Raw genomic sequence first — 56615 nt, 5'->3', positions numbered from 1 at the left:
TGGGCACGAATCGCATGGGCCCCTCTGCCGCCACCTCGGCCATCTCGATGCGGCAGCCGTCCGGAATATCGCTGAGCCGCAGGGTGATTCGTGCAGCGCCGAGCGGTCCGAGCCTCGCCAGCAGGACCAACTCGTCCTGGGGAGTGCAGCTGAGCACGACGGTCTCGTCGTCGATCACGGCCGGCCACACCCCGATGGAGTGCAGAATGCGGGAGCCGACCGCCGGCCAGTGCGCATCCACCGCGCGCATCCGGCTGTTGCCGACCACCCACTGCGAATAGGTCCATCCGTCGGCCAGCACCTCCCAGACCCGGGTCCGTGGCGCGGCGATACCTCGTATGACGCTGGTCGGCATGGTCTCCCCTTGTCGGTCTCACCGCGGGGGTACCCGGGCACCGCGGGATCACACCCGCGGGCTTACGTCTGCGGGATCTGCGGGGCCTGCGTGATCTGCGGGGAGAGCGCGGGCGGCGGCACTCCGGGCGCGGCCACGCAGACGTCGCTTTCGCCGTCGTAGATCATGCCCGACGGACACTCGTGCACGCAGTGCCAGCGATCCCCGTCGCCGGTGCCGGTCGGACCGACAGGGCACTGGTCACCCGGCGCTGTGACCGGTGCCAGCCCGTGCACACCAGCACCCAAACTGAGTCCGATGGACACCGCGGCCACCGAGCACCACACGGCCCTCGTCACGCCCATCCGATGTCCCCCATCTGCGGCGTTGTCGCCGCCCAGAGCCTATCGCCGGGCCTGGCGCCATCCCGCCAACCACAGTGGCGCGCCGAAGCGTCAACTTGGGGTTGACGAGGCATCGACCGTCAACCTACGGTTGACGCATGAACGAACCGGCCCGCATCGCCTACCCGCTGCGCCTCGACGACCTCATCGACACGATCACGCACGTGCACACCCAGCCCCTGGAGCAGCTGACCGACGCAGTGCTGGCGGCCGAGGCCCTCGGCGACGTCGCCGACCACCTCATCGGGCACTTCGTCGACCAGGCCCGCAGATCCGGGGCATCGTGGACCGAGATCGGCAAGAGCATGGGCGTCACCAAGCAGGCCGCCCAGAAGCGCTTCGTGCCCAAGCTGGCCAACCGCGGCGGCGTCGACCTCGACCCGGCCCAGGGCTTCAGCCGTTTCACCCCCCGCGCCCGCAGCGCGATCGTGGCCGCCCAGAACGCCGGCCACGAGGCAGGCAACACCGAGATCACCCCTGACCACCTGCTCCTGGGAGTGCTCAGCGATTCCACCGCCCTGGCCACCCCACTGCTGCTCGCCCAGAACGTCACCGCCGAGGCCGTGCGTGGCACCATCGCGCTGCCGCCACCCGGCGACAACCCGCCGGCGCTGATTCCGTTCAGCCCGGCCGCGGGCGCAGCCCTGGAAGCTACCTTCAGCGAGGCACTTCGACTGGGCCACAACTACATTGGCACCGAGCACATACTGCTCGCTCTGCTCGACGCCGAGGACGGCAGCGGACCACTGCACCGCGCAGGCGTCGACAAGCAACGCCTCGAATTCGACCTGGCCGCCATGCTGGCCGCCGTCTCGTCCAAGCCCTCGCCATAGCGACACCGCACAATAAACCCGTGACCGTCTCGATCACTGTCGCCGCCGACGCCGACGCCGAGGAACTGGCCGCGGTGGCCGCCGCGACCTTCCCGCTGGCCTGTCCCCCGTCCTCGCCTCCGCGCGACGTCGCCGCGTTCATCGCAGACCACTTGTCCCCGCAACGATTCGGCGACTACCTGGCCGACCCGTCGCGCATCGTGCTCGCCGCGCGCCGGCACGACCGGATCGTCGGGTACGCGATGCTCGTTCAAGGAGTCGGGGACAACCCCGACGTCATCCGTGCGGTGACCGCGCGACCGGCAATGGAGTTGTCGAAGATCTACGTCGCTCCCGAACACCACGGCGGCGGCACCGCCGCAGCGCTGATGAACCACGCCGCCGACTGCACGGCGGAGGCGTACGCGCACTGCCTCTGGCTCGGGGTCAACCAGCACAACCTCAGGGCTCAGCGCTTCTACGCCAAACACGGATTCACGATCGCCGGAACCAAGACCTTCCAACTCGGCGCGCACACAGAACACGACTTCGTGATGGTGCGGCCGATCTAATCGCAGACCGGGCGTTGTTTGCCAGGTGCCACGTAAGGTTGATCACAGGGCATATCCGCGCGGGGCTCAGGTCGGGGGCGCCGGCGCCCGGACCCACGGGTCTGGTCATGGCGAAAGGACGCTTCGTGGGCGATTCCGTGTTCGGGGCCGACCGGGAAGTCGGCGCTGATCTCGCCGTAGTGGACTGGTCGAATACCCCGCTTGGACCGCCCGCCGACTGGCCTCAGAGTCTGCGAACCGCTGTGAGCATCCTGCTGTCCTCGCGGTTCTCGATGTGGATGGCCTGGGGACCCGAACTGACGTTCTTCTGCAACGCCGCCTACCGCCGCGACACCCTCGGCCGGAAATACCCGTGGGCACTGGGCCGGCCCGCCCGCGAAGTCTGGGCCGAGATCTGGGATGACATCGGGCCCCGGATCGACCGAGTCCTCACCACCGCCGAGGCGACCTGGGACGAAGGGCTGCTGCTCTTCCTGGAACGCTCCGGCTACCAGGAGGAGTCCTACCACACCTTCTCGTACAGTCCGCTGCGCGACGACCGCGGACAAGTCGTCGGAATGCTGTGTGTGGTCAGCGAAGACACCGACCGGGTCATCGGCGAACGGCGGATGGCGACGCTGCGCGACCTCGGCTCCGACCCGTCGGTGGTGCGCACCGAGGCCGAGATGCTGTCCTTCGCCGCCCGCCAACTCGCCCGCAACCCGCGGGATCTGCCGTTCACCCTGACCTATCTGTACGACGACGACGGCAGCGCGCGGCTGGCCGGGCTGAGCCAGATCGCTGCCGGGCACCCGGCCGCTCCGCCCTGGCTGGCGGCGGCCGGACCGTCGGTGTGGCCACTGGAGGCGCCGGCCCGTGGGGAGTCGGTGCTCGTCGCGCTCACCGGGGCGCCGTTCGTGGACCTGCCCCTCGGCGAGTGGCACGCCGCTCCGCAGGGCGCCCTCGTGACGCCGCTACCGGTCCAGGGCGGTGCGCCGTGCGGGTTCCTAGTGGCCGGGCTCAACCAGTACCGACCCCTGGATGACGAGTACCGCGGGTTCATCAACCTGGTCGCCGGTCATATCGCGACGGGGATCAGCAGCGCCCGCAGCTACCACGCCCAGCAGCGCCGCGCCGAGGAACTCGCCGAGCTCGACCGCGCCAAGACGGCGTTCTTCTCCAACATCAGCCACGAGTTCCGCACGCCTATCACCCTCATCCTGGGGCCCGTCGCCGAACTGCGCGCCCGCACCTCCGGGATCGACGAGCACGCCCGGCAGGAACTCGACGTCGTCCACCGAAACGGGTTGCGGCTGGCCAAGCTGGTCAACACCCTGCTGGACTTCTCCCGCATCGAGGCCGGGCGCGTCCAGGCCCGCTACGAGCCGGTGGATTTGGCCGAGGTCACCACGGAATTGGCCAGCGTCTTCCGCTCGGCGATCGAGCGGGCCGGGCTGCAGTTGGTCGTGGACTGCGAGTCGTTGGATGAACCGGTGTATCTGGACCGCGACATGTGGGAGAAGGTGGTCCTCAACCTGCTGTCCAATGCGCTGAAGTTCACCTTCGACGGCTCGATCACGGTGCGGGTCTGCGCTGAGGGATCTGAAGCGGTGGTCAGCGTGGCCGACACCGGGATCGGCGTGGCCGCCGAGGAGATGCCGAGGCTGTTCGAGCGCTTCCACCGCATCGAGACGGCTCGGGCCCGTTCGACCGAGGGCAGCGGTATCGGCCTGGCCCTGGTCCGGGAACTCGTCGGACTTCACGGCGGCACCATCTCCGCCGACAGCGCGCCGGGATCGGGAACGACGTTCACCATCCGGCTTCCGCAGGGCGCCGCCCACCTGCCGGCCGATGCGGTGACGCCCGCCGGATCGGGCTGGACACCCTCCGGTGTCGCCGAGCCGTATCTGCAGGAGGCGCTGCGCTGGCTGCCCACCGAGGGTCGAACCACCGCCGACGGCACCGACGGCCAGGTGCCGGCTCTGACCAATCCGTCCGGATTGGTCGGTCCACCGGCTCGGGTCCTGGTCGCCGACGACAACGCCGACATGCGCGAATACCTCGTCCGACTGCTGCGCAACGCCGGCTACGAGGTCGACGCGGTCAACGACGGCCGTGAAGCACTCGACCAGATCCGGTCCGATCCGCCCGACCTTGTCGTCAGCGACGTGATGATGCCCAGGCTCGACGGCTTGGCCCTAGTGAGTGCGCTGCGCTCGGAACCACGCACCGTGTCCGTGCCGGTGTTGCTGCTCTCGGCGCGCGCCGGTCAGGAAGCCTCCATCGAGGGACTCCAAGCCGGCGCCGACGACTACCTGGTCAAGCCGTTCGCCGCAGCCGAACTGCTCGCGCGCGTGCGGGCCAACATCGAACTCGCGCGGCTGCGTAGCCACCACAGCCGGTGGCGAAGCGCGTTGGTGGACTCGCTGCAAGAGGCGTTCTTCGTCATGGACGAACGCGGCGCGGTCGTCGAGATCAACGCCGCCTTCACCGACATCCTCGGCTACGGCCCCGACGGTCTGCCCTACCAGCCGACGCACCCGTGGTGGCCAGACGCCGGCACCGAACGCGAAGCCAACCGCGAGATCGTGCACGCGTTCGCCGGGATGCCGGACGATCCCGACGGCACCTACACCGTGCCGGTCACCCACCGTGTCGGGCACCGGCTCTGGATCACCGCCAACATCGCCCACGCCGAGGACCCCGACACCGGCCGCAGCGTGATGGTCGGAACCTTCCGCGACGTCACTGCCGAGCACTACGCGGTACAACGCCAGACTGCACTGGCTGAGCTCAATCAACAACTGGCGCAAGCTGATACGGTCGACGATGCGTTGCGTGACGCACTCGATCAGATATGCACGCAGTGGTCAGCCCAGCGGGTGCTCGCCGCAGTCTTCCCCACCCCGGGCAGCGCCCCGACCGCGCTGCTGGACAGCCCGGCCCTGACCTGCACACCCCGCGACGCGAAGTGGTCCGAGATCCCCGAGCCCGCCCGCGCCCAGATCAGAGCCCTGGCCGGCAGCGGGGACCTGCTCACCGCCGACACGACCTCTGCCGGTTCGGTGGGGATCGCCCTGCAGCACCCGCAGGGCATCCTCGTGGTGTGGATCGACCTCCCCGAGCAGCGGCCGTTCATCGCCGAGGACCAAACCCTGCTCAGCGTGCTCGCCGGCCGACTCGGTCAGGGGCTACAGCGCGTTCACCAGGTCGACCAACAGCGTGAAACCGCTCTGGCGCTTCAGCATTCGATCCTCGGTCCGGCTCGCCTACCCGCAGGCTTCGCCGTGCGCTACCAGCCTGCGTCGCACCCGCTGCAGGTCGGCGGTGACTGGTATGACGTCGTCGATCTGGAGGACGGGCGCATCGCCCTGGTGGTGGGCGACTGCGTCGGCCATGACCTGACCGCCGCTACCGTGATGGGCCAGCTGCGCAGTGCCTGCCGGGCACTGCTGCTCGAACAGGCCAGTCCCGCAGCCACGTTGGTCGGGTTGGACCGCTTCGCCGCTCGGCTGCCCGGCGCTCAGTGCACCACCGCGTTCTGCGCCGTCCTCGACCCCGAGACCGGGGAGCTGATCTACTCCAGCGCAGGGCATCCGCCACCGATCCTGGTCGACATCGACGGCAACACAACCCTTCTCGAGGGTGGGCACTCGATATCGCTGGGCATCAGGCCCCAACCCGAGCGCCCGCAGGCGAAGGTGACGGTGCCCGCACAGGCCACGCTGCTGCTCTACACCGACGGCCTGGTCGAGCGGCGGCGACGTTCGCTCGACGACGGAATCATCAGTGCCGCCGAACTCATCCGCGACGACAATGCGCTGGACCTCGATTCGCTCGCCGACCAGGTGATGTCGAAACTGGCGCCGGCCGGCGGCTACCAGGACGACGTCGCCCTGCTGCTCTACCGCCACCCCGCACCACTGAATTTTCGCATCCCGGCCGATGCCAGCCACCTGGCGCCGGCGCGGGTCGCGCTGCGCAGCTGGCTCAGTGCCGCCGGTATCGACCATGATCAGGCTCAGGATGTCCTCGTCGCCGCGGGGGAAGCCGTCACCAACGCGATCGAGCACGGCTACCGGCACATCGACGGCGGCACCATCACCCTGCAGGCGACCTCAGAGGTGGACCGGCTGCACCTGACCATCACCGACAGCGGCTCGTGGAAGCCGAAACAGACGCTGGCCAATTCTCATCGCGGGCGGGGCATCCAGATCATGCGCGCGTTGATGGAGGACGTGGATATCCTTCCCGACAACAATGGCACCACAGTCCGCCTGTCGACGAGGATCCGCCGATGAGCACGCCGCTCACCGTTCACACCCATCACGACGCCGACGATCAGGTCGTCGTGCGGGCGGCCGGCGAGATCGACGCCAGTAATGTGGCCGCCTTCGCCGAGGCTCTCAACGCCGGGCTTGCCGCCGCCGACACGCTGACCGTCGACCTGAGCGGGGTGCACTACCTCGACAGCGCTGCGATCAATGTGCTTGTCCCCCATGCCGAATCGATCGACATCGTCGCCAATCCACTGTTGACCAGGGTCCTGCAGATCAGTGGCCTTGACAAGCTGACCACCGTGCGGACAGCGCCGCCGGCCACCTGATCGTCAGAGGCCGCCTGGGCGGCTCAGCGCCAGCAGGCGCGAGGTGGCCCGCAGGTACTTCTTTCGGTACCCCCCGGCCAGCATCTCCTCGGAGAACAGCGTGTCGAGCTTGGCGCCGGAGGCCACCACCGGAATCCCGGCATCGTAGAGCCGGTCGGTGAGCGCGACCACCCGCAGCGCGACGTTCTGGTCGTCCAAGGGGTGCACGCCGGTGACGAACACCGCGGAGACACCTTCGATCAGGGTGAGATAGCGCGAGGGATGCATGGTCGCCAGGTGTGCACACAGCGCGTCGAAGTCGTCGAGGGTGGCCCCCGCGGTGGCCGCCGCACCGGCGATCACCTCCTCGTCGGCCAGCGGGTCGGGTGCCGGCGGCAGACCCCGGTGCCGGTAGTCCGGGCCCTCGATCCGAACTGTGGTGAAAATGCTTGCCAGCGTATTGATTTCACGCAGGAAGTCCTGGGCGGCGAACCGGCCTTCACCGAGTTGTTCGGGAAGCGTGTTGGAGGTCGCTGCGATCGAGACGCCACGCTCGACGAGTTGGGACAGCATCCGCGAAATCAGCGTGGTGTTACCGGGATCGTCGAGTTCGAACTCGTCGATGCACACCACCACGTAGTCGGCCAGCAGGTCGATGCATTCGACGAACCCGAACACCCCGGCCAGCTGGGTCAGCTCACCGAAGGTCGCGAACGCCCGGGGATGCTCGGCGGAGTCCGGCAGCGTGCGGTAGGCCGACGCCAGCAGGTGAGTCTTACCGACGCCGAACCCGCCGTCGAGATAGATCCCGATGCCCGGCAGCACCTCGCGGCGGCCGAACAGCTTCTTGCGCCCGCCGCGGCGCCGCAGCGCCTCCTCACAGAACGCCCGGCACGCGTCCACGGCGGCGGCCTGGCTGGGCTCGGCCGGGTCGGGCCGGTAGCTGTCGAAGGTGACGTCGGCGAAGGTGGGCGGGGGCACCAGCTGGGCGATGAGCCGCTCCGGGGACACCGTGGGATGCCGGTCGGCCAGATGGTCAAGCCCCGGTACCGAATTGGCTTCGGCTGGGCGGCGGTCCATGGACGAACTGTATCGACGTGTTGCAATCGTTGGCATGGGAAGCCCACGCCACGACGAGTCGGATGGGACCTACTTCACACTGCTGGGCCCGCAGGGCCCGGTAAACGACGACGGGCTCTACGCCCTCTACGCCTACCCCGCCGGCGTCGCGCACTGGGTGCGGGGCAACGCCATCATCAGCCTGGACGGCGGCGCCACCACCGACGGAACGTCGGGCGGCCTGGGCGGGGCCGGCGATCGGCGACTGTTCAACGTGCTGCGTGAGCTTGCCGATGTGATCGTCGTCGGCGCCGGCACCGCCCGCACCGAGAACTACTCCGGCGCGCAGATGACCGTCGCCCAGCGCCGCAACCGCCAGCACCGCGGCCAGAGCGAGATACCGCCGATCGCGCTGGTGACCCGCTCGGGGCGCCTCGACAACGACCTTGCGGTCCTCACCCGCACCGAGGTGCCCCCGCTCGTTCTGACGTGCGCAGACGCCGCCGAGCAGGCCCGTTCGCTGCTGGGCCCGGCCGCCGAGGTGCTCAGCTGTTCGGCCGACGACCCCGCCGAGGTGGACCTGGCTGTGGCGGTGCCGGCGCTGGCCGCCCGCGGCCTGAGCAGAATCCTGTGCGAGGGCGGCCCCAGCCTGATGGGGACCTTCCTACAGGCGGGGCTGTTGGACGAGATGTGCCTGACCACCGCGCCGGTGCTGGTCGGCGGCAACGGGCCGCGCATCACCGCAGGGTCGGCTGCGGTGTTGGCCAGGATGGAGCGCCGGCACCTGATCTCCGACGCCGACGGCTACCTCTACGGCCGCTACACGCGCGTGAGCTGACACGGCTTTCGCCGAGCCTGTCGCTACTGTGGTGGGCATGCGTGATCGCCGGGTGCTCGCCGTGGTCGGCGTCGGGACCGCCGCGCTGACCGCTCTGCTGACCGGGTGCGCCCCGTGGCTGGCTGCCAATCCCCAGTTCGCCAGCGACTCGGCGCACAACCCCAGCGGCCCGCCCACCAGCGCGAAACCCGCCGGCGGGCCGCCGGACATCGCCGCCCCCAAGAACGACCTGGCGTGGAAGGACTGCACGTCGAAGGTCTTCGGCGATGCCGGCACACCCGCCGCGCCCGGCGTGATCCTGGAATGCGCGAACTACGACGCCGACCTCGATCCGATCGCCGGGGCCGCCGGCACGATCAGCATCGGAGTGGTGCGCGCCCGCTCGGTGCAGACCCCGCCGGACGCCGGACCGCTGGTGTTCACCACCGGAACCGACGTCCCCTCGTCGCTGCAACTGCCGGTGTGGCTGACCCGGTCCGGTGCCGACGTCCTCAAGACCAATCCGATCGTGTCGGTGGACCGCCGCGGCATCGGCATGTCCAGCTCGGTGGACTGCCGCGACGCGTTCGACCGCCAGGAGATGCGCGACCAGGCCCAGTTCGAATCCGGTGACGACCCGGTGGCCAACCTCGGCGCCATCACCATGACCGCGACCACCGGCTGCACCGACACGATCGCCCCCGGCGACTCCGCCTATGACAACGCCCGCGCCGCCGAGGATCTCGAACGGCTGCGCAGCACCTGGGACGTCCCGTCGCTGGCTCTGCTCGGTGTGGGCAACGGCGCGCAGATCGCGCTGGCCTACGCCGGCTCGCATCCGGACAAGGTGGCCCGTCTGGTGCTCGACTCGCCCATCCCGGCCGGCATCAGCGCCGAAGCCGAAGCCGAGGATCAGGTGAAAAGCCAGCAGGGCGCCCTCGACGCCTTCGCGGCGCAGTGCGTGGCCGTCAACTGCGCACTCGGCCCCGACCCGAAGGGCGCCGTCGACTCGCTGTTGTCGGCCGCCCGGGCCGGCCGCGGACCCGGCGGGGTGTCGGTGGCGGTGCTCGCCAACGCGATCGTCACCGCATTGGGCTACCCCAGCGGGGACCGCATCGGCAGCACGGTCAGTCTGGCCAACGTGTTGGCCGCGGCCCGGGGCGGCGACACCAACCCGCTGAACAGCCTGATCAACCAGGCCGAGGCGATGCGCGACAGTGACGGCCAGTTCATCAACTCCTGCAGCGACGCGCTGAACCGCCCGACCCCGGACCGGGTGCGGGAGCTCGTCGTCGCCTGGGGCAAGCTCTACCCCCAGTTCGGTACCGTCGGCGCCCTCGACCTGGTCAAGTGCCTGAACTGGCCCAGCGGCGCCGCACCCAAGGAACCGAAGAACCTCAAGGTGAACGTGCTGCTGATGGGTGTGCAGAACGACCCGATCGCCGGCGGCCAAGGGGTGCCCGCCTCAGCGGCCACCATCATCAACGCCGGCGCCGCCAGCAAGCGGGTGATGTGGCAGGGCATCGGCCACGGCGCCAGCGTCTACTCGGACTGCGCGCTGCCGCCGATGATCAGCTACCTCGGCAGCGGCAGCCTGCCACCCACCGACACCTACTGCCCCGCCTGATCGGTGCGGGCATAAGTCCGGTGTACGGTGCGGACGTGGCGGTAGCTGATTCTGTGCGTTCTCAACTGCGCAACGCTTTTGCTCCTCGCTCCGGGCCGGCCAGTACGGCCTCGGTGCTGCGGTCGGCCCTATGGCCCATCGCGATCATGTCGATCATCCATCGCAGCTACGTGCTGTCGTCCAACGGCTACATCACCGACGACTTCGGCCCGGTATACCGCGCGGTGTCGAACTTCCGGCGCGGCCTGGAGATCTACAACGAGCACTTCGACCACGTCGACCCGCACTACCTGTACCCGCCGGGCGGCACGCTGCTGATGGCCCCGTTCGGGTACCTGCCGGTGTTCGCCTCGCACAACTGGTTCGTGTTCTTCAACACCCTTGCGATGATCATCGCGGCCTGCCTGCTGGTGAGGCTGTTCAACTTCTCGCTGACCTCGGTGGCGCTGCCCGCGCTGCTGCTGGCCATGTTCTGCACGGAGTCGGTGACCAACACGCTGGTGTTCACCAACATCAACGGCTGCATCCTGCTCGCCGAGGTGTTGTTCTTCCGCTGGCTGCTCGACGGCAAGGTCAACCATCAGTGGCTGGCAGGTGCGGCGATCGGGCTGTCGCTGGTGGTCAAGCCGCTGCTCGGGGTCCTGCTGCTGCTGCCGTTGCTCAACCGGCAGTGGCGGGTGCTGGTGGCCGCGTTCGTCGTACCGCTGGTGTTCAACGTCGCAGCCTGGCCGCTGGTGGCCGACCCGATGAACTTCGTGCGGCGCACCCTGCCCTACATCTTCTCCACCCGGGACTACTTCAACTCCTCGGTGCTGGGCAACGGCGTCTACTACGGCTTGCCGACGTGGCTGATCCTCACCCTGCGGGTGCTGTTCCTGGCGCTGGCGGTCGCGAGCCTGTGGCTGCTCTACCGCTACTACCACCAGCGCGACCCGCTGTTCTGGATGCTGACGTCCTCGGGCGTGCTGCTGATCGCGTCGTGGCTGGTGCTGTCGCTGGCCCAGGGCTACTACTCGATGATGCTGTTCCCGTTCCTGATGACGGTGGTGCTGCCCAACTCGGTGCTGCGCAACTGGCCGGCCTGGCTGGCCACCTACGGGTTCTTGACGATGGACCGCTATCTCATGTGGCGTTGGCCGACGACGGGCCGGTTCCTGGAGTACATGAAGATCACCTACGGCTGGTCACTGATGCTGATCGTGGTGTTCTGCGTGCTGTACTTCCGGTACTCCGACGCCAAGGCCGAAGGCCGTCTCGACGACGGCATCGACCCGCGCTGGCTGCGACCGGAGACCGCACCCGCACCCGCGCGGTAACGTGAACTCATGAGTTCGATTCCCCCTCCGAAGCTCGAACTGACCGACGACGAGTGGCGCAAGCGGCTGAACCCCTCGGAGTACCAGGTGCTCCGCCAGGCCGGCACCGAGCGTCCGTTCACCGGCGAATACACCGACGCCAAGACCGAGGGCATCTACCAGTGCCGGGCCTGTGGTGCTGAATTGTTCCGCAGCACCGAGAAATTCGAGTCGCACTGCGGGTGGCCGTCGTTTTTCGACCCGTCGCACTCCGACGCGGTGATCCTGCGCCCGGACGACGCACTGGGCATGCATCGGGTGGAGGTGTTGTGCGCGAACTGCCACAGTCACCTCGGCCATGTGTTCAGCGGCGAGGGCTATCCGACTCCGACCGATCAGCGCTACTGCATCAACTCGATTTCGTTGACACTGGTGCCCACGGAGGGCTAGCGAACATCGCGAGCAGAACGTCACGCTCCACCGGCGCACTGAAGTAATAGCCCTGGCCTACATCACAACCCAACTCGCGCAGCCGGGACAACGTGCGGAAATCTTCGATGCCCTCGGCGACGGTGCTCAGGCCAAGCTCGTGCGCCAAGTCGATGACAGCGCGGACCACGGCGGCAGCGCGCGGGTCAGCTATGACCGGTGCCACAAATCGGCGATCCAATTTCACGTGATCGAGCGGTAGGTCACGCAGATACGACAGCGCCGAGTAGCCGCTGCCGAAGTCATCGACCGCGATCCGCACCCCGGTGTCCCGGAGCACGCGCAGCACCCAGGTGGTCCGCTCGAGCCCTTCCAGGAACAGGTCCTCGGTGATCTCCACAATCAACGAGCTGGCACTGAGGCCACGCGCGGCCAGCGCGCGTTCGACCGTCGCCGCGAGCTTCGGAGTGGCCAGTGACGGCGCGGCGACGTTCACCGCTACCGGAACGTCGAAGCCGAGTTGATGCCAGATCAGCGCGTCGTCGAGAGCGCGGTTGATTACCTGGTCGGTGACCGTCGCCATCAGACCGTGCCGCCGCACCAAGGGTAGGAACTCATCAGGTCCCAGCATCCCGCGCGAGGGGTGCGGCCAGCGGATCAATGCCTCCACCCCGACGATCTCCAGTGAGCGCAAATCGAGTTGCGGCTGATAGTGCAGTGTGAGCTGATCGTCATCGATGGCCTGCCGAAGCTCCCCGAGCAGCCGGACAGCCGAGTTATGTCCGCCACCGGCCGGCGGCGAACTCTGGACGCCGCCTACGAAGAACTCGGCCATCATCTCGGGAGCGAACGCGTGGACGCCGGGAATCCTCGACGCTTTCGCCGCCGCCAGTGCGATATCGGACCGTTGCAACAGCTCGGCGGTTGTGATGTCACCGTCGTCGGGATCTGCGATGGCCAGCCCCGTGCTGGCCCGGATAATCAGCTCCTGGCCGTTAATCGGGAACGGCTGGTCAAGGGCCTCGGCTATCTGCTGGGCAACCACCTGCGAGTGGTCGTCCCTTCCCTCGATGAGTGCTGCGAATTCGTCACCGCCCACCCGCGCCACCGTGTAGCCGGAGTGCACAGCGGCCAGGATCCGTTCGCCAACAAGCCGGAGCAATTGGTCGCCGATGTGATAGCCGAACGTGTCGTTCACCATCTTGAAGTCGTCGATGTCAAGGCTCAGGACCGCGACTGCGCCCCCGTCGCGTTCACGCATCTGCATCGCATGACTCACCCGGTCGTGGAAGACCGCTCGATTGGCCAAGCCGGTCAGGGGGTCACGGAGGGCCTGGTTCGTGACGGCCGCGAACAGCCTGCCGTTCTCGCCGACGACGATGAGCTGCCGAGCCAGGAAGGCGACGGTCAACAGCGCACCGGCGACTGCGGCCGGGGTGGACAACATTTGCTTGGGCTCCCGGGCGAAGGTCGCCACGATCGCCGCAGCGACCGGCACGAACGGCAACAGCACTGACGCCGGCGACGGCGGCTGCACCACCGCGGTATGCCGGTACGCGCATGTCCGGCCGGCGATGGCGACCGCGACGAACAGCAGCAATCCGGCGAGCCATCCGGCGGCGACCACTCGATGACCGGAGTACTGCTGTGCCGAGATGTAGTACACAGCAAGGTTGTTGGTGAGAGCGAAGCAGAGTCCGGTTACGGCGATCAGCCCGGTCATCAAACGTTGACCGGCCGGCGCCCGCATGAATACCAGCAGCGCGGCGGTTACCCACACCGTGTCGACCATCGGGTAGGCGATCGACGTGGCCAGCAGAGCCCGATCGGCGGGACGGCTCTGATAGACCTGCTCCAGCGCCCCAATCCAGACCACGATGATGAACGAACCGGTGACGACGAGACCGTCGAGCAACAGGCGCAGACGCGACACCCGGGTCAACCCCAACGGGAGCAACAGCACCAGGGCAGTTCCGGTGAGTGGGAGGCACAGCCGAAGCAGGTCTGCCCAAAAAGGAAACTCTCGCTCGCGGCCCAAGATAGCGTCCCAGGCCCTCATTCCCACGGCCAGCGCGTACACGGCGAGAGCCACGGCCAGAGCCAGCCACGCGACACGAGCCTGCCCACGCGCCATAAGCCCCGTACGCGTTGTCACCACGGACGCCAGCACTGCGGCCAGCGTCAGGACGATCTTGAAGGCGGCAACCGTCGAGTAACTAGGCGTATGACTCAGGGCGACCACCGCGATCACCAGCGATCCGATCGCTGCGAAGATACCGCTGCGCACGGTTCTGGACGGGGCGAAGTACTGCTGCATCAGACCACTGCCCCCCTGCCAAAAGTCAGGATAGCCTAATACATTCGTCGCGCCCGCCCACTGATACCAGCCGGCTGCCCCGAACCGCCGCCGCCGGCTCAGCGCTACTGCATCAACTCGATTTCGTTGAAGCTGGTGCCTGACGCCTGAGCATCTCCAGCAGCTGTACTGAGGTCACCGGCGGGCTGAAGAAGAAGCCCTGCCCGATATCGCACCCGAACTCGCGCAACTGATCCGCGGTCGCGGCGTCCTCGATCCCTTCCCCCACTGTGGTCAGGCCGAGCACATGGGCGAGGTCGATCGCCGCGCGCACCACCGCGGCGCCGCGCGGGTCGGTCAGGATCGGCGCGACGAAATGCCGGTCGAGTTTGACTTCGTCGATCGGCAGGTCCCGCAGATAGGACAGTGCCGAGTAGCCGGTGCCGAAGTCGTCGATGGCGATGCGAATACCGCTGTGCCGCAATTCGTTCAACACCGCACGCGTGCGTTCGATGTTGTCCAGGAACATGTCCTCGGTGATCTCGACGGTGAGCGCGGCGGGATCGAGCCCGCGACGGGTCAGGGCATCGGTGATCTTGGCCGGGATGCCGAGGTTGGCCAGCGACGGGGCGAACAGGTTGACCGCCACCGGCATGTCGAAGGACGCGGCATGCCACACCAGCGCGTCGTCGAGCGCACGGTTGAGCACCCGTTCGGTCACCGCGGCCATCAGGCCGTGCCGGCGGACCAGCGGCAGGAACTCCTCCGGGGTGAGGACCTCGCGGTCGGGACGCGGCCAGCGCAGCAACGCCTCCACCCCGACGATCCGGTTGGTTCGCAGGTCCAGTTTCGGTTGGTAGACCAGCATCAGTTCGGAGTCGGCGATGGCCTGACGGAGATCACCGAGTAGCTGAATCGCCGCCACCCCGCCGGTGTTGGCCGATAGCGGTCCCCCGCCGAGAATTTCGCGCTCGGCCGCGCTGACCACACCCATTTCCGGGTGATAGGTCTCCACGCCGCGGGTCCTGGCCCGCTTGGCGCAGTACATCGCCGTGTCGGCGCGACTGAGCAGTTCGTCGGCCGACAGTCCCGGCTCGTCGGGTTCGGCGATCGCCAGACCGACGCTGGGACGCATCAGCAGTTCCTGGCCGTCGATGACGAACGGCCGCTCGAAGGACTCCACCACCCGGTGGGCAACGAGGTGCGCTGCGTCCGTGCTGCCCTCCACCACCACTGAGAACTCGTCGCCGCCGAGCCGGGCCACCGTGTCGCCGGCGCGCACCGAGTTCAGCAACCGGTTGGCCACCCCCGTCAGCAACTTGTCGCCCACCGGATGGCCGAGGCTGTCGTTGACGAGCTTGAAGTCGTTGAGGTCCACCGCGACGACGCCGACCGCGATGCCGTCGCGTTCACGCAATGCCATGGCGTGGTCGAGACGTTCGTTGAACAGTGCCCGGTTGGGCAGGCCGGTAAGCGGATCGCGCAGCGCCTGCTGCGTGACAGCGACCACCAGCCGCCGGTTCTCGTTGACCGCCAGGAACTGCCGGACCAGCACGGCGATCACCAACAGGCCCGCCACGATCAAGACCGGTTGGGTTCGCAGCACCGGAACCGGTTGCGCGGCGGCGATGATCCCGGCCAGCAGCAGCGGGGTGAACGGCAACCAGATCGACGCCCAGCCGGGCATTTCCGGTGCGTCGGATTGGTCGTTGGTGGTCCGTCGGCTCGCCGCGGCGGCGACCGCGATGAGCAGCAGGCCCGCCACCCAGCCGATGTCGATCACATCGCCGCTGGCGTACTGGCTCTTGGCCGCCAGAAACGTGAACATGCTGTCCGACAGCGCAATACAGGCCAATCCAACGGTCAGCAGAGTGAGCGTGAGCCGGTGCTCGACTCCCGAGCGCACCAACACCACCGCAGCCACTGTCAGCACGACAACATCGGAGATCGGGTAGGCCAGCGAGACGGCGAACGCGAGCAGATCGGTTGCCCTGGCAGAGTAGAGCGGGCCGAGGATCGTCACCCAGCTGACCAGAAACAGCGACCCCGCCACGATCAGACCGTCGAAGAACACCCTGCCGCGGAACGGCCCCGCGTGCTCACTGGGGAACAGCAGCAGAGCTGCGCAGGCTCCGACCGGGAACATCAGGTAGGCGGCGTCGGCCACCGACGGGAACGGCACCACATCGAGGATGAGTTCGTAGTACGTCCAGATCGCCTCACCGATCCCCCACGCCACCAATGCTGCGGTCATCGCGATCCAGGCCAGGCGTAGCCGCCCACGCGCCGACCGCGCGGCGATGGCCGAAAAGAGCCCGGCAGGCACCGTGAGGACGAGTAGGACGAGGTCGTCGATAGCCCACAGCGCCGGCCCGTGGGATACACCGCTGACGATCCAGGCGACGAACGCGACGAAGATTGCACCGGCGATGGCAGCCACTACGTGCGCAGCCTTGGACACTGCACCGCCCCCTCCCCTGGGCGCCGCCGCGGATTCTCTGACGGCGGAGTAAGTCTAACCGAGCACACCCCTGCCGATATGCGTGTCGCGGTTCTCGGATGTGCCGTCGGCCAACAGCGGCAGCAACTCTGCCGACGGCAGCGGCAGGCTCAGGAAGTGGCCCTGAGCGAGCCGGCAACCGTGTTGGCGAAGCCACGTCACCGTTGCGGCGTCTTCGACCCCCTCGGCGACGGCGGACAGGCCTAGCCCGTCCGCAAGGCAGATCAGGGCACGGACCACGGTCGCGGCGCGCGGATCACCGACGACCGGTGAGATGAAGTGCCGGTTCAGCTTCACCTCGTCGATCGGCAACTCCCGCAGGAACGGCAGTACCGAGTTGCCGCTGCCGAGGTTGTCGATGGCTATGCGAATTCCGCTGCGCCGCAGGTCCTCCAGCACCGTACGAGTGCGCTCGAGGTTGTCGAGGAACACCTCCTCGGTAATCTCGACGGTCAGCGCTGCGGGCCGCAGGCCCCTTTCAGCGAGCGCGGCAGTGAGTTTGGCGGGAATCCCGCGGTTGGCCATCGATGCCGCGAAGAGGTTGACCGCGACGGGCACCTCGAAGGACGCCTCGTGCCAGCTGACCATGTCGTCGAGAGCGCGATTGAGCACGAATTCGGTTACCGGGCCGGTCAATCCGTGCCGATGCACCAGCGGCAGGAAATCCTTCGGCGTGACCACCTGGCCGTCAGGGCGGTGCCAGCGCAACAACGCCTCGACACCGACGATCCGCTCGGTGAACAGGTCGAACTTGGGCTGGTAGACCAGATTCAGTTCGCCGTTGGCGATGGCGTTGCGGAAGTCGCCGAGCAGAGCGATGGCCGCTACCCCACCGGCCTCCGCCCCGCTGGAGGCCGGAGCGAACATCTCCCCGTCGCCGGCGTCGGTCGCCAGGTGCATCTGCGAGTCATACGTCACCACACCGCGATTGCCCGACCGCTTGGCTGCATACATGGCGGTATCCGCGCGCTCCATCAGTTCACCGGCGCCCAGAGCGGGCTCGCCGGTATCGGCGAGCGCCAGCCCGATACTCGGCCGCATCGGCAGTTCGTGACCGGCGAACATGAAGGACTGATCGAACGCCTGCACCACCCGATCGGCGACCAGATGCGGCGCGTCGGCACTGCCGGACACCAGGAGGCAGAACTCGTCTCCGCCGGGCCGGGCGACGGTGTCGACCGACCGCACCGCGTTGCGCAGACGGTTGGCGACATCGATGAGCAGTTCGTCGCCGACAGAGTGGCCGAGGTTGTCGTTGACCAGCTTGAAGTCGTTGAGGTCCAACGAGATCACGCCGACCGTGCTGCCGTCGCGCCCACGCAACGCCATGGCGTGGTCTAGCCGCTCGTTGAACAGGGCACGGTTGGCCAGCCCGGTCAGTGGATCGCGCAGTGCCTGCTCGGCCACCGCGGTCACCAGCATCCGGTTTTCGCTCACCGCGAGGAACTGACGAATCAGTACCGCGACCACCAGCAGACCGGCGACGATCAGGACGAGACGATTCCGGAACAGATCCGGCGGGTTGGCGGCCGCGACGATGCCGGCCAACAGTAGCGGCACGTACGGCAACCAGATCGACGCCCAGCTCGGCAGCTCCAGCGCCTCGGAGCGCTCCCGCGTCCTCTGCCTGGTTGCCGCAGCCGCGACAGCGATGAAGATCAACCCCGCCACCCAACCGATGTCGATGGTCCGACCGCTGTTGTACTGTCCCTTGGCCGCGAGGTAGGCAAACGCACTGTCCGAGAGGGCAATACAGGCCACGCCCACCGTCGCCAGGGTCAGCGGAGCGCGGTCACGCACCCCCGATCGGACCAGCACGACCGTGGCCATCGTCAGCACCACCACATCGGAGAGCGGGTAGGCGATCGCGACCGCGAATCCGAGCCGGCTGATGGCGCCGGCGCTGGTGTAGAGCGGACCGAGCACCGTGACCCAGCCGACCAGGAACAGCGATGCCGCCACGATCAGGCCGTCCAACAGCACCCGGCCGCGAAGGGGTCCGGTGTTCCCGCCCGGCAACACCAGCAGCGCCACACACGCGGCGACGGGGAAGCCTAGGTAGGCAACGTCGGCCGGCGACGGGAACGGACTCCGCTTGGCGATCAGTTCGTAGTAGCTCCACAGCGCCTCGCCGACTCCCCAGCTGATCACTCCCACAGTGATGGCGGCCCAGGCCAGCCGAACGCGACCGTGCTCGGCGCGTGCGGCAAGAACGCTGAACACGATCGCGGGCAGGGTGAAGACCAGCAGCGCGATGTCGGATACCGCGGCCAGCGCTGTACCGCGCGACAGCCCGCCCACGATCCAGATGGTGAATGCGACGAAGACGACTCCGGAAGCGACGGCCACCTGCGCGGCCTTGGGCACGGCACCCTCCTGGCGGGACAGAGCGGACCTCATTGACGTCGATGAATCGTTGGCGGAGTGGCGTCGACTAGCGGGACCGCATGGTCTCCACCACGGCATCGCGATAGCCGCCTACGCGATCGGCCGGGCACCGCCTGAACAGGGTGACGAGGTCCGCGGAGGCGACGGGCGGGCTCAGGAAGAAACCCTGCCCGACAGTGCAGCCGTGCTCCTTGAGCCACTTGGCGGTCTGCGCGTTCTCGATGCCTTCGGCGACGGTCGACAGGCCAAGCTCGGCGGCCAGGTCGATGACGGCCCGAACCACGGCCGCCGCGCGTGGGTCGTCGAGCATCGGTGCGATGAAATGCCGGTCGAGTTTGACCTCGTCCACGGTGAGCTCGCGCATATAGGACAGCGCCGAGTAGCCGCTGCCGAAATCGTCGATGGCGATCCTGACCCCTCGCTCACGCAGGCGGGCCAGCACCAACTTCGTTCGTTCCATGTTGTCCAGGAACAGGTCCTCGGTGATCTCCACCGTCAGGATCGACGGCTCCAGACCCCGGTTGCCCAGCGCGAGGCTGATCGTGTCGGGCAGTCGCAGGTCGGCCATCGAGGGCGCGAAAAGGTTGATCGCGATCGGGATGGGCACGCCGGCGGCGCGCCATTCCAAGACGTCGTCGAGTGCCTTGCTGACCACGAAATCGTTGACCCGGCCCATGAGTCCGTACCGACGTACCAGCGGAAGGAATTGGTCCGGCGCGAGCACGCCGCGGCGGGGATGCGGCCAGCGAACCAGAGCCTCGGCGCCGACGATCGACCCGGTGTGCAGGTCGAACTTCGGTTGGTAGACCAGTGTCAGCTCGCAGTGATCGATCGCTTGGCGCAGTTCGCCGAGCAGCCGCACGGCTGCAGCGCCGTGCCCGCGCGATTCCGACGACGGCTTGTCGAACAAGTCGCTGTCCGGCGATTCGGCCAGCAGCATCTCGGAGTTGAATGTGTGCACACCACCGGTGCGTGACCGCTTGGCGGCGTACATCGCAATGTCTGCGCGTTTGAGCAGCTCTATCGCCGTCACGTCCGCGTCGTCGGCTTCAGCGACGGCCAAGCCCACGCTGGGCCGCACCAGCAGCTCCTGGCCGACGATGTGGAACGGTCGGTCGAATGCCTCCACCACCCGGTGGGCGATCAGCTGCGTATGGTCGTCACGGCCCTCGAGGAGCACCGCGAATTCGTCACCGCCGAGGCGTGCCACGGTGTCGCCGTCGCGCACGCACCCCAGGATGCGCTCGGCGACCAGATTGAGCAGTTCGTCGCCCACCGGATGGCCCAGAGTGTCGTTGACCACCTTGAAGTCGTCGAGGTCCATGGCCAGTACACCGACGGTCAAGCCGGCGCGCTGGCGCATCTGCATGGCGTGATTGAGATGGTCGTTGAACACGATCCGGTTGCCCACACCGGTCAGCGGATCGCGCAACGCCTGCTCGGCAACCTCCACCAACAGCCTGCGGTTTTCGCTCATCGTCAACAACTGACGAGCCAGGAACGCCACCACGAGCACCGCGCTGGGCACCAGTACCGGCAATTCCCGGACCAGATGCGGCGGCTCGAGCAGTGCGACCACGCTGGCACCCGCCACCGGAATGAACGGCAGCCACACCGAGGCCACCGAAGATGGTTGGGCCACAACAGTATCCAGCACAGTGAAATCGCGTCCCGCGATCGCTGCCGCGGTCATCAGCAACAGCCCGGCCAGCCAACCGTAATCCATCGAATCCACGCCGATATGACGTTGTGTCGCAGCCAGATACACGAACACTGCGTCGGGGACCGCGATACAGGTCATCGCCAGTGTCAACAGCATCAGCGTGCGCCGCTGGCCGGGCAGCGCCCGCGCCAGTACCAGAATCGCGATCGTCAGGACGGTTGCGTCGAGCACCGGATAGCTCAGCGACACCGCGATTTTGAACCGGCTCGGGATGTCGACCCGCATGATCTCGTCGAGGATGACGACCCACACCACGATGGTGAACGACGCCGCGACGACGAGTCCGTCGAGCATCAAACGGGTGCGTGAGGTGCGGGTCAGCCCCGCGGCCAGCAGTACCAGGGCAACCCCGGTCGCGATCGGCAGAACGAGGTAGGCGGCGTCGGCCACCGAAGGAAACGGTGCGATGGCGCCGCTGACCTCGTAGTAGCGCCAAATTGCGGCACCGAGAGTGAATCCGGCCAGTCCGACGGTCATCGACACCCAGGCGGCCCGAACCCGGCCTCGGGTCACCCGGGCGGTCATGGCCGAGGTGAACGCCGCGACGGCCGCCACCACAACCAGCGCGGTGTCCGAGTCGACGACGAGCGCCAGGATTCCGGCATCCGGCTGTAACGCCGCGAGCCACCCGAAGTACACCGCGCCGATCAGCGCGACAAGAGCCGCGCTACCGGCCACCCTCGGCGCCGCCTTCGGATGTCCCACCCGGCCCCCGATCGTCGTGGCAACTCCGCGGCGAAAATTGACCGCAACGAAAATGTTAACGACATGGGGCGGCCCATGAGCGAATTCAGGGCAGCTTCGACACCAAATCCTCCACGCCGACGCGCGGTCCAGTGAAGAACGGTATCTCCTCGCGGACGTGCCGGCGGGCCTCGGTGGCCCGCAGATCACGCATCAGATCGACGATGCGGTGCAACTCCATGGCCTCGAAAGCCAGGATCCATTCGTAGTCGCCCAACGCGAAGGCGGGCACGGTGTTGGCGCGCACATCCTTGTACCCGCGGGCGGCCATCCCGTGGTCGGCGAGCATCTTCCGCCGCTCCTCGTCGGGCAGCAGGTACCAGTCCAGCGAACGGACGAACGGGTACACGCACACATAGTTGCCGGGTTCCTCGCCGGCCAGAAACGCCGGAACGTGGCTCTTGTTGAATTCCGCGGGGCGGTGCAGCGCGACGCTGCTCCACACCGGCTTGCTCACGCGGCCCAGGGTGGTGGTGCGACGAAAGTCACTGTAGGTCGACTGCAGCGATTCGATCCGCTCGGCGTGCGTCCAGAACATGAAGTCGGCGTCGGCGCGCATACCGGCGACGTCGTAGATGCCGCGGAACACCACCCCGTTGTCCTCCTGCTGCTTGAGGAAGGTGGCGGTCTCGTCGGCGACCGCGGCGCGGGCGTCTTCGTCGTAGCCCAGCGCCCCCTGCTCCACGGCGAACGCCGAGAACATGACGTATCGGATGGTGGCGTTGAGCTCGTCGTAGTCCAGTCGTGCCATGGCACCCATCGTGCCACGCGGGCCTCGCGTTATTTGCGCGTGGTGGCGGCCACCACAGCCGCTGCCGCGCTCCCGGCCACCGCCAGGCAGGCAGGCACGCCGATGCCGTCGAGGTAGTTGCCCGCGATGGCCAGCGTCGCGGGCAGGTCGGCCCGCAACTGTGCGGCCAGCGCGGCGTGACCGGGGCCGTACTGCGGCATTGCATCGAGCCAGCGGTGCACGAGGATGTCGACCGGGTCGACGTTGATGCCGAACACCGTCAACAGGTCGGCCACCGCCCAGGCCGCAAGGTCGGTGTCCGAGGTCGACCGCGCGATGTCGTCGCCGAAGCGGCCGAACGACATGCGCAGCAGCTCGCAGTTGCCGCGGCTGCCCCATTTGCGGCTCGACAGCGTTATCGCCTTGCCGTGCAAGCGTTCTCCACTGGCCACCAGTACACCGGACTGCGGCGGAAACGGCGTGCCGCCGGGTGCGGCCATCGCCAGCACCGCGGCCGAGGCCACCGGAATCCCGGCCGCCACCGCGGCCGCGCGGGGCGCGATCTCGCCGATGAGTGCGGGCAACCGGGGCACAGGCACGGCGAGGATCACCGCGTCGGCGTACCGGTGGGTGCCCTCGTCGTCGCGTACCGACCAGCCCGCGCCGTCGGCGGTGATCTGGTTGACGGCAGCCTGCACCCACTGCAGCCCGCTGCGCTGGATCAGCGCATCCAGCAGCACCTGGTAACCACCCTCGATGGCGCCGAATACCGGGCCGCGGCTGCCACCGGGCAGTGCGCGCCTGGCCGCCTCGGTGAGACTGGTCGCGCCCGCGTCCAGCGCTGCTGCGATGGTGGGCGCCGCCGCGCGGATGCCGATGGTCGCCGCGGAACCGGCGTAGACCCCGGACAGCATCGGGTCGACGGAACGGGCCACGACCTGTTCGCCGAACCGGTCGGCCACCACCGCGCCGACGGCGGGGTCGGCGCCGGCCTGCCACTGCAGTCGGCGGTGCGGTTCGGCGGCCATCTGCGCGATCGTCGCGTCGTCGACCAACCCGGTCACCGACGCCGCCGACGTCGGGACGCCGTTGACGGTGTCAGGCGGCAGCGGATGGATTCGGCCCTGGCTGAAGATCGTCGGGCGGACCCCGGTGGTGCTGATCTGGCGGTCCGCCAAGCCCAGTTCGGCCAGCAGCGCCGGCACTTCGGGGCGGCGCGCCACGAACGCCTCGGCGCCGATGTCCACCGGCTGACCGCCCAGCGATTCGGTGCGCAGGATGCCGCCGAGGCGGTCGGCCGGGTCGAACAGGGTGATGGTGGCGTCCCCGCCGACCGCGGCACGAATGCGGTAGGCGGCCACCAACCCCGAGATGCCGCCCCCCACAATGCAATAGGAGGTTTTCACGGTCACAGCGAGTGCACCAAGGCCACCAAGTCGGTCAACAGCTCGGGATCGGTCGGGGGCAGCACGCCGTGGCCGAGGTTGAAGACATGACCTGCGGCGCCGGCGTCGATGGCCAGCCGCCCGTCGTCGACGACGGCGCGGGCCGCCTTCTCCACCACCGGCCAGCCGGCCAGCAGCGTCACAGGGTCGAGGTTGCCCTGCAGCGCCAGCCCGGGCCCGACGCGGGTCGCGGCATCGGCCAGCGAGGTGCGCCAGTCCACGCCCACGACCGCCGGGGCGCCGTGACCGGCGACCGCCTCGGCCATCGCGCCGAGCAGTTCCGCGGTGCCCACCCCGAAGTGGGTCATCGGCACGCCGTAGCCGGCCAGCGCGGTGAACACCCGGGTGCTGTGCGGCAGCACGTGGGTGCGGTAGTCGGCCAGCGACAGCGTGCCCGCCCAGGAATCGAAGACCTGGATGGCGTCGACGCCGGCGTCGAGCTGCACCTTCAGGAACGCGATCGTCAGGTCGGTGAGCACCCCCATGAGGGCATGCCAGGTGGCCGGCTCGGCCAGCATCATCGCCTTGGTCTTCTCGTGCAGCTTGCTGGGGCCGCCCTCGATCAGGTAGGACGCCAGCGTGAACGGGGCGCCCGCGAACCCGATCAGCGGCACCTCGCCGAGCGCGTCCACCAACAGACCCACCGCCTCGGCGACCGCGCTGACCCGCTGCAGTTCAAGACTTTTCATCGCGTCGACGTCAGCCTTGGCGCGGATCGGGTGGGCAATCACCGGACCGACGTCGGGAACGATGTCGAGGTCGATACCCGCCCCCCGCAGCGGGACGACGATGTCGGAGAACAGGATCGCCGCGTCGACACTGTGCCTGCGCACCGGCTGCAGGGTGATCTCGCAGATCAACTCGGGGTCGAAACAGGCCTGCATCATCGTGTTCTTGGCTCGCAGCGCCCGGTACTCCGGCAGCGAGCGGCCGGCCTGGCGCATGAACCACACCGGGACACGGCTGGGTTTGCGGCCCGTAGCGGCGGCCAGGAAGGGGGCCTCGGGCAGTGCGCGACGCGTACTCATCGCGTCCATGCTGCCACGGTGCGCAAAGCCGGGAATCCGGCGATGGCGCGAATTCGGCGCGCCTGCCCCCCTGACCTCGCCGATGCGGCTAGCGTCAATCGACGTGACCACTGCGGAACCGGTGCAATTCCGCGAGGCGGTGGCGGCTATGAGCGCCGCGAAGGTGCGGCCCGAGATCGAGTTGGGCCCAATCCGTCCACCCCAACGCCTCGCGCCGTACAGCTATGCCATCGGCGCCGAGGTCAAGCAGCCGGAGACCGAGGTCATCCCGGAACGCTCCGAGGGTGACGCCTTCGGCAGACTGATCCTGCTGCACGATCCCGACGGCTCGGAAGCCTGGGACGGCACCATGCGCCTGGTCGCCTACATCCAGGCCGACCTGGACTCCAGCGAAGCCGTCGACCCGCTGCTGCCCGAGGTGGCCTGGAGCTGGCTGGTGGATGCGCTGGAGTCCCGCTCCGAACACGTCACCGCGCTGGGCGGAACCGTCACGGCCACCACCTCGGTGCGCTACGGCGACATCTCCGGTCCGCCGCGCGCCCATCAGCTGGAGCTGCGCGCCTCGTGGACGGCGACGACGATGTCGCTGGGCACCCACGTGCAGGCATTCTGCGAAGTTCTCGAGCACGCTGCCGGCCTGCCGCCGGTGGGAGTGACCGACCTGAATTCCCGCACCCGCGCCTGAGATGGTCGAAGACGACGACGGCGCCGGGGCGCCCGAAACCCCCGACGAAGAAGCAGTTGAGGCGACCCCGCTACTCGAACCCGCCGAGGGCGTGCCGCCGCTGTCGGTCAGCGTCACCGACATCGCCGAGGCGGCCGAGAAGCTGGCATCCGGGCACGGACCGTTCGCGATCGACGCCGAACGCGCCTCCGGCTTCCGCTACTCCAACCGGGCTTACCTGATCCAGATTCGGCGCAACGGGGCCGGCACCGTCCTCATCGACCCGGTCAACCACGGCAGCAGCCCGATCGACGTCCTCAAACCCGTCGCCGATGTGCTGTCCGAGGACGAGTGGATCCTGCATGCGGCCGATCAAGATCTGCCGTGCCTGGCCGAAGTGGGCCTTCGCCCGCCGGCGCTCTACGACACCGAACTGGCCGGCCGGCTGGCGGGCTTCGACCGGGTCAACCTCGCGGCGATGGTCCAGCGCCTGCTCGGGCTTGGCCTGGCCAAGGGCCACGGCGCGGCCGACTGGTCCAAACGCCCGCTGCCGGATGCCTGGCTCAACTACGCCGCGCTGGACGTCGAGGTGTTGATCACGCTGCGCGAGGAGATCGCGGCCATTTTGGCCGAGCAGAACAAAAGCGATTGGGCGGCAGAGGAATTCGAGTACCTGCGCAGCACCAATACGTCAGCGGCACAGATCACCCGGCGGGACCGCTGGCGGCGGACGTCGGGCATTCACAAAGTGCGTAGCCGGCACGGGTTGGCCGCCGTGCGCGAACTGTGGACGGTGCGCGATCAGATCGCCCGCAGCCGAGATATCGCACCCGGGCGGATCCTGCCGGATTCGGCGATCATCGCCGCGGCGCAGGCCGACCCCAAGACGGCCGAGGACCTCACCAAGCTGCCGATCTTCGGCGGCAGTAAGCAGCGCCGCGGTGCCCATGTATGGCTCGGCGCGCTCGAGACCGCCCGTGCCAACCCCGAGCCGACCGATTCCGCTGAGGCGCAGAACGGTCCGCCGCCTGCGGTGCGCTGGGCCAAACGCAAACCGGAGGCTGCCGCACGCCTGGACGCCGCACGCGCCGCGCTGACCGAGCTGTCGGCGCGGGTGGGGGTACCCACCGAGAATCTGGTGTCGCCGGAATTGGTCCGCCGGTTGTGCTGGGACTGGCAGGCAGATGTCGCCGACCGGGCCGGTGCCATCGACGAGTTCCTGCGCGAGGCCGGCGCACGGTACTGGCAGCGCCAGCTGGCGGTGCCGGTGCTCGCCACTGCGCTCACCCCGGTCAGCCCCGCCTAGCCGTCGCAGGCCCGAGGCTGCACCGTGCGAGGGTCTCCGAACAGACTTAGTCGACCTGCTCGCTGACACTCTCGTCGAGCGCGCCCAGTGCGGCCACCCAGCCGGTCACCTGGCGGGCCACGTTCTGCTCGGTCAACCCCACCTGCTCGAGCACCTCACCGCGCGCGGCATGCTCCAGGAACTGCTGGGGCACACCGACATCGCGGCACGGCACGTCGATTTCCGCGGCGCGCAACGCCGCCGAGATAGCCGAGCCGACACCGCCGCGCACACCGTTGTCCTCGAGGGTGACGACGAGCTTGTGCGACGTGGCCAGCGGCGCAATGGCTTCGGGTACGGGAATGACCCACCGCGGGTCGACGACCGTCACACCGATCCCCTGGTTACGCAGGCGCTGGGCGACCTTGAGTGCCATCGAGGCGAACGAGCCCACCGCAATCAGCAGCACGTCGTTGCCGAGGCCGTCGGACGGCGAGGCCAGGATGTCCACCCCGGCACGCCGCTCGATGGCCGGAATGTCTTCTCCCACAGGTCCTTTAGGGAACCGTAGCGCCGTCGGGCCGTCATTGATCTCGAGCGCTTCGCCGAGCTCCTCCCGCAGCCGCGCCCCGTCGCGCGGGGCGGCGACCCGGATACCGGGCACGATGTTGAGCATCGACATGTCCCAGATGCCGTTGTGACTGGCGCCGTCGTTGCCGGTAACACCGGCCCGGTCGAGCACAATCGTCACCGGCAGCCTGTGCAGCGCGACGTCCATCATGATCTGGTCGAAGGCCCGGTTGAGGAAGGTCGAGTAGATCGCCACCACCGGATGCAGTCCACCCATCGCCAAGCCGGCCGCCGAGGTCATGGCGTGCTGCTCGGCGATGCCGACATCGAAGAGCCGGTCCGGGAATCGCTCGCCGAAGGCCGACAGACCGGTCGGGCCGGGCATGGCCGCAGTGATCGCGACGATGTCGCGGCGCTTGGCGGCGTAGGTGATGAGCGCGTCGGAGAACACCGCGGTCCATCCCGGCGCCGAGGCCTGGGTGGCCCGCCCGGTCACCGGGTCGATGACACCGGTGGAGTGCATCTGCTCGGCCTCGTCGTTCTCGGCGGGTGCGTAGCCCATGCCCTTGCGGGTGACGACGTGGACGATCACCGGGGCGTTGAAGCCGCGGGCGTGCCGCAGGGCGTTCTCCACCGCGTGCTCGTCGTGACCGTCGATCGGGCCGACGTACTTCAATCCCAGGTCGGTGAACATCGCCTGCGGCGACAGCGCATCCTTGAGCCCGGCCTTGACGCTGTGCAGGGCCTGGTAGAACGCCTCGCCCACCAACGGCATGCCGCGAACCGCCGTCCGGCCCCGCTCGAGGACACGCTCGTAGCCGGGCTGCAGCCGAAGACCGGCCAGGTGGTTGGCCAGGCCGCCGATGGTCGGGGCATAGCTGCGGCCGTTGTCGTTGACGACGATGACCACCGGGCGACGCGAGGCGGCGATGTTGTTCAGCGCCTCCCAGCACATACCGCCGGTCAGTGCGCCGTCGCCGACGACCGCAACCACATGGCGGTTGCGGTGACCGGCGAGCTCGAAGGCCTTGGACAGGCCGTCGGCATAGGACAGCGCCGAAGACGCATGGCTCGATTCGACCCAGTCGTGCTCGCTCTCGGTCCGCGACGGATAGCCGGACAGGCCGTCCTTCTTGCGCAGCGAGTCGAAGTCGGCGCTGCGGCCGGTGAGCATCTTGTGCACATAAGCCTGATGGCCGGTGTCGAAGAGAATCGGATCGTGCGGCGAGTCGAAGACGCGGTGCAACGCCAGCGTCAGCTCGACCACGCCGAGATTGGGCCCCAGGTGCCCACCCGTCGCAGCGACCTTATGGATCAGGAACTGGCGAATCTCTGCGGCCAGCTCGCTGAGCTCGTCTTGCGACAGGTGTTGCAGATCAGCAGGGCCGCGGACCTGTTCCAACATCAGGCCAGTCTACGCACGCCCTCGGCGATCAGTCCTGCTGAGACTTGTAGATGTCGGGCATTCCGTCGTGGTCTGCGTCACGTGTTTCCAGCAGCCACACCGACCGGTAGTGGCGGTTGCGCAGGCGCAGCACGATGGCCGCGAGCAACGCGGCCAGCAAACTGCCACTGAGCACAGCGACCTTGACTATGTCGTCGCGTGCGGACCCCGATTCGTACGCCAAATCCCCGATCAGCAGGGATACCGTGAACCCGATACCGGCCAGCAGCGACATCCCGAAGACGTCGATCCAGCGCAGTGCCGAGTCCAGGCTGGCGCGGGTCGCGGCGGCCAGAATCCAGGTGGTGCCGAACACCCCCACCGTCTTGCCCAGCACCAGCCCGAAAACGATCCCCAACGCAATGGGATGTCGCAGCGCTGTCATCAATCCGTCATAGCCACCGAAGGTCACGCCGGCGGCGAAAAACGCGAACACGGGGACCGCGAAACCGGCCGACACCGGCCGCATCACGTGCTCGAAATGCTCGGCCAGCCCGGGCCCGGTGTCACCGTGGTCGCGCTCGTTGCGCAGCACCGGGACGGTGAAGCCCAGCAGCACTCCGGCCACCGTGGCGTGCACCCCGGACTCGTGGACGAACGCCCAGGTGAGTGCGGCCAGTGGCAGCAGCAGCCACCAGGACCGGATGCGCCGCTGCACCAGGAACGCGAACAGTGCCAGCGGAATCAACGCGGCCAGCAGCGCGACGAACTTGATCTTCTCGGTGTAGAACACCGCGATCACGGTGATCGCCAGCAGATCGTCGACCACCGCCAGGGTCAGCAGGAACGTCCGCAGCGCCGAGGGCAGGTGGGTGGAGATGACGGCGAGCACCGCTACAGCGAAGGCGATGTCGGTGGCGGTCGGGATGGCCCATCCCCGCATGGCACCGTCACCGGCGTTGGCGGTGAAGGCCACGAAGATGGCCGCCGGAACCACCATGCCGCCGACGGCCGCGGCGATGGGCAGCGCCGCACGGCTCGCGTCGCGCAGGTCGCCGGCGACGAACTCGCGCTTGAGTTCGAGCCCGACGACGAAGAAGAAGATGGCCAGCAGACCGTCGGCAGCCCAACCCCCCAGACTCAGATCAAGGTGCAGGCCGAGCCGGTCGGTGCCGACGTGGAAGGCCGTCAGGTTGTGATACGACGCCGACCACTTCGAGTTGGCCCAGATGAGCGCCGTCGCAGCGGCGACGAGCAGCAGCGCGCCGCCGACGGTCTCCTTGCGCAGGATGGTGGTGACGCGGGCCGTCTCCGACCAGGAGCCACGGGAGAACAGCGCGCGCTGCAACAAGGGCTTTCGCTCGGCCACGATTCACCTCGTCGTCGACGGGACAGGGTTCGCTGCCGACCAGACTTCCCGGCACACCATTCGGGCGGTGAGTCTACCGAGGCTTCACCGCGTCAGTAGGGCAACGCATTCGATGTGATGGGTCAGCGGGAACGAGTCGAACACCCGGATCTGCTCGACGGTGTACCCGCGGGCCCGGTACAGGCCGATGTCGCGGGCGAACGCGGCGGCCTCACAACCGACGTGGATGACCCGCGGGACCCCGGCTTCGGCGAGCAGATCGATGACCTCGCGCCCGGCCCCCGACCGCGGCGGGTCGAGTACCGCGATGTCCGCGCCGGCACGCGCGGCGCCGAGCGCGCGGCGTACCGACTCGGTGAGGATCTCGACCTGCGGCAGATCGGCCAAGGCTGCGCGCGCCGAACGAGTGGCGTTGCGCGAGGTGTCAACGGACAGGACTCGTCCGCTCTCACCGACGACGTCGGCGAGCACCGCGGCGAACAGCCCCACCCCGCCGTACAGATCCCACGCTGTGGTCGCGGCGCTGTCGGCGGCCCATTGGCGCACCAGCGCGCTGTAGGTCGAGGCGGCCTCGCGGTGCGCCTGCCAGAACCCGGTCACCGGCACCCGCCACACCCGATCACCGACGCGCTGCACGGTCTCCTCGGCGCCCTCCACGACACGCGTGCGCCGCGGCTGCCGGGTAGTGCACACGATGTGGCGGCCGCCGTCGTCATCGAGCACCACGTGCACCTGCTCGCCGGGTTCCCACCGGATGGCATCCAGCCCGTCGAGCATGCCGGCCGGTAGCTGCCCGCAGTGCAGATCGGTGACGAGTTCCTCGCTGTGATAGCGGTGGAAACCGGCCCGGCCGTCGTCGCCCACCGCCAGTCGTACCCGGGTACGCCAACCCGTCGCCGCCCCGTCACCGACAGGTTCGGCGACACCGTCCCAGGTGAAGTCGCCCAGGCGCGCCAGCTGGTTGGCGACCACCTGCCCCTTGATCGCGCGGGCGGCAGCAGGGTCGGCGAAGGCCAGATCGCAGCAGCCCGCACCGTCCACTCCGGCGATCTGGCACAGCGACTCGACGCGGTCGGGGGACGGTTCAATGATCTCGAAAGCTTCTGCGTGCCAATACGATCCGCGATCGCCAGTCACCCGGGCGCGGACCCGCTCCCCCGGCAGCGCGTAGCGGACGAAAACCACGCGGCCCTCGTGCCGGGCCACGCAGCTGCCGCCGTTTGCTGCCGGACCGGTGTCGAGAACCAGTTCGGTCGGGACGGGTACGGTCACTCGACGAAACCGCGGCGAACGTCACCGGGCGCGTTCTGCTCCTGCATATCGTGCAGGCGCTCGGAGGAATTCAGTTGCCATGGAACAGAAGTCACCATCACGTTGGGCATGAACAGCAGCCGGCCTTTCAGGCGCAACGCGCTCTGGTTGTGCAGGATCTGTTCCCACCAGTGACCGACGACGTACTCGGGGATGAAGACCGTGACGACGGTGCGCGGGGCTTCCTTGCTGATCCGCTTGACGTAGTCCAGCACCGGGCGGGTGACTTCCCGGTACGGGGAGGCAACGACTTTCAGCGGCACCGTGACGTCGCTGTCCTCCCAGGTGTGCACCAGCTGACGTGTCTCGGCGTCGTCGACGTTGACGGTGATGGCCTCGAGCACATCCGGGCGGGTCGCCCTGGCGTAGGACAACGCGCGCAGCGTCGGCAGGTGCAGCTTGGAGACCAGCACGACAGCATGGTTGCGGCTGGGCAATACGATGTCGCCCTGCTCGGCCTCCTGGGCGGCCAGCTCCCGCGACACCGTGTCGTAGTGCTTGTGGATCGCCTTCATCAGGACGAACAGGCTCGACATCGCCACGATCGCAATCCACGCGCCGGCAGCGAATTTGGTGACCAGCACCACGATCAGCACAGAGCCGGTGGCGATGAATCCGATGGTGTTGATCACCCGCGCGCGGATCATGCGGCGCCGGGCCGCCGGGTCGGTTTCGGTGCGCAGATGCCGGGTCCAGTGCCGCACCATGCCGATCTGGCTGAGCGTGAACGAAATGAACACACCCACGATGTAGAGCTGGATCAGCGCGGTGACCTCGGCGCGGAATGCCACCACGAAGGCGATGGCCGCCAGCGCCAGGAAGACGATGCCGTTGGAGAACGCCAGCCGGTCGCCGCGGGTGTGCAGCTGGCGCGGCAGGTAGCGGTCCTGGGCCAGGATGGAGCCCAGCACCGGGAAGCCGTTGAACGCGGTGTTGGCGGCCAGCACCAGGATCAGCGCGGTAACGCCGGTGATCAGGAACAGCCCCGGCGGGAAGTTGTGGAAGATCGAGTCGGCCAGCTGCGCCACCAGAGTCTTCTGCTGGTAGCCCGGCGGTGCCCCGATGAGCTGTTCCTCGGGCCGCTCGGCGACCTTGGCGCCGGTCTCCAGGGACAACACGATCATGCCGATGAAGAGCGTCACCGCGACACCACCCAGCAGGGCCAGCGTGGTCGCGGCGTTCTTCGACTTGGGTTTGCGGAACGCCGGCACCCCGTTGCTGATCGCCTCCACACCGGTCAGCGCCGCACAGCCGGACGAGAACGAGCGGGCGACCAGGAACACCAGCGCCAGGCCCATGACGTCACCGTGTTCGGAACGCAGGCCGAAACCGGCCGACTCAGCCTGCAGGTGGTGGCCCAGGACGTGGATCTGGAAGAACCCCCACAGCAGCATCAGGAACATGGCGATCATGAAGGCGTAGGTCGGGATGGCGAAAGCGGTGCCCGATTCCCGGATCCCCCGCAGGTTGGCCGCCGTCAGCAGCACGATCGCGGTGACCGCGAAGATCACTTTGTGCTCGTTGATGAACGGGACCGCCGAGCCGATGTTCGACATCGCCGAGGCCATCGACACCGCGACGGTCAGCACGTAGTCGACGAGCAGCGCGCTGGCCACCGTCAGCCCCGCAGTCGGCCCCAGATTGGTGGTCACCACCTCGTAGTCGCCGCCGCCGGACGGGTAGGCGTGCACGTTCTGCCGGTAGGACGCGACCACGACGAGCATCACCAGGGCGACTGCCAGTCCGATCCACGGCGCCATCGAATACGCGGCCAGCCCGGCGACCGAGAGCACCAGGAAGATTTCCTCGGGCGCGTATGCCACCGACGACATGGCATCGGAGGCGAAGACAGGAAGGGCGATCCGCTTGGGCAGCAGCGTGTGGCTGAGCTTGTCGCTGCGGAAGGGTTGCCCCAGGACCAGCCGACGCGCGGCGGTCGAAAGCTTAGACACGAGTGCCAAGACTAAGCCCAACGGCGTTTGGCTGTAGCGTTCCCCATACTGTCGTTGTCCGCACGCATGGGTCAGCCACTTTCCGGCCCCCGCTGCGGCGGGCCGACGCACGACGTAGCCGAGAGGACAGCTGGTGCGGATAGTGGTGATGGGGTGCGGCCGAGTAGGCGCCTCGCTGGCCGACGCGCTATCCCGGATCGGGCATGACGTCGCAATCATCGACCGCGACGGAACGGCCTTCCACCGACTGTCCCCGGAGTTCTCCGGCGAGCGGGTGCAGGGCATGGGCTTTGACCGGGAAGTGTTGCTGCGCGCGGGTATTCAGAATGCCGACGCCTTTGCCGCGGTGTCCTCCGGTGACAACTCCAACATCATCTCCGCGAGAGTCGCCCGCGAGACCTTCGGCGTGAAGCGGGTGGTGGCCCGCATCTACGACGCCAAGCGCGCGGCCGTTTACGAACGCCTCGGCATCCCCACGGTGGCCACCGTGCCGTGGACCACCGACCGGCTGCTCAACGCGCTCGTCGGCGACACCGAGACCACCAAGTGGCGCGATCCCACCGGCACCGTGGCAGTCGCGGAAGTCTCGCTGCACGAAGGGTGGGTGGGTCACCGGGTGACCACCCTGGAGGAGGCCACCGGCGCGCGAGTGGCGTTCCTGATCCGATTCGGCACCGGAATCCTGCCCGAAGCCAAGACCGTCGTGCAGGCCGGCGATCAGGTCTACGTCGCGGCGGTGTCCGGGCGTGCCGCCGAGGCGCTGGCGATCGCCGCGCTACCACCGGGGCCGGACGCCGGAGAGGGGCACTAGCCAGATGGGCGAGAAACGGTTGAAGGTCGCGATCGGCGGGGCCGGCGCGGTCGGTCGTTCGATCGCCCGCGAGCTCGTGGACAACCACCACGACGTCACCCTGATCGAGCGCAACGCCGAGCATGTCGACGTCGACGCGATCCCGGCCGCGCACTGGCGCCTCGGTGACGCGTGCGAGCTCAGCCTCCTCGAGGCGGTGCACCTCGAGGAGTTCGACGTGGTGATCGCCGCGACCGGCGACGACAAGGCCAACGTGGTGCTCTCGTTGCTCGCCAAGACCGAGTTCGCGGTGTCGCGGGTGGTGGCCCGCGTCAACGACCCGCGCAACGAGTGGCTGTTCGACAGCGCCTGGGGCGTCGACGTCGCGGTCTCCACCCCGCGCATGCTGGCCTCCCTGGTCGAGGAGGCCGTCGCGGTGGGCGATCTCGTGCGTCTGATGCAGTTCCGCCAAGGCCACGCCAACCTCGTCGAGATCACGCTGCCCGACGACACGCCTTGGGGTGGCAGGCCGGTGCGCAAGCTGACCCTGCCGCGCGACGCGACGCTGGTGACGATCCTGCGCGGTCCGCGGGTGATCGTGCCCGAACCGGACGAGCCGCTGGAAGGCGGTGACGAGTTGTTGTTCGTCGCCGCACCGGAGGTCGAGGGCGAACTGCGCTCGACGGTGCTCGCGGAATCCTAAGGCTGACGCTTCAGTCGCCGGCCGGCTCGATCTCGGTGTCGGCCTCTTCTTCGGCATGCCGGGCGTGCACCGCACGCTGGGCGACGCGGATCGCCAAATAGGTCACCAGGGCTGCGACCGCGGTCAACGGCCAGCCCATCGCGATACGGGCCACACCCAGCCAGCCCGTCCGGTCGGCGTCGTAGAGCTGATGCTGAACCACGAAGCGGGCGCCGAACACCAGTACCCAGGTCAAGGTGGCGATGTCGAAAGCCAACACCGCTCGCCTGCTCTGCCGCCAGGCGCGGTCATGACCGTTGATCCAGCTCCACACGTAACCGACCACCGGCCGGCGGATCAGGATCGAGGCGGCGAACACCGTGGCCCACAGCAGCGAGGTCCAGATGCCGAGCAGGAAGTACCCCTTCGAGGCTCCGACGATCCAGGCGATCAGGGCGCTGATGCCCACGCCGATGAACCCTGAGATGGCGGGTTGCACGGAGTCCCGGCGGATCAGTCGCCACACCAGGATCAGCGCGGCCACACCCAGAGCGGCACTGATGGCGGGAACGAGCCCGAAGGCGGTGTTGACCGGGACGAGGACGGCGACGGGGAGGGCGGAGTAGATGAGTCCGCTGATGCCGCCCATCTGGGCCAGCAGCGCCTGCGCCGGGGTTTTCTTGACTTCTTCGTCCACGGGTTCGGAGGTGGCCTGCGCCTCGCTCAACGCTGGATCTCGTAGTGCGGGTTGTAGATGGCCTTGCCGCCGTTCTCCAGGGTGCCGAGCCGGCCATGTACCCGCAGGGTCCGTCCGGACTCGATGCCGGGGATGCGGCGCTGGCCCAGCCAGACCAAGGTGACGATGTCGGTGCCGTCGAAGAGTTCGGCGCGCACGCCGCCCGCACAGCCCTTGGCATTGGTGTCCACGCTGCGCAGCGTGCCGACCATCGTGACTTCTTGTCCGCGCCGACAGTCGACGGCCCGATGTGCACCGGTGCTGGCGGCCTCGCCGGTCAGCTCCTCGGCGTCGCGTTGCTCGGGATCTTCCGTCAACCGACGCGTGATGCGGCGAACAAAACCTTCGGCCGTAGCCATGGCCTCTCCTGAAGTTCGATCACACTGCCAACGTCACGGTAGACCTGTTGGTTCCCCAATGCCACGCGGCATACCCGGAGCGGACGCGGTTCTATCGACACAAGGCACGATTGCCGCTATGTCGATCACTCTGCATGGCGTGACGGCGGTTCTGCTGCCCGGAACCGGCTCCGACGACGACTACGTCTACCGCGCCTTCAGTGCACCCCTACACCGGGCCGGTGCGGTGGTAGTGGCCGTCGCACCACAGCCGAAAAGCCTGGTCAGTGGCTATCTCTGGGCGCTCGACGACGCCGCCCGGCACGGCCCGGTCGCGGTGGGCGGCGTGTCCATCGGCGCGGCCGTCGCCGCAGCGTGGGCGCTGGCGCACCCCGAGCGCGTCGTGGCGGTGCTGGCAGCACTGCCGCCGTGGACCGGTGACCCGAACCAGGCTGCCGCCGCACTGGCCGCCCGCCACACCGCACATCAGTTGCGCACCGATGGCCTGGCGGCCACGACGGCACAGATGCGCGACTCCAGTCCGGCCTGGCTCGCCGACGAGCTCACCCGCAGCTGGCTGGCGCAGTGGCCGCAGCTACCTGAGGCGATGGAGGAAGCCGCACGCTACGTCTCCCCCACCACTGCGGAGTTCGAGCGGCTCGGCGTGCCGATGGGAGTGGTCGGTGCCACCGACGACCCGATCCACCCGCTGGAGGTGGCACTGGAGTGGGTGTCGGCGGCACCGCGCGCAGCGCTACGCACCGTCACACTCGATGAATTCGGGCCGCAGCCGAGCCTGTTGGGCGCGGCCTGCCTGGACGCGCTGAACGAGGCTGCGGGCTAGCTACCCGCCGGTGCTGGTGCTGCGCAGCTGCTGCATCGCCGAACCCGACGCACTGCGCCGCTCGACGGGCGCAAGTCCCTGCGCCTGCTGCTGTTGCTGGATCAGCGCCTGCTGGGCGGCGGCCATCTGCGCCTGCTGGGCGGCAGCCTGACGAAGCTGTTCGGCCATCGGCTCGGGCAGCTGGACCGGCAGCGGTGTGCGCACCGGCAACGGGGTCTCACCGCGACGAACGACTGTGTCGGACAACGCTTCCCGCGCCTCGGCGGTCAGCCGGTCCATGGTTTCGGGGCCGCCGTTGACCACGCAGCGGATCATCCACCGGAATCCGTCGACCCCGATGAACCGCACGACACCGGCGCCGGTGCCCACAACCTCGCGGCCCCACGGGCCGTCCTGGATGGACACCTGGGCGTTGTCCTTGCGCAGCGAGTCGGCCAGTTCACCGGCGACCTCGCGCCACAGTCCGGCCGTCTTGGGAGCGGCGTAGGCGGCGATTGTGAACCGGCCATTGGGGGTGACGACCCAGATCGCGCTGGGCACGCCGCCCTCGTTCAGTTCCACCTGAACCTGACCAGCCGCCGGCATCGGGATCAGCACCGACCCGAGATCGAGGCGCGCCTCCGCAGCGTCGTCGGGGTTGTCGAAGTCCTCGATGTCGAAGGGCCCGCCGTCGAGCTCCTCGAGGTCCTCGATGTCGTCGTCCTGCGATTCGGAGGCCACCACCGGCGTGTCGGGGGTCTCGTCGCGGGAATCGTCGTTCTTACGTCTGCCGAATGCCATCACAAACTCGCATGTCCGCCGGAGGATCCGTGGCCGCCCTCGCCACGGGTGGTGTCTGCCAGTCCGGCCTCGTCGAACGAGACCACTTCGACCAGCTCTGGTAGTTCGACCCGCTGGACCACGAGCTGGGCGATGCGGTCGCCGCGCCGAATCTCGATCGGCGTGGTCGGGTCGAGGTTGATCAATGAGAGCTTGATTTCCCCGCGATAGCCCGCATCAATCGTGCCGGGGCTGTTCACGATCGAAAGTCCAACGCGCGCAGCCAAACCGGAACGCGGATGAACCAGCCCGACCATGCCGTGGGGAATCGCGACGGCGATCCCGGTACCCACCAGGGCACGATGCCCCGGCGCCAGGTCGACGTCCTGCGCCGAGTACAGATCGACACCGGCATCGCCGGCATGGGCACGGCTGGGCATAGGAAGATCGCGGTCCAGGCGAACCACCGCGAGACTGGTCGGCACGATGCCACAGACTACCCTTGGCCCCGTGTCTGGTTCGCGTGTGACCTCGCAAACCCTGCGTTATCGCGAGCGGCTGTGGGTGCCGTGGTGGTGGTGGCCGCTGGGTCTGGTGCCGGCCTGGATCATCGCCAAGGAAGTCACGATGGGTGTGCGCTCGCTGCCCACGTGGTTGCCGTACGCCGTGCTCGGCTTGGTGGCAGTCGGCGTGTTGTTGTGGCTGTCACGCACCGAGGTCAGGGTGGTCGGCGACGGCCCCGACGTCGAACTGTGGGCCGGACAAGCGCATCTGCCGGTCTCGGTGGTGACACGCTCGGCCGAGATTCCCCGCACCGCCAAGTCGGCCGCCCTGGGCCGCCAGCTCGACCCGGCGGCGTTCGTCCTGCACCGCGGTTGGGTCGGCCCCCTGGTTCTGCTCGTCCTCGACGACCCCGACGACCCCACGCCCTACTGGTTGGTCAGCGCACGGCACCCCGACAAGGTGCTCTCGGCGCTGCGAAGCTGACTGTCCGGCTACGCCGCGCAGTCTGTGCAGATCATCGTGCCGTTCTTCTCGCTGGCCAGCCTGCTGCGGTGATGCACCAGGAAGCAGCTCGAACAGGTGAACTCGTCGGCCTGTTTGGGAATGACCCGGACCGATAGTTCCTCCCCAGACAGGTCGGCTCCGGGCAGTTCGAAGTTCTCGGCAGTGTCTGATTCGTCGACGTCGACGACAGCTGATTGCGCCTCGTTGCGCCGTGCCTTGAGCTCCTCGAGTGAGTCCTCGGACACCTCGTCGGTCTCTGAACGCCGTGGAGCGTCGTAATCGGTAGCCATCTCGTCCCCTCGTAACCTCAGCAAGGCTTTGTATCAGCGTCGAACGCATCCGCCAAACGATTCGTGCCCAGATCACACCGCATTCAAGTGTGATTTACGTCACGTCTATTGATATCCCGTGTTGGGCGTGTTCCGCCGAGGTGCCCGAGGTGGTTCTAGAGTGCATCCGTGGTCGCTCAAATTACCGAAGGAACCGCCTTCGACAAGCATGGTCGCCCGTTTCGCCGCCGCAACTATCTGCCCGGCATCATCGCCGTGGGTGTGTTGTTCGCGATCACCGCGCTGGTGTGGGCCGTCGTCCTGACCCGCCCGGTCGACGTCCGTGAAGCCGCGGCCTGCAACGCGCCGCCTTCCTCGGCCGACGCCGCCGCACCGAAGCTCGGTGAGCAGGTCTCGCGATCGACGCTGATCGACGTCGCGCCGGCCAAGCTCGCCGAGGCCAAGGTTCGGGTGCTCAACGCCAGCGGCCAGGGCGGCCAGGCCGGCGAGGTGGCCGGAGCGCTGCGTGACATTGGTTTCGCGCAGCCGACCGCGGCCAATGACCCCGTCTACGCCAATGACCGGCTCACCTGCCAGGGCCAGATCCGGTTCGGCGCCAACGGCAAGGCCGGTGCTGCCGCGGTCTGGCTGGTCGCCCCCTGCGTCGAGCTCTACCAGGACGACCGCAAGGACGACTCCGTCGACCTGGCCATCGGCACCGACTTCACCACGCTGGCCCACAGCGACGACATCGACGCCGTCCTGGCCGGGCTGCGCCCGGACGCCACCGAACCGGCGGACTCGGCCCTGATCGCCAAGATCCATAACGGAACCTGCTGACGCTCAGTCCAGCGCACGCAGTCCCCCGAAACGCTCCAGCGTCTCGACCAGCGGCGTGAACACCCCCGGCGCGGCGGCCACCAGCACGGCGCCGTCCTCGTCACCGGGGAACCGCACCAGGGCGCCGGCTTCGGTGACCACCAGGGCGGCGGCCGCCCAGTCCCACACGTGCAGGCCGTGTTCGTAGTGGGCATCGAGGCGGCCCTCGGCCACCATGCACAGATCCAGTGACGCCGAACCGACCCGCCGGATATCGCGCACCAGCGGCAGGATGTCGGCCAGCAACGCCGCCTGCTCGGCGCGGCGGGACGCGGCATAGCCGAAGCCGGTGCCCACCAACGCCATCGACAGATCGCTGACCGGGCGGCAGCGCAGGGCCCTGCGCCGGCCGTCGCGCACCACGTGCGCGCCACCGCCGCGAGCAGCCGAATACACGTCACCGCTGACCACGTCGGCAACCGCGCCGGCCACTGATTCGCCGTCGATCTGTGCGCCGATCGAGATCGCGTACGCGGGGATCCCGTAGACGAAGTTCACCGTGCCGTCGATGGGGTCGAGCACCCAGCACACCGCACCGCCGAAATCAGCGCGCGGGCCACCGCCCTCCTCACCGAGGATCGGATCGCCCGGCCGCTGAGCGGCGAGCCGATCACGCAGCAGCGCTTCGGTTTCGGTGTCGACCACGGTGACCGGATCGGTGGCTGTGCTCTTCGACTGCACCGCGTCGGCCCGGTCGGCATCGGCGGCGTCGCCGAAGACCTCGGCACGGCGCCGGCGCACGAAGGTCGCCGCCTCGGTGGCCAGCGCCTCGGCCAGCGCGCGCAGATGCTCGGGCGTGTTGTCATTCACCGGGCTATCGCAGCACACGCGGCAGTGGGTACGCATTAGTGTGTGGATCGCGCAGACCGCCCGCCTCGCCCAGGAGCAGCCATGACCGGAACTGAGACCGCCCCAGGACAGAACCGAGGATTCGGCGTCGACGTCGGCGGCAGCGGGGTCAAGGGCGGCGTCGTCGACCTGGACACCGGACTACTCATCGGCGAACGCTTCAAGCTCCTCACTCCCCAGCCCGCGACACCCGAGGCGGTCGCCAAGACCGTCGCCGAGGTGGTCAACCACTTCGGCTGGACCGGGCCCCTGGGCGTCACCTACCCGGGCGTCGTCGTCGACGGGGTGGTGCGGACCGCGGCCAACGTCGACAAGGCCTGGATCGGTGCCAACGCCGCCGAGCTCTTCGGCGCCGCCCTGGACGGCCGGCAGGTGACGGTTCTCAACGACGCCGACGCAGCAGGCCTGGCCGAGGAGCGCTACGGCGCCGGGCGCGCCGAGAACGGTGTCGTCGTGTTGTTGACCTTCGGCACCGGCATCGGCTCGGCGGTCATTCACAAAGGCGTCCTGCTGCCCAATACCGAGTTCGGCCACCTCGAGGTCGGGGGCAAGGAAGCCGAGCACCGCGCCGCCTCCTCGGTCAAGGAGCGCAAGGAGTGGAGCTACGAGCGGTGGAGCGAAGAGGTGACCAAAGTGCTGGTCGCGGTCGAGAACCTGATCTGGCCTGACCTGTTCATCGCCGGTGGCGGGATCAGCCGCAAAGCCGACAAGTGGATCCCGCTTCTGAAGAACCGCACCCCGGTAGTGGCGGCCGAACTGCTCAACGAAGCCGGCATCGTGGGCGCCGCGATGGCGGCCGCAGGCGACGCCAAGAACTGAATTTCGCCCGCTGAGCGGGTGTAGTGCCAACCAGTCGTTACAATGGTCGACGGCGGCCGCCTACCGGATAGCGGCAAGTATCCACAACGAGATCCACGCCGATATTCCTGATAGCCGACGCTTTCGGTCGGGCGCGCCCACGCCCGCCGACAGCCAGCACGACCGAAAGGGTGTACGTGGCAGCGACCAAAGCAAGCCCGGCAACCGACGAGCCGGTGAAGCGCACCGCCACCAAGACTCCCGCGAAGCGGCCGGCGGCGAAGGCACCCAACGGTTCCGCCCCGGCCAAGCGGGCCACCAGGACCGCCCCCGCGGGGACTGCGACGACCGAGGCCGAGGACATCGAAACCACGACGAAGAGCCGCCCGGCCGCCAAGGCCGCCCCTGCCAAGAAGGCCACCAAGGCCGCGCCCGGGCGCGCCAAGAAGGCCGAGCCGGGCGCTGAGGGCGACGTTGTCGCCGAGGACCTGGACACCGACATCGAAGCCGATCCGGAACTCGACGTCGCCGTAGAAGACATCGAACTCGAGGATCTCGAGGACGTCGCCGAAGACGACGTGGTCGTGGCCGACGGGGAGGCCGCGCCCGTCGCCGAGGCCGACGCCGCCGAGGACGAGGACATCGGCGAGCCGTCGGAGAAGGACAAGGCGTCCGGAGACTTCGTCTGGGACGAGGAGGAATCCGAGGCGCTGCGTCAGGCCCGTAAGGACGCCGAGCTCACCGCCTCGGCGGACTCGGTGCGCGCCTACCTCAAGCAGATCGGCAAGGTCGCGCTGCTCAACGCCGAGGAAGAGGTGGAGCTGGCCAAGCGGATCGAGGCCGGTCTGTATGCCACCCAGAAAATCTCCGAGCTCGCCGAGAAGGGCGAGAAGCTACCTGTGCAGCAGCGCCGCGACATGCAGTGGATCTGCCGCGACGGAGACCGCGCCAAGAACCACCTGCTGGAGGCCAACCTGCGTCTGGTGGTGTCGCTGGCCAAGCGCTACACCGGCCGTGGCATGGCATTCCTGGACCTGATTCAGGAAGGCAACCTGGGTCTGATTCGCGCGGTCGAGAAGTTCGACTACACCAAGGGCTACAAGTTCTCCACGTACGCCACCTGGTGGATCCGCCAGGCGATCACCCGCGCGATGGCCGACCAGGCCCGCACCATCCGTATCCCGGTGCACATGGTTGAGGTCATCAACAAGCTGGGGCGCATCCAGCGCGAGCTGCTTCAGGACCTGGGCCGCGAGCCCACTCCCGAAGAGCTGGCCAAGGAGATGGACATCACGCCGGAGAAGGTGCTGGAGATCCAGCAGTACGCGCGTGAGCCGATCTCGCTGGACCAGACCATCGGCGACGAGGGCGACAGCCAGCTCGGCGACTTCATCGAGGACAGCGAGGCCGTGGTGGCCGTGGACGCGGTGTCGTTCACCCTGCTGCAGGATCAGCTGCAATCGGTTCTCGAGACGCTGTCGGAGCGCGAGGCCGGCGTGGTGCGGCTGCGATTCGGCCTGACTGACGGCCAGCCGCGGACCCTCGACGAGATCGGCCAGGTGTACGGGGTGACCCGCGAGCGCATCCGGCAGATCGAGTCCAAGACCATGAGCAAGCTTCGCCATCCGAGCCGCTCGCAGGTCTTGCGCGACTACCTGGACTAAAAGGGCGCCAGCGCTCCCGCCTGAGGTTCGGGCGGGAGCGGCCCTTGTCCAGCACGCTTCAGTTGCTTGGACTTCGAGCACTGGGAGGAAGCCGCCCCCGCGTAATTGACGCTAGCGGCCATCGGCTGCAGACGACAACCGCTGGGCGAAACTCAGATGCGAACGCAACCCGCACCCGCCTAACCTGACCGTCGTGGCCAACCGGGTGAACGTGTCGTCTGAATCCGTCTACGAACCCGAGGTCGGGTACTCGCGGGCGGTGCGAACCGGGCCCCTGATCGCCGTCGCGGGAACCACCGGCGCGGGCGCAGACATCGTCGAACAAACGCGAAATGCGTTGCAGCGCATCGAGTCTGCGCTGGAATCGCTCGGCGCCGGGCTGTCCGACGTCATCCGCACCCGGATTTACGTCACCGACATCTCCCGGTGGCGCGACGTCGGGGCGGTACACGCCGAATTCTTCGGTGCGGTCAGGCCGGCCGCCACCATGGTCGAGGTGTCAGCGCTGATCGAGGCAGATTTGCTGGTCGAGATCGAAGCCGATGCCTACGTCGACGACTGAAGGGGCGGGAAGCTTCCGTCGGGTCCCGGCGGGTAGGGCACGACCTCGACGACGGCGTCGGCCGGCAACGGGCCGTACAGGTGCGGGAACAACATCGACTCGGGATCCGTTGGCACTCCGGGTTCCCACCGCACCGGCGCGGTGAGAGCCTGCGGGTCGATGCGCAGCAGCACCAGGTCGGTCCGGCCGGCGAAAAGCCGGTTGGCCGGCAGGTGAACCTGGTGTGGCGCCGACAGGTGGACGAACCCGACGTCGGTCAGCGACGGGGGGCAAAGTTCGCCGCTTTGCCTGGCTTGGGCCCAGTCGCGACGTCCACACAGGTGGAGTAAGAAATCGGGATTCGGGTACATACGACCACACTGCATCACCCGCAACACGAGGGAGCGTGAGACACGACACAACCTCAAACCCCCGGGGAACAAGGCCGGAACGCAAAACGTCTGAGACAGTAGAGATACGCGACGGTGGCGCCGAAACCGCCGGCGCGCTGAGCACCTTACGGAGGAGCCCATGACCGCATTCTTGACCAGTCCCGAATTGACCAGGGCTGATCGCTGCGACCGCTGCGGTGCGGCGGCCCGGGTGCGAGCCAAGCTTCCTTCCGGGGCTGAGTTGCTGTTCTGCCAGCACCACGCCAACGAGCACCAGGCCAAGCTGATCGAGCTGGCCGCCGTAATCGAAGTGAGTCCCGCGGACGCATGACGCGGCCTGACGGCCACGTCGCTGGGCAGGACGGGAACCGTCAGGAATGCTGGACTGGTCATGACTGACCAGCCTGCGAAACCTTCCCGCCATCACGTGTGGCGCATCACTAAGCGAACCCTGTCGAAAAGCTGGGACGACTCGATCTTCTCGGAGTCCGCCCAGGCAGGTTTCTGGTCGGTGCTCTCGTTGCCGCCACTTCTGCTGGGGATGCTCGGCAGCCTTGCCTACATCGCCCCGCTGTTCGGGCCCGACACCCTGCAGCGCATCCAAGATCAGCTGATCAGCACCTCGAACAGGTTCTTCTCCCAGAACGTCGTGTCCGAGATCATCGAGCCGACGGTGCGCGACATCGTGGTCGGTGCCCGAGGTGAGGTCGTCTCGGTCGGTTTCGTCATCAGTCTGTGGGCGGGATCCTCAGCGGTGTCGGCGTTCGTCGACTCCGTCGTGGAGGCCCACGACCAGACGCCGCTGCGCCACCCGGTGCGCCAGCGCTTCTTCGCCCTGGGCCTCTACGTGGTGATGCTGGTGGTAGTGATCGCGGCGGCACCGTTTGTCGCACTCGGCCCGCGCAAGGTGTCCGAGTACATCCCGGACAGCTGGGACAACATCCTGCAGTACGGCTATTTTCCCGTGCTGATGTTCGTGGTGATCGTGGCCGTGACCATCCTCTACCGCGTCTCGCTGCCCAGACCACTGCCGACCCATCGGCTGGTGTGGGGCGCGGTGCTGGCCGTGGCGGTGTTCGTGGTGGCAACGATGGGCCTGCGGTTCTACCTGACCTGGATCACCAGCACCGGCTACACCTACGGCGCGCTGGCCACCCCGATCGCGTTCCTGTTGTTCGCGTTCTTCCTGGGCTTCGCGATCATGATCGGGGCCGAACTCAACGCCGCGATCGACGAGGAATTCCCGGCACCGGTCCCCCGCGGCCGCCAGTTGCGGACCTGGCTCGAGCACAAGGCGCGCTCGCTGGGCGAGAACACCAACCAGGCGGCCAAACCCGCGCAACCCAGCCCGGAGCCGACGGCCGAGCCGGTCAGCCCTTCTTGAGGCTTTCGTAGACCTTCTTGCAGTCCGGGCAGACCGGCGAGCCTGGCTTGGCGGCCCGGGTCACCGGGAACACCTCGCCACACAGGGCAACCACGTGGGTTCCCATGACGGCACTCTCGGCGATCTTTTCCTTCTTCACATAGTGGAAGACCTTGGGAGTGTCGTCGTCGGTCCCGTCATCGACGCGTTCGTCGGTGTCGGTGCGCTCGATCGTCTGGGTCTGCATGAAAGCCATTCTGCCCGGTAACACTGATGTAAGAAACCGGCCGGGTTAAACCGCTCCAAGATGTGGAACAGTAGGGGGATGAAGCACGAGGTGGGTTTCGACGACGATGGTCGGCCCGTGCTCATCACCGCGGCAGCGCCTGCTTACGAGGAGCAGCATCGCGCGCGGGTGCGTAAGTACTTGGCGATCATGTCTTTTCGTATCCCGGCCTTGCTGCTGGCGGCGATCGCCTACGGAATCTGGCACAACGGGCTGATCTCGCTGGCCATCGTCGCAGTGTCGATTCCGCTGCCGTGGATCGCGGTGCTCATCGCCAACGACCGGCCGCCGCGCCGCGCCGAGGAGCCGCGCCGGTACAACGACAAGCCCAACCGCACCCAGCTGTTCCCGCGGCCTGATCGCCGGGCCATCGAGGCCGTCATCCCCACCGTGCAACCGCATCCGGCCGGACCGGCCGACACCGGTTCCCGCTGAGCGCCACCGCGCGCCATTCTCAGCACATTCTCAGAACCTCGCGACATTCCTGCACGTCAGAGGGTGTGAGATGGCAACCGCGTGGGAACTCTTAGCTCCTACTCGACGTTGAACCATTTGACAGTCGGAGCCGATCAGGAGGCCACCATGGCACATGCCACCACCAGCCGATTCGACAGCGATCTGGATGCCCAGAGCCCAGCTGCTGACCTGGTGCGCGTCTATCTCAATGGCATCGGCAAGACCGCACTACTGAGCGCCGAGGATGAGGTCGAGCTGGCCAAGCGCATCGAAGCCGGCCTGTACGCCAAGCACCTGTTGGACACCCGCAAGCGCCTCAGCGACAACCGCAAGCGCGATCTGGCGATCGTGGTCCGCGACGGCCAGGCCGCGCGCAGCCACCTGCTGGAAGCCAACCTCCGCCTGGTGGTGTCGTTGGCTAAGCGCTACACCGGTCGCGGAATGCCGCTGCTGGATCTCATCCAGGAGGGAAACCTGGGCTTGATCCGCGCAATGGAAAAGTTCGACTACACAAAGGGTTTCAAGTTCTCCACCTACGCCACGTGGTGGATTCGCCAGGCCATCACCCGCGGTATGGCCGACCAGAGCCGCACCATCCGGCTTCCGGTCCACCTCGTCGAGCAGGTGAACAAGCTGGCCCGCATCAAGCGTGAGATGCACCAGAACCTGGGCCGCGAGGCCACCGACGAGGAACTGGCTGAAGAGTCGGGCATCCCGGTCGAGAAGATCAACGATCTGCTCGAGCACAGCCGCGACCCGGTGAGCCTCGATATGCCGGTCGGCAGCGACGAGGAAGCCCCGCTCGGCGACTTCATCGAGGATGCCGAGGCGATGTCGGCGGAGAACGCGGTGATCTCGGAGCTTCTGCACACCGACATCCGCAGCGTGCTGGCCACGCTCGACGAGCGCGAGCACCAGGTGATCCGGCTGCGGTTCGGCCTCGACGACGGCCAGCCCCGCACTCTGGACCAGATCGGCAAGCTGTTCGGTCTGTCCCGCGAGCGGGTCCGCCAGATCGAGCGCGAGGTCATGGCCAAGCTCCGCAACGGCGAGCGGGCCGATCGACTGCGGTCCTACGCCAGCTGAACCACCCCCTCCTGTGTGCCCGTCGGCCTCGGCTGACGGGCACACAGCTGTCTGGGCGCAGTGTTGTCCGACCATTCCCCCAGCTGCGCCAGTAGACTTGGCTGCGACGAAGGGTGGCCTATGAACGACCTGGTCGATACCACCGAGATGTACCTGCGGACCATCTACGACCTCGAAGAAGAGGGTGTGACTCCGCTGCGTGCGCGTATCGCGGAACGGCTGGAGCAGAGCGGACCGACAGTCAGCCAGACCGTGGCACGGATGGAGCGCGACGGACTGCTGCACGTGGCCGGTGACCGCCACCTCGAACTGACCGAAAAGGGCAGGGCACTGGCGGTGTCGGTGATGCGTAAGCACCGCCTGGCCGAACGCCTCCTGGTCGACGTCATCGGCCTGCCCTGGGAGGAAGTCCACGCCGAGGCGTGCCGCTGGGAGCACGTGATGAGCGACGACGTCGAGCGACGGCTGGTCAAGGTCCTCGACGACCCGACGGTGTCCCCGTTCGGCAACCCGATTCCCGGGCTGTCGCAACTGGGACTGGATACCTACGCCCGCCAGCCCGACTACAACCTGTTTCGCCTCACCGAACTGCCCGCGGGCTCACCGGTTGCGGTGGTGGTGCGCCAGCTGACCGAGCATGTCCAGGGTGACGTCGGGCTGATCAGCCGGCTCAAGGACGCCGGCGTGGTGCCTAATGCCCGCGTCCAGGTCGAGAACAACCCGAACGGCAGTGTGACGATCATCATCGGCGGCCACGAGAACGTCGACCTGCCGCACGAGATGGCCCACGCCGTGAAGGTCGAGAAGGTCTAGCGCACACACCTAGACCGCCCGGCGCCCGAACATCCGGCGCGGCGGCAATTGCACCCCGAGCCGCCTGGCCAACCGGTAACCGGTGCCCGCGAGTTCTCTGATCTGCTCCGGCCGCATCCCCGACTGCAGTGCGGTGTCGAGCATGCCTGCCATCCGGTGCTCCGGGTCACCGCGCAGCGCCGCCTCCAGCGACAATCCCGCCAGTGGGCCGTCACCCCGGGCATAGGCTGAAAACGCCAGCAACACAAGGGCTTCCACTCGCCACGGATCCGGCAGCGTCCGGGCCAGCACCGCCCACAGCGTCTCGGCCTGCCCGGCCCCGGACCCGACGGCCAGGGCGTAGAGGGTGTCGCGCACCGCGACATCGGTGATCGCGCACGCCAGCGCCGCCAACTCGGCGTCCTCGAGCCGGGCGGCGGCACTGACCCTGGCGGCCGCCGCGATCGCCGCCTCCACGTCACGGCGTCCGCACCCGTCGGGGTCGGCGCGCCGACGGGCCTCCCTGTCGCTAGCGCACTGCCCGATCAACTCGATCAGCGACTCGGTGTGCGCCGGATCGGCAACAGCGATCACCGCCTGCAGATCGGCACGCCGCCCGTAGAGCCGCCTGCCGTCGAGCACCGCAGCGGCGGCCAGCGGTGAGGCCGACGGGTCCTCGACCGGACCGGTCTCCCCGCACCCGTCCACGCAGTGCCAGGTGCCGCCGGCCACGATGCGGTCGACCACATGGGCGGCGTACAGCGCCATGTCCTGGTCTGCCAGGGCCGCCGTCAGCGACTGGCACACCTCGCGGTAGTCCTCGTTGCACATCGGGCACGGCGCGCCCTTGTCGTCGACGATCACGGCGATGGCAGCCTCGGCACCCGAGGCCGCCGCGACGTCGATCAGATGCTCGATCTTGCCGGCCATCGCGTCATCGAGGTCGACGCGCATGACGGCCCCCATCTGATCGTGCTCGAGCGCGACGAGTACCAGGGACTGCTCGGGCACGAAGCCCAGCACGGCGGGGATGGCGGCGATAAGCGCGCCGGGACGGTTGATGCGGTAATCAGGGCGGTAGGTGGTCATGCCCCGACGCTGTCAACCGACACCGTCACGACGGGACTGCCGGGCCGCCCGGGGACCGAACCTGTGGATGAAGTGCGGAGTGGGGATGGCGCACTGTTCACGTCGTATTGACATCGTCGGCATGCGAGATTCGGCAAACCGGCGTACACCTGTTGCTCATGGGTTTGGAATACGACCTCGTCGTCATCGGTTCGGGTCCCGGCGGCCAGAAAGCCGCCATCGCCGCGGCCAAGCTGGGCAAATCGGTGGCGGTCATCGAGCGGGGCCACATGATCGGCGGTGTCTGCGTCCAGACCGGCACGATCCCGTCCAAGACGCTGCGCGAGGCCGTTCTGTACCTGACCGGTATGAGCCAGCGCGAACTGTACGGCGCCAGCTACCGGGTCAAGGACAAGATCACGCCCGCCGACCTGCTCGCCCGCACCCAGCACGTGATCGGCAAAGAAGTCGACGTCATCCGAAACCAGTTGATGCGTAACGGCGTCGAGCTCTACATGGGCCTTGGCCGATTTCTCGACGAGCACAACCTGACGATCGAGGACCCCACCCGGGCCGAGCATTTCACCATCAGCGGCCGCTATGTCGTCATCGCGACCGGAACCAAACCGGCGCGGCCCGCCGGGATCTCATTCGACGACAACCGGGTACTGGATTCCGACGGCATCCTCGACCTGAAGAACATCCCGACCTCGATGGTGGTGGTCGGCGCCGGCGTCATCGGCATCGAGTACGCCTCGATGTTCGCCGCGCTGGGCACCAAGGTCACCGTCGTGGAGAAGCGCGACACGATGCTCGATTTCTGCGACCCCGAGATCGTCGAGGCGTTGCGCTTCCACCTGCGCGATCTGGCGGTGACCTTCCGGTTCGGCGAGGAGGTGACGGCGGTCGACGTCGGCTCGTCCGGCACCGTCACCACCCTGGCCAGCGGCAAGCAGATCCCCGCCGAGACGGTGATGTACTCGGCCGGACGGCAGGGCCAGACCGACCACCTCGACCTGGCCAACGCCGGTCTGGAGGCCGACAACCGCGGTCGGATCTTCGTCGACGACAAGACGTTCCAGACCAAGGTCGACCACATCTACGCGGTCGGCGACGTCATCGGCTTCCCGGCGCTGGCGGCCACCTCGATGGAGCAGGGCCGGCTGGCCGCCTATCACGCCTTCGGCGAGCCGACGGCCGGCATGACTGCGCTACAGCCGATCGGCATCTACTCGATCCCCGAGGTGTCCTACGTCGGCGCCACCGAGCAGGAGCTGACCAAGAACTCCGTCCCCTATGAGGTCGGGGTTTCCCGCTACCGCGAGCTGGCCCGCGGCCAGATCGCCGGCGACTCCTACGGCATGTTGAAGCTGCTGGTGTCCACCGAGGACCTCAAGGTGCTCGGCGTCCACATCTTCGGCACCGCAGCCACCGAACTGGTGCACATCGGCCAGGCCGTGATGGGCTGCGGCGGGACGATCGAATACCTCGTCGACGCCGTCTTCAACTACCCGACGTTCTCCGAGGCCTACAAGGTCGCGGCGCTCGACGTGATGAACAAGCTGCGGGCGCTCAACCAGTTCCGCCAGTGACCGGCTAGCACTCGGAGTCGAACGTGTTCGGCGCGGCGTCGCCGGGCCCGCCCGCCTCGGCACGCTTCAGCAGCGCTGCGGTGGCCTCGTCGAAGGGCGCCGAGTAGGAGACGCTGTCCTGGCAACCGCCGGCATCGCGACCGCCGATCACCCCGACCACCTCCGGGCCCTTGATCCACGGGGCGCCGCTGGTGCCGTCGACCAGACCGCCGCACTGCAGAGTCTGGAAGCCGCCTTCGTCCAGCCCGGCGATCGTGTCGCAACTGAGCGGGTTGCCGCCCACTCCGAGCGGATAGCCGACGATTCGCACCTGACTGAACTCTTTGGGCGTGGCGCCCAGCACCAGCGCAGCGCCTGCCGCCGTCTCGATCGCGCCGCCACCAGGCCTGCTGACCCGCAGGAAGGCGTAGTCGGCCTTGGGGTCCTGGGTGGCAACCCAGCGCGGGTCGAGGTAGACGGTGTCCACCGTCCACACGTCGCCCGGGGCGGCCTTGTCGGCGAAACCGGGCACAAAGGTGGCCGGATAGCCTTCGGCCAGACAGTGTGCAGCCGTCAGCACCAGGTCCTTGGAGGCCGATCGCACCACCGATCCGGTGCAGGTGTGGGTGTCGGTGCCGCCGAGGAACAGCGCGCCGACCGCGGGCTGGGGCGCCACCGGCTCGGCCGTGATGGCCACACCGTCGGGTTTGGCGGTCTCGGCGGCTTTGGCCGGCGGCTCACTGGCTTGGCCGCAGCCCGCCACCACGGCGGCAGCTGCCGCCATGCTCAACGCCGCCACAACGGTCCGCATGCAGGAGATCATGCCCGATATCGTCGGCGAGCAGGGAACGAGCGCGACCACGGCTGCGTTGTCCAGAGACGGGCACACCACGGCGCTGTGCCGGATCTGCGAGACACTAGGTGTATCGGTATGACCGCGACGATGACGTCGCAGGACACCGCGAGGAGGCGAAACCATGGCTGACGAGCAGGGACAGCAGTATCAACCCGAGCCCACCGGGATGTACGAACTGGAGTTTCCGGCACCCCAGCTGGCGTCGTCCGACGGGCGGGGCCCCGTGCTGGTGCACGCACTGGAGGGGTTCTCCGACGCCGGCCATGCCATTCACCTGGCCGCCGAACATCTGCGCAACGTGCTGGACACCGAGTTGGTCGCCTCATTCGCCATCGACGAGTTGCTCGACTACCGCTCGCGGCGGCCGGTGATGACGTTCAAGACCGACCACTTCACCAACTATGACGAACCGCAGCTGAACCTCTATGCGCTGCACGACAGCTTGGGGACGCCGTTTCTGCTGCTCGCCGGGCTGGAACCCGACCTGAGATGGGAGCGGTTCGTCACCGCGGTGCGGCTGCTGGCCGAGCGGCTCGGAGTCCGGCAGACCATCGGGCTGGGCACCATCCCGATGGCGGTGCCGCACACCCGCCCGGTGTCGATGACGGCGCACTCCAACAACCGCGAACTGATCACCGACCACCAGCCCTGGGTGGGCGAGGTGCAGGTGCCGGGCAGCGTGTCGAACCTGCTGGAGTACCGGATGGCCCAGCACGGCCACGAGGTCCTCGGGTTCACCGTGCACGTTCCGCACTATCTGGCCCAGACCGACTACCCCCTCGCCGCCGAGGCGCTGCTGGAGCAGGTGGCACGGACGACTTCGCTGCAACTTCCGCTGCGCGCCCTCACCGAGGCCGGTGCATCCGTGCGCACCAAGATCGACGAGCAGGTAGAGGCCAGTGCCGAAGTCGCTCAAGTGGTGAGCGCGCTGGAGCGACAGTACGATGCATTCGTTGCCGCGCAGGAGAACCGCTCGTTGCTGGCACGCGACGAGGAACTCCCCAGTGGTGACGAACTCGCCGGGGAGTTCGAGCGATTCCTGGCCCAGCACGCTGAGGACCTCAAGGACGGTCTCACCGACGACGGCGAGACCTGAGGAAGTCCCCGCACCGACGATGAGGTTGGAGATGCCGCAGCGAAAGCCCAACTTGCAGCCGGTGCGGGAAGTCACTCCGACGCTGCACTTCAAGACCATTCACGGCTACCGCCGCGCGTTCCGCGTCGCCGGATCCGGTCCAGTGCTGCTGTTGATCCACGGCATCGGTGACAACTCGACCACCTGGCATTCGGTGCACAGCAAGCTCGCTCAGCGCTTCACCGTGATCGCACCCGACCTGCTGGGCCATGGCCAATCCGACAAGCCACGTGCCGACTACTCGGTGGCGGCCTATTCCAACGGCATGCGGGATCTGCTCAGCGTGCTCGATATCGACAAGGTCACCGTGGTCGGGCACTCGCTCGGCGGCGGCGTGGCCATGCAGTTCGCCTACCAATTCCCCCAACTTGTCGAGCGACTCATCCTCATCGGCGCGGGCGGGGTCACTAAGGACGTCAACATCGCGCTGCGATTGGCCTCGCTGCCGCTGGGGGGCGAAGCCTTGGCGCTGCTGCGGCTACCGATGGTGCTGCCCGCGCTGCAGGTCGCAGGCCGGGCGTTGGGTACCGTCTTCGGCTCGACCGGACTGGGCCGCGACATCCCCGATGCACTGCGGATACTGACCGATCTTCCCGAGCCGACGGCATCTTCGGCGTTCACCCGCACGCTGCGCTCGGTGGTGGACTGGCGCGGCCAGGTGGTGACCATGCTCGACCGATGTTATTTGACGGAATCCGTTCCCGTGCAATTGATTTGGGGTGATCAGGACGCCGTCATTCCGGTAGCCCACGCCAAGATGGCACATTCGGCCATGCCCGGTTCGCAGCTGGAGATCTTCGCCCGATCCGGGCATTTTCCGTTCCATGACGACCCCGACCGGTTCGTCGAGGTGGTGCAGCGGTTCATCGACTCCACGGCGCCGGCCGTGTACGACCAGAGCGTCCTGCGTGAGTTGTTGCGGACCGGCATCAGCGAGCGCTTGGTCACCGGCTCACTGGACACCCGGGTGGCGGTGCTCGACGCGATGGGCACCGACGAACGCAGCGCCACCTGATCTGTGCAACCAGCGCAGTGAGCGTCGTAGAGTCGGGTCATGACCGTCGACGTCACTGTCTTGCGGGTGTTCACTGACTCCACGGGCAACTTCGGCAATCCTCTCGGGGTCGTCGATGCCTCAACGGTGCCCGCCGGCGAGAGACAACGGATCGCCACCCAATTGGGTTATAGCGAAACGATATTCATCGATCTGCCCGATCCGGGCTCAACGACGGCGCATGCGCACATCTTTACTCCGACCACCGAACTGCCGTTCGCCGGGCATCCGACGGTAGGCGCGGGCTGGTGGCTGCGGGAGCAGGGCACACCGGTCCACACCCTGCAGGTCCCCGCAGGCATCGTCCAGGTCGGCCACGACGGCGAGCTGACGACCGTTCGAGCTCGCGCGGAATGGTCACCGGAGTTCGCCATTCATGACCTGCCATCAGCCGAACACGTGCTGGCCGCCGATCCGGGTGACTACGCCGATGACGCCGAGCACTACCTGTGGGCCTGGCTGGACCGCGAGCAGGGGCACATCCGGTCGCGGATGTTCGCCAACGATCTGGGGGTGCCGGAGGACGAGGCGACGGGTTCGGCGGCGGTCCGCATCACCGACCACCTCAGCCGCGACCTCACCATCACCCAGGGCAAGGGTTCCCGGCTGCAGACCTGGTGGAGTCCGGAGGGGTGGGTGATCGTCGGCGGCCGGGTGGTCGATGACGGAGTGCGGCGACTGGACTAAGTCGGGCTCAGCCGGAGGTTCCGACACTTCGGTGAGCCCGCAGCGCCTCGATCTCGCGTTCGAAATCCTCAGCCGAACTGAACGACCGGTACACCGAGGCGAAGCGCAGGTAGGCGACCTCGTCGAGTTCGCGCAGCGGGCCCAGAATCGCCAGGCCCACTTCGTGACTGGGCACCTCGGGTGATCCGCCGGCCCGCACCGTGTCCTCGACCTGCTGAGCGAGCAGGTTCAACGCGTCGTCGTCGACCTGACGGCCCTGGCAGGCGCGGCGCACCCCGCTGATGACCTTCTCCCGGCTGAACGGTTCGGTGACACCGCTGCGTTTGACCACGGCCAGGACGGCAGTCTCCACAGTGGTGAATCGCCGGCCGCATTCGGGGCAGGATCTGCGCCGCCGGATCGCCTGGCCTTCGTCGGTCTCACGCGAGTCGACGACGCGGGAATCGGGATGACGGCAAAACGGACAATGCATGACCGCTCCTTCGCCGCCGCAGCCGGGTGATGTGAACCACCCAGAGCCTACCCGGGCCATCCACCGGAGTGGGTCGTCGCGGCTCACGGCGCCGGCGAATCAGCCGATGGGCGCGATGAGGGTCTGCCCCGCATCCAGCGCGGCCGAATCGAGTTTGTTGAGCTCGCGGATGCGCTGGACGACCTGGGCGACCGGCGCCTCGGGTGCCACTCGGGAGGCGACCTGCTGCAACGTCTCACCGGCCTGCACCCGCACGACCGCGAGCTGATCGGGGATCGCCGCCGGCGCCACCTCCGCGGAGCTGAAGTGGAACAGCGAACCCAGCCACAGTGTGGTCAGCGCCGCCAGCCCCGCCAGCACGATGGTGACCGTCGTGCTGACCGGTCGGCGAGTGTGGGCCGCACGCGACACGGCAACGCCGGTGCCGCGGTAGTGCAGGTGGCCCACCGCCGGTCGCGCGGGACCAGGCCGGTTGTCGCGGGCACCGGCCGGACGCACCCGCACGGGCGAACCGGACCTGACCGGGTGCCGCCGATGCTCCGACGGCCACGCCACCACCTGCAAATCGTCGATGACTGTCATGTCCGCTCCTTCCTCCGATGCGCCCGACTGTTCGCTCTTGTGTTCGAAATATACTCGATCATGTGTTCGATGTCCGAACATGTGAGCGAGCGTGTCGGAAGAATAAAACGGGGCACCGACAAGTTTTCGCCTTGCGCGACCGAACATGCGACACGCTCGAACAAATGTTTGATTGTGTCAGCCCGGGCGACTACATTCGGCGCTATGAGTGACCGCAGTGAGACACCGGGGACCGACACCAGCAGCCGCGGCGGGGGTTCCGACAACGGATTGACCGAACGGCAGCGGACCATTCTCGAGGTCATCCGCGCATCCGTGACCACCCGCGGCTATCCCCCGAGCATCAGGGAGATCGGTGACGCCGTGGGGCTCACCTCGACGTCGTCGGTGGCCCACCAGCTGCGCACCCTCGAGCGCAAGGGCTTCATACGCAGGGATGCCAACCGGCCGCGTGCCGTCGACGTCCGGAGCGCGGAGGACATGCCGACGCCATCGGTGACCGAGGTCGCCGGCTCAGACGCCCTCCCCGAGCCGACGTTCGTGCCGGTCCTGGGCCGGATCGCGGCAGGTGGTCCCATCCTGGCCGAAGAGGCCGTCGAGGATGTCTTCCCGCTGCCGCGCGTACTCGTCGGCGAAGGATCGCTGTTCCTGCTGAAGGTCGTCGGCGAATCGATGGTCGACGCGGCCATCTGCGACGGCGACTGGGTGGTGGTGCGCCAGCAGAACGTCGCCGAGAACGGTGACATCGTGGCCGCCATGATCGACGGCGAAGCGACGGTCAAGACGTTCAAGAGAACCGGCGGTCAGGTGTGGCTGATGCCCCATAACCCGGCCTTCGACCCGATCCCCGGTAACGACGCCGCCATCCTGGGCAAGGTCGTCACCGTCATCCGCAAGATCTGACGGCGGGGCCGCTAGTCGGCGCTATTCGGCCTTGTGGAACCCGTTGGCCTGGGCCAGTTCCTCGCTGGCGAACCACACCTCAGGAACGGTGTGCTCGTAGAGCTCGGACTCCGGCGTGTAGTACAGACCGGAGTGGGTGTTGGCCTTGATCACATAGCCTTCCGGCGCCTGATACGGATCGGCCAGCGGCAGGTGGATCGCAGGACGGGCATTGTCCTGTTCGTCGTGCGGATCCGACTGCAGCTCTTCAGCAGGCTCGACGGTCACATCCTCGTCAGGCACGAGCGGGACCTCGTCGGGTTCCTCGGCGGCACGACGACGACGCGGCGTCGCGATACCACCCATGTCGAGGCGCCACATCGACTGTGACTCTTCAAGATTGACTGCGGCGTGGCGGCCCGAGTCGCTGGCTTCCTCGGACTCCTCCTCGACCTCGGCGTACTCCGCATACTC

55 protein-coding genes (2 of these 55 cut by a window edge) are annotated in these 56615 nt (G+C 67.9%); 28 read left to right on the top strand and 27 right to left on the bottom strand.

Annotated elements, in window-relative coordinates; all coding sequences use genetic code 11:
* Both OG976_RS24030 and OG976_RS24025 read right to left on the bottom strand, forming a co-directional pair.
* A protein-coding gene (locus OG976_RS24030; protein ID WP_328354657.1) for an SRPBCC family protein crosses the window boundary here: on the bottom strand, positions 1-355 show its 5' portion. 101 nt of this gene lie to the left of the window's left edge; 355 of the gene's 456 nt are visible here — the first part of the coding sequence; it begins with the start codon at positions 353-355; its stop codon lies beyond the left edge, outside the window.
* A 62-nt stretch (positions 356-417) separates the two neighbouring features.
* Positions 418-693, bottom strand: coding sequence for a hypothetical protein (locus OG976_RS24025; protein ID WP_328354654.1), 276 nt, complete (start codon positions 691-693; stop codon positions 418-420).
* 143 nt (positions 694-836) lie between these two features.
* Here OG976_RS24025 and OG976_RS24020 point away from each other — a divergent pair, with 143 nt between their 5' ends.
* The 4 genes from OG976_RS24020 to OG976_RS24005 all read left to right on the top strand — a co-directional run bounded on the left by OG976_RS24020 (position 837) and on the right by OG976_RS24005 (position 6707).
* Positions 837-1571 carry a Clp protease N-terminal domain-containing protein gene (locus tag OG976_RS24020; RefSeq protein ID WP_328354651.1) on the top strand — a complete coding sequence of 245 codons (735 nt, stop codon included), beginning with the start codon at positions 837-839 and terminating at the stop codon, positions 1569-1571.
* 20 nt (positions 1572-1591) lie between these two features.
* Positions 1592-2122: a GNAT family N-acetyltransferase gene (locus OG976_RS24015; RefSeq protein ID WP_328354648.1), complete on the top strand. Its 531-nt coding sequence runs from the start codon at positions 1592-1594 to the stop codon at positions 2120-2122.
* 107 nt (positions 2123-2229) lie between these two features.
* On the top strand, positions 2230-6402 hold the full coding sequence (locus OG976_RS24010) for a SpoIIE family protein phosphatase (RefSeq protein WP_442930381.1): 4173 nt from the start codon (positions 2230-2232) through the stop codon (positions 6400-6402).
* Entirely contained in the window at positions 6399-6707 is a 309-nt protein-coding gene (locus OG976_RS24005; RefSeq protein WP_328354642.1) for an STAS domain-containing protein, read from the top strand. The genes OG976_RS24010 and OG976_RS24005 overlap by 4 nt, the downstream gene beginning before the upstream one ends.
* A 3-nt stretch (positions 6708-6710) precedes the next feature.
* Here the strand turns inward: OG976_RS24005 and zapE are convergent, their stop codons facing one another.
* Positions 6711-7802, bottom strand: a complete 1092-nt coding sequence (gene zapE / locus OG976_RS24000) for a cell division protein ZapE (protein WP_328354639.1) — start codon at positions 7800-7802, stop codon at positions 6711-6713.
* Between zapE and OG976_RS23995 the strand changes: the two genes are divergently transcribed.
* The 4 genes from OG976_RS23995 to msrB are packed head-to-tail and all read left to right on the top strand — an operon-like array spanning position 7801 to position 11934.
* Complete coding sequence (locus OG976_RS23995; protein ID WP_328354636.1) at positions 7801-8583, top strand: pyrimidine reductase family protein; 783 nt, start codon at positions 7801-7803, stop codon at positions 8581-8583. The genes zapE and OG976_RS23995 overlap by 2 nt on opposite strands.
* Before the next feature lie 37 nt (positions 8584-8620).
* The gene (locus tag OG976_RS23990; protein ID WP_328354635.1) at positions 8621-10189 is read left to right on the top strand and encodes an alpha/beta fold hydrolase; all 1569 of its coding nucleotides are present in this window, start codon (positions 8621-8623) and stop codon (positions 10187-10189) included.
* A gap of 20 nt (positions 10190-10209) precedes the next feature.
* Positions 10210-11505, top strand: coding sequence for an arabinofuranan 3-O-arabinosyltransferase (gene aftC / locus OG976_RS23985; protein ID WP_328354632.1), 1296 nt, complete (start codon positions 10210-10212; stop codon positions 11503-11505).
* A gap of 18 nt (positions 11506-11523) precedes the next feature.
* Positions 11524-11934: a peptide-methionine (R)-S-oxide reductase MsrB gene (gene msrB, locus OG976_RS23980; RefSeq protein ID WP_328363959.1), complete on the top strand. Its 411-nt coding sequence runs from the start codon at positions 11524-11526 to the stop codon at positions 11932-11934.
* On the opposite strand, the gene OG976_RS23975 is transcribed toward msrB, so the two are convergent.
* The 7 genes from OG976_RS23975 to hemE form a co-directional block, all read right to left on the bottom strand.
* Positions 11894-14230, bottom strand: a complete 2337-nt coding sequence (locus OG976_RS23975) for a putative bifunctional diguanylate cyclase/phosphodiesterase (protein ID WP_328354629.1) — start codon at positions 14228-14230, stop codon at positions 11894-11896. The genes msrB and OG976_RS23975 overlap by 41 nt on opposite strands.
* 112 nt (positions 14231-14342) lie before the next feature.
* A complete protein-coding gene (locus OG976_RS23970) occupies positions 14343-16670 on the bottom strand; it encodes a putative bifunctional diguanylate cyclase/phosphodiesterase (protein WP_328354626.1) in 2328 nt (775 codons plus the stop codon).
* Between the two features lie 54 nt (positions 16671-16724).
* Positions 16725-19109: a putative bifunctional diguanylate cyclase/phosphodiesterase gene (locus OG976_RS23965; RefSeq protein WP_328354623.1), complete on the bottom strand. Its 2385-nt coding sequence runs from the start codon at positions 19107-19109 to the stop codon at positions 16725-16727.
* 34 nt (positions 19110-19143) lie between these two features.
* On the bottom strand, positions 19144-21525 hold the full coding sequence (locus OG976_RS23960; protein ID WP_328354620.1) for a putative bifunctional diguanylate cyclase/phosphodiesterase: 2382 nt from the start codon (positions 21523-21525) through the stop codon (positions 19144-19146).
* An 85-nt stretch (positions 21526-21610) separates the two neighbouring features.
* Positions 21611-22315: a hydrogen peroxide-dependent heme synthase gene (gene hemQ / locus OG976_RS23955; RefSeq protein ID WP_328354617.1), complete on the bottom strand. Its 705-nt coding sequence runs from the start codon at positions 22313-22315 to the stop codon at positions 21611-21613.
* 29 nt (positions 22316-22344) lie between these two features.
* Complete coding sequence (locus tag OG976_RS23950) at positions 22345-23700, bottom strand: protoporphyrinogen oxidase (RefSeq protein ID WP_328363956.1); 1356 nt, start codon at positions 23698-23700, stop codon at positions 22345-22347.
* Between the two features lie 2 nt (positions 23701-23702).
* The gene (gene hemE, locus OG976_RS23945; RefSeq protein ID WP_328354614.1) at positions 23703-24767 is read right to left on the bottom strand and encodes a uroporphyrinogen decarboxylase; all 1065 of its coding nucleotides are present in this window, start codon (positions 24765-24767) and stop codon (positions 23703-23705) included.
* Between the two features lie 148 nt (positions 24768-24915).
* Here hemE and OG976_RS23940 point away from each other — a divergent pair, with 148 nt between their 5' ends.
* Both OG976_RS23940 and OG976_RS23935 read left to right on the top strand, forming a co-directional pair.
* Positions 24916-25452: a DUF3000 domain-containing protein gene (locus OG976_RS23940; protein WP_328363954.1), complete on the top strand. Its 537-nt coding sequence runs from the start codon at positions 24916-24918 to the stop codon at positions 25450-25452.
* A 1-nt stretch (position 25453) separates the two neighbouring features.
* Positions 25454-26737 carry a ribonuclease D gene (locus OG976_RS23935; RefSeq protein WP_328354611.1) on the top strand — a complete coding sequence of 428 codons (1284 nt, stop codon included), beginning with the start codon at positions 25454-25456 and terminating at the stop codon, positions 26735-26737.
* A gap of 46 nt (positions 26738-26783) precedes the next feature.
* Here the strand turns inward: OG976_RS23935 and dxs are convergent, their stop codons facing one another.
* From dxs to OG976_RS23915, 4 genes are all read right to left on the bottom strand, one after another.
* On the bottom strand, positions 26784-28691 hold the full coding sequence (dxs, locus tag OG976_RS23930; protein ID WP_328354608.1) for a 1-deoxy-D-xylulose-5-phosphate synthase: 1908 nt from the start codon (positions 28689-28691) through the stop codon (positions 26784-26786).
* 28 nt (positions 28692-28719) lie between these two features.
* A complete protein-coding gene (gene nhaA / locus OG976_RS23925) occupies positions 28720-30039 on the bottom strand; it encodes a Na+/H+ antiporter NhaA (RefSeq protein WP_328354605.1) in 1320 nt (439 codons plus the stop codon).
* 84 nt (positions 30040-30123) lie between these two features.
* A complete protein-coding gene (locus tag OG976_RS23920) occupies positions 30124-31311 on the bottom strand; it encodes a class I SAM-dependent RNA methyltransferase (protein WP_328354602.1) in 1188 nt (395 codons plus the stop codon).
* Complete coding sequence (locus OG976_RS23915; RefSeq protein ID WP_328354599.1) at positions 31308-33302, bottom strand: APC family permease; 1995 nt, start codon at positions 33300-33302, stop codon at positions 31308-31310. The genes OG976_RS23920 and OG976_RS23915 overlap by 4 nt, the downstream gene beginning before the upstream one ends.
* Before the next feature lie 133 nt (positions 33303-33435).
* Between OG976_RS23915 and OG976_RS23910 the strand changes: the two genes are divergently transcribed.
* Entirely contained in the window at positions 33436-34113 is a 678-nt protein-coding gene (locus OG976_RS23910; RefSeq protein ID WP_328354596.1) for a potassium channel family protein, read from the top strand.
* A 19-nt stretch (positions 34114-34132) separates the two neighbouring features.
* Positions 34133-34795, top strand: a complete 663-nt coding sequence (locus OG976_RS23905) for a potassium channel family protein (protein WP_328363952.1) — start codon at positions 34133-34135, stop codon at positions 34793-34795.
* 10 nt (positions 34796-34805) lie between these two features.
* Here the strand turns inward: OG976_RS23905 and OG976_RS23900 are convergent, their stop codons facing one another.
* On the bottom strand, positions 34806-35423 hold the full coding sequence (locus tag OG976_RS23900; RefSeq protein ID WP_328363950.1) for a DUF3159 domain-containing protein: 618 nt from the start codon (positions 35421-35423) through the stop codon (positions 34806-34808).
* Between the two features lie 74 nt (positions 35424-35497).
* Positions 35498-35869, bottom strand: coding sequence for an OB-fold nucleic acid binding domain-containing protein (locus tag OG976_RS23895; RefSeq protein WP_328354594.1), 372 nt, complete (start codon positions 35867-35869; stop codon positions 35498-35500).
* 118 nt (positions 35870-35987) lie between these two features.
* On the opposite strand from OG976_RS23895, the gene OG976_RS23890 reads away from it, so the two are divergent.
* Entirely contained in the window at positions 35988-36692 is a 705-nt protein-coding gene (locus OG976_RS23890) for an alpha/beta hydrolase (protein WP_328354592.1), read from the top strand.
* Here OG976_RS23890 and OG976_RS23885 read toward each other — a convergent pair whose 3' ends face one another.
* Together OG976_RS23885 and dut are read right to left on the bottom strand one after the other, a co-directional pair.
* Entirely contained in the window at positions 36693-37472 is a 780-nt protein-coding gene (locus OG976_RS23885; RefSeq protein ID WP_328354591.1) for a DUF3710 domain-containing protein, read from the bottom strand.
* Positions 37472-37936 (bottom strand): dUTP diphosphatase, encoded by a 465-nt coding sequence (gene dut / locus OG976_RS23880; RefSeq protein WP_328354589.1) that lies wholly within the window; start codon positions 37934-37936, stop codon positions 37472-37474. Before dut ends, OG976_RS23885 begins: the two co-directional genes overlap by 1 nt.
* Positions 37937-37961: 25 nt before the next feature.
* Here dut and OG976_RS23875 point away from each other — a divergent pair, with 25 nt between their 5' ends.
* Positions 37962-38438: a DUF3093 domain-containing protein gene (locus OG976_RS23875; RefSeq protein ID WP_328354586.1), complete on the top strand. Its 477-nt coding sequence runs from the start codon at positions 37962-37964 to the stop codon at positions 38436-38438.
* An 8-nt stretch (positions 38439-38446) separates the two neighbouring features.
* On the opposite strand, the gene OG976_RS23870 is transcribed toward OG976_RS23875, so the two are convergent.
* Positions 38447-38749: a DUF4193 domain-containing protein gene (locus OG976_RS23870; RefSeq protein WP_328354583.1), complete on the bottom strand. Its 303-nt coding sequence runs from the start codon at positions 38747-38749 to the stop codon at positions 38447-38449.
* Positions 38750-38917: 168 nt separating this feature from the next.
* Here OG976_RS23870 and cei point away from each other — a divergent pair, with 168 nt between their 5' ends.
* Positions 38918-39568, top strand: coding sequence for an envelope integrity protein Cei (gene cei, locus OG976_RS23865; RefSeq protein ID WP_328354579.1), 651 nt, complete (start codon positions 38918-38920; stop codon positions 39566-39568).
* Positions 39569-39571: 3 nt separating this feature from the next.
* Here cei and OG976_RS23860 read toward each other — a convergent pair whose 3' ends face one another.
* The gene (locus OG976_RS23860; RefSeq protein ID WP_442930380.1) at positions 39572-40453 is read right to left on the bottom strand and encodes an inositol monophosphatase family protein; all 882 of its coding nucleotides are present in this window, start codon (positions 40451-40453) and stop codon (positions 39572-39574) included.
* Positions 40454-40498: 45 nt separating this feature from the next.
* Here OG976_RS23860 and ppgK point away from each other — a divergent pair, with 45 nt between their 5' ends.
* The 3 genes from ppgK to OG976_RS23845 all read left to right on the top strand — a co-directional run bounded on the left by ppgK (position 40499) and on the right by OG976_RS23845 (position 43480).
* Entirely contained in the window at positions 40499-41275 is a 777-nt protein-coding gene (gene ppgK / locus OG976_RS23855; RefSeq protein ID WP_328354574.1) for a polyphosphate--glucose phosphotransferase, read from the top strand.
* 176 nt (positions 41276-41451) lie between these two features.
* Positions 41452-42918 (top strand): RNA polymerase sigma factor, encoded by a 1467-nt coding sequence (locus OG976_RS23850; RefSeq protein ID WP_328354572.1) that lies wholly within the window; start codon positions 41452-41454, stop codon positions 42916-42918.
* Between the two features lie 193 nt (positions 42919-43111).
* Positions 43112-43480 (top strand): RidA family protein, encoded by a 369-nt coding sequence (locus tag OG976_RS23845; protein ID WP_328354569.1) that lies wholly within the window; start codon positions 43112-43114, stop codon positions 43478-43480.
* On the opposite strand, the gene OG976_RS23840 is transcribed toward OG976_RS23845, so the two are convergent.
* Entirely contained in the window at positions 43465-43830 is a 366-nt protein-coding gene (locus OG976_RS23840) for a DUF952 domain-containing protein (RefSeq protein WP_328354566.1), read from the bottom strand. The two genes, OG976_RS23845 and OG976_RS23840, sit on opposite strands and share 16 nt — an antisense overlap.
* A 160-nt stretch (positions 43831-43990) precedes the next feature.
* On the opposite strand from OG976_RS23840, the gene OG976_RS23835 reads away from it, so the two are divergent.
* Positions 43991-44182: a DUF7455 domain-containing protein gene (locus OG976_RS23835; RefSeq protein WP_167103207.1), complete on the top strand. Its 192-nt coding sequence runs from the start codon at positions 43991-43993 to the stop codon at positions 44180-44182.
* 60 nt (positions 44183-44242) lie between these two features.
* Positions 44243-45235 (top strand): YihY/virulence factor BrkB family protein, encoded by a 993-nt coding sequence (locus OG976_RS23830; RefSeq protein WP_328354560.1) that lies wholly within the window; start codon positions 44243-44245, stop codon positions 45233-45235.
* Here OG976_RS23830 and OG976_RS23825 read toward each other — a convergent pair.
* Positions 45222-45461 carry a DUF3039 domain-containing protein gene (locus OG976_RS23825; protein WP_328354558.1) on the bottom strand — a complete coding sequence of 80 codons (240 nt, stop codon included), beginning with the start codon at positions 45459-45461 and terminating at the stop codon, positions 45222-45224. The two genes, OG976_RS23830 and OG976_RS23825, sit on opposite strands and share 14 nt — an antisense overlap.
* 60 nt (positions 45462-45521) lie before the next feature.
* Here OG976_RS23825 and OG976_RS23820 point away from each other — a divergent pair, with 60 nt between their 5' ends.
* The 3 genes from OG976_RS23820 to OG976_RS23810 all read left to right on the top strand — a co-directional run bounded on the left by OG976_RS23820 (position 45522) and on the right by OG976_RS23810 (position 47855).
* Positions 45522-45935 (top strand): DUF3099 domain-containing protein, encoded by a 414-nt coding sequence (locus OG976_RS23820; RefSeq protein ID WP_328354555.1) that lies wholly within the window; start codon positions 45522-45524, stop codon positions 45933-45935.
* Between the two features lie 147 nt (positions 45936-46082).
* Positions 46083-47042: a sigma-70 family RNA polymerase sigma factor gene (locus OG976_RS23815; RefSeq protein WP_328354552.1), complete on the top strand. Its 960-nt coding sequence runs from the start codon at positions 46083-46085 to the stop codon at positions 47040-47042.
* Between the two features lie 120 nt (positions 47043-47162).
* The gene (locus OG976_RS23810; RefSeq protein WP_328354549.1) at positions 47163-47855 is read left to right on the top strand and encodes a metal-dependent transcriptional regulator; all 693 of its coding nucleotides are present in this window, start codon (positions 47163-47165) and stop codon (positions 47853-47855) included.
* 9 nt (positions 47856-47864) lie between these two features.
* Here OG976_RS23810 and OG976_RS23805 read toward each other — a convergent pair whose 3' ends face one another.
* Complete coding sequence (locus OG976_RS23805; protein WP_328354546.1) at positions 47865-48923, bottom strand: DUF4192 domain-containing protein; 1059 nt, start codon at positions 48921-48923, stop codon at positions 47865-47867.
* Positions 48924-49081: 158 nt separating this feature from the next.
* Between OG976_RS23805 and sthA the strand changes: the two genes are divergently transcribed.
* On the top strand, positions 49082-50494 hold the full coding sequence (gene sthA, locus OG976_RS23800) for a Si-specific NAD(P)(+) transhydrogenase (protein WP_328354543.1): 1413 nt from the start codon (positions 49082-49084) through the stop codon (positions 50492-50494).
* Between the two features lie 4 nt (positions 50495-50498).
* On the opposite strand, the gene OG976_RS23795 is transcribed toward sthA, so the two are convergent.
* Positions 50499-51296, bottom strand: a complete 798-nt coding sequence (locus OG976_RS23795) for a trypsin-like serine peptidase (protein ID WP_442930379.1) — start codon at positions 51294-51296, stop codon at positions 50499-50501.
* Between the two features lie 154 nt (positions 51297-51450).
* Here OG976_RS23795 and OG976_RS23790 point away from each other — a divergent pair, with 154 nt between their 5' ends.
* From OG976_RS23790 to OG976_RS23780, 3 genes are read left to right on the top strand one after another with little or no spacing between them, the layout of a single operon-like run.
* Positions 51451-52425 carry a proteasome assembly chaperone family protein gene (locus OG976_RS23790; protein WP_328354538.1) on the top strand — a complete coding sequence of 325 codons (975 nt, stop codon included), beginning with the start codon at positions 51451-51453 and terminating at the stop codon, positions 52423-52425.
* 31 nt (positions 52426-52456) lie between these two features.
* Complete coding sequence (locus OG976_RS23785) at positions 52457-53479, top strand: alpha/beta fold hydrolase (RefSeq protein ID WP_328354535.1); 1023 nt, start codon at positions 52457-52459, stop codon at positions 53477-53479.
* A gap of 39 nt (positions 53480-53518) precedes the next feature.
* On the top strand, positions 53519-54205 hold the full coding sequence (locus tag OG976_RS23780) for a PhzF family phenazine biosynthesis protein (protein ID WP_328354532.1): 687 nt from the start codon (positions 53519-53521) through the stop codon (positions 54203-54205).
* Between the two features lie 7 nt (positions 54206-54212).
* On the opposite strand, the gene nrdR is transcribed toward OG976_RS23780, so the two are convergent.
* Positions 54213-54677 carry a transcriptional regulator NrdR gene (gene nrdR, locus OG976_RS23775; protein WP_167103242.1) on the bottom strand — a complete coding sequence of 155 codons (465 nt, stop codon included), beginning with the start codon at positions 54675-54677 and terminating at the stop codon, positions 54213-54215.
* Positions 54678-54776: 99 nt separating this feature from the next.
* Positions 54777-55259, bottom strand: a complete 483-nt coding sequence (locus OG976_RS23770) for a LysM peptidoglycan-binding domain-containing protein (protein WP_328354526.1) — start codon at positions 55257-55259, stop codon at positions 54777-54779.
* Positions 55260-55463: 204 nt separating this feature from the next.
* On the opposite strand from OG976_RS23770, the gene lexA reads away from it, so the two are divergent.
* Entirely contained in the window at positions 55464-56162 is a 699-nt protein-coding gene (gene lexA / locus OG976_RS23765; RefSeq protein ID WP_328354523.1) for a transcriptional repressor LexA, read from the top strand.
* 21 nt (positions 56163-56183) lie between these two features.
* Here lexA and OG976_RS23760 read toward each other — a convergent pair whose 3' ends face one another.
* On the bottom strand, positions 56184-56615 hold the 3' end of the coding sequence (locus OG976_RS23760; RefSeq protein ID WP_328354520.1) for an LGFP repeat-containing protein. Its footprint extends 1641 nt past the window's final position; 432 of the gene's 2073 nt are visible here — the last part of the coding sequence; its start codon lies off the right edge, out of view; the stop codon is at positions 56184-56186.

Source organism: Mycobacterium sp. NBC_00419 (genome assembly GCF_036023875.1).
Classification (GTDB): domain Bacteria; phylum Actinomycetota; class Actinomycetes; order Mycobacteriales; family Mycobacteriaceae; genus Mycobacterium.
Note: the sequence above shows the minus strand (reverse complement) of the source record. Positions and strands in the feature narration are given on the sequence as shown.

Excerpts from the sequence above, each read along its gene's own strand:
- OG976_RS23990 (WP_328354635.1), top strand. The coding sequence starts at position 8,621 with ATGCGTGATCGCCGGGTGCTCGCCGTGGTCGGCGTCGGGACCGCCGCG.
- ppgK (WP_328354574.1), top strand. The coding sequence starts at position 40,499 with ATGACCGGAACTGAGACCGCCCCAGGACAGAACCGAGGATTCGGCGTC.
- OG976_RS23890 (WP_328354592.1), top strand. The coding sequence starts at position 35,988 with ATGTCGATCACTCTGCATGGCGTGACGGCGGTTCTGCTGCCCGGAACC.
- OG976_RS23995 (WP_328354636.1), top strand. The coding sequence starts at position 7,801 with ATGGGAAGCCCACGCCACGACGAGTCGGATGGGACCTACTTCACACTG.
- OG976_RS23940 (WP_328363954.1), top strand. The coding sequence starts at position 24,916 with ATGAGCGCCGCGAAGGTGCGGCCCGAGATCGAGTTGGGCCCAATCCGT.
- OG976_RS23860 (WP_442930380.1), bottom strand. The coding sequence starts at position 40,453 with ATGCGTACCCACTGCCGCGTGTGCTGCGATAGCCCGGTGAATGACAAC.
- OG976_RS23870 (WP_328354583.1), bottom strand. The coding sequence starts at position 38,749 with ATGGCTACCGATTACGACGCTCCACGGCGTTCAGAGACCGACGAGGTG.
- OG976_RS23840 (WP_328354566.1), bottom strand. The coding sequence starts at position 43,830 with ATGTACCCGAATCCCGATTTCTTACTCCACCTGTGTGGACGTCGCGAC.
- OG976_RS23825 (WP_328354558.1), bottom strand. The coding sequence starts at position 45,461 with ATGCAGACCCAGACGATCGAGCGCACCGACACCGACGAACGCGTCGAT.
- OG976_RS23810 (WP_328354549.1), top strand. The coding sequence starts at position 47,163 with ATGAACGACCTGGTCGATACCACCGAGATGTACCTGCGGACCATCTAC.
- OG976_RS23965 (WP_328354623.1), bottom strand. The coding sequence starts at position 19,109 with ATGAGGTCCGCTCTGTCCCGCCAGGAGGGTGCCGTGCCCAAGGCCGCG.
- OG976_RS23815 (WP_328354552.1), top strand. The coding sequence starts at position 46,083 with ATGGCACATGCCACCACCAGCCGATTCGACAGCGATCTGGATGCCCAG.
- OG976_RS23820 (WP_328354555.1), top strand. The coding sequence starts at position 45,522 with ATGTGGAACAGTAGGGGGATGAAGCACGAGGTGGGTTTCGACGACGAT.
- OG976_RS23885 (WP_328354591.1), bottom strand. The coding sequence starts at position 37,472 with ATGGCATTCGGCAGACGTAAGAACGACGATTCCCGCGACGAGACCCCC.
- OG976_RS23900 (WP_328363950.1), bottom strand. The coding sequence starts at position 35,423 with ATGGGCGGCATCAGCGGACTCATCTACTCCGCCCTCCCCGTCGCCGTC.
- hemE (WP_328354614.1), bottom strand. The coding sequence starts at position 24,767 with ATGAGTACGCGTCGCGCACTGCCCGAGGCCCCCTTCCTGGCCGCCGCT.
- OG976_RS23805 (WP_328354546.1), bottom strand. The coding sequence starts at position 48,923 with ATGACCACCTACCGCCCTGATTACCGCATCAACCGTCCCGGCGCGCTT.
- OG976_RS23895 (WP_328354594.1), bottom strand. The coding sequence starts at position 35,869 with ATGGCTACGGCCGAAGGTTTTGTTCGCCGCATCACGCGTCGGTTGACG.
- nrdR (WP_167103242.1), bottom strand. The coding sequence starts at position 54,677 with ATGCATTGTCCGTTTTGCCGTCATCCCGATTCCCGCGTCGTCGACTCG.
- sthA (WP_328354543.1), top strand. The coding sequence starts at position 49,082 with ATGGGTTTGGAATACGACCTCGTCGTCATCGGTTCGGGTCCCGGCGGC.
- OG976_RS24020 (WP_328354651.1), top strand. The coding sequence starts at position 837 with ATGAACGAACCGGCCCGCATCGCCTACCCGCTGCGCCTCGACGACCTC.
- OG976_RS23975 (WP_328354629.1), bottom strand. The coding sequence starts at position 14,230 with ATGCAGCAGTACTTCGCCCCGTCCAGAACCGTGCGCAGCGGTATCTTC.
- OG976_RS23785 (WP_328354535.1), top strand. The coding sequence starts at position 52,457 with ATGCCGCAGCGAAAGCCCAACTTGCAGCCGGTGCGGGAAGTCACTCCG.
- OG976_RS23780 (WP_328354532.1), top strand. The coding sequence starts at position 53,519 with ATGACCGTCGACGTCACTGTCTTGCGGGTGTTCACTGACTCCACGGGC.
- OG976_RS23795 (WP_442930379.1), bottom strand. The coding sequence starts at position 51,296 with ATGATCTCCTGCATGCGGACCGTTGTGGCGGCGTTGAGCATGGCGGCA.
- hemQ (WP_328354617.1), bottom strand. The coding sequence starts at position 22,315 with ATGGCACGACTGGACTACGACGAGCTCAACGCCACCATCCGATACGTC.
- OG976_RS23835 (WP_167103207.1), top strand. The coding sequence starts at position 43,991 with ATGACCGCATTCTTGACCAGTCCCGAATTGACCAGGGCTGATCGCTGC.
- OG976_RS23770 (WP_328354526.1), bottom strand. The coding sequence starts at position 55,259 with ATGACAGTCATCGACGATTTGCAGGTGGTGGCGTGGCCGTCGGAGCAT.
- OG976_RS23830 (WP_328354560.1), top strand. The coding sequence starts at position 44,243 with ATGACTGACCAGCCTGCGAAACCTTCCCGCCATCACGTGTGGCGCATC.
- OG976_RS24005 (WP_328354642.1), top strand. The coding sequence starts at position 6,399 with ATGAGCACGCCGCTCACCGTTCACACCCATCACGACGCCGACGATCAG.
- OG976_RS23790 (WP_328354538.1), top strand. The coding sequence starts at position 51,451 with ATGGCTGACGAGCAGGGACAGCAGTATCAACCCGAGCCCACCGGGATG.
- zapE (WP_328354639.1), bottom strand. The coding sequence starts at position 7,802 with ATGCCAACGATTGCAACACGTCGATACAGTTCGTCCATGGACCGCCGC.
- OG976_RS24010 (WP_442930381.1), top strand. The coding sequence starts at position 2,230 with ATGGCGAAAGGACGCTTCGTGGGCGATTCCGTGTTCGGGGCCGACCGG.
- dxs (WP_328354608.1), bottom strand. The coding sequence starts at position 28,691 with ATGTTGGAACAGGTCCGCGGCCCTGCTGATCTGCAACACCTGTCGCAA.
- OG976_RS23935 (WP_328354611.1), top strand. The coding sequence starts at position 25,454 with ATGGTCGAAGACGACGACGGCGCCGGGGCGCCCGAAACCCCCGACGAA.
- lexA (WP_328354523.1), top strand. The coding sequence starts at position 55,464 with ATGAGTGACCGCAGTGAGACACCGGGGACCGACACCAGCAGCCGCGGC.